42 protein-coding genes and 7 pseudogenes are annotated in these 56495 nt (G+C 71.1%); 35 read left to right on the plus strand and 14 right to left on the minus strand.

Annotated elements, in window-relative coordinates:
- Both AVW11_RS19685 and AVW11_RS19690 read right to left on the minus strand, forming a co-directional pair.
- Window positions 1-538, minus strand: a pseudogene (locus AVW11_RS19685) (helix-turn-helix domain-containing protein); the annotation flags it as partial.
- A 173-nt stretch (window positions 539-711) separates the two neighbouring features.
- Complete coding sequence (locus tag AVW11_RS19690; protein ID WP_076044998.1) at window positions 712-1560, minus strand: SDR family NAD(P)-dependent oxidoreductase; 849 nt, start codon at window positions 1558-1560, stop codon at window positions 712-714.
- A 103-nt stretch (window positions 1561-1663) separates the two neighbouring features.
- Between AVW11_RS19690 and AVW11_RS19695 the strand changes: the two genes are divergently transcribed.
- The 6 genes from AVW11_RS19695 to AVW11_RS19730 all read left to right on the plus strand — a co-directional run bounded on the left by AVW11_RS19695 (window position 1664) and on the right by AVW11_RS19730 (window position 10859).
- Window positions 1664-2278: a CGNR zinc finger domain-containing protein gene (locus AVW11_RS19695; RefSeq protein ID WP_079250690.1), complete on the plus strand. Its 615-nt coding sequence runs from the start codon at window positions 1664-1666 to the stop codon at window positions 2276-2278.
- Between the two features lie 1059 nt (window positions 2279-3337).
- The gene (locus tag AVW11_RS19705) at window positions 3338-5209 is read left to right on the plus strand and encodes an ABC transporter ATP-binding protein (RefSeq protein WP_076045057.1); all 1872 of its coding nucleotides are present in this window, start codon (window positions 3338-3340) and stop codon (window positions 5207-5209) included.
- 349 nt (window positions 5210-5558) lie between these two features.
- On the plus strand, window positions 5559-6908 hold the full coding sequence (locus tag AVW11_RS19715; RefSeq protein ID WP_240528215.1) for an MFS transporter: 1350 nt from the start codon (window positions 5559-5561) through the stop codon (window positions 6906-6908).
- A 39-nt stretch (window positions 6909-6947) separates the two neighbouring features.
- On the plus strand, window positions 6948-8426 hold the full coding sequence (locus AVW11_RS19720) for an NUDIX domain-containing protein (RefSeq protein ID WP_338058867.1): 1479 nt from the start codon (window positions 6948-6950) through the stop codon (window positions 8424-8426).
- Window positions 8427-8475: 49 nt separating this feature from the next.
- Window positions 8476-9480, plus strand: a complete 1005-nt coding sequence (locus AVW11_RS19725) for a protein-L-isoaspartate O-methyltransferase family protein (protein WP_076045010.1) — start codon at window positions 8476-8478, stop codon at window positions 9478-9480.
- Window positions 9477-10859 (plus strand): phosphotransferase, encoded by a 1383-nt coding sequence (locus AVW11_RS19730; RefSeq protein ID WP_076045012.1) that lies wholly within the window; start codon window positions 9477-9479, stop codon window positions 10857-10859. Before AVW11_RS19725 ends, AVW11_RS19730 begins: the two co-directional genes overlap by 4 nt.
- A 22-nt stretch (window positions 10860-10881) precedes the next feature.
- Here AVW11_RS19730 and AVW11_RS19735 read toward each other — a convergent pair whose 3' ends face one another.
- Together AVW11_RS19735 and AVW11_RS19740 are read right to left on the minus strand one after the other, a co-directional pair.
- Window positions 10882-12150: a hypothetical protein gene (locus AVW11_RS19735; RefSeq protein ID WP_060180673.1), complete on the minus strand. Its 1269-nt coding sequence runs from the start codon at window positions 12148-12150 to the stop codon at window positions 10882-10884.
- Between the two features lie 243 nt (window positions 12151-12393).
- Window positions 12394-13302, minus strand: a complete 909-nt coding sequence (locus AVW11_RS19740) for a LysR family transcriptional regulator (protein ID WP_051700578.1) — start codon at window positions 13300-13302, stop codon at window positions 12394-12396.
- Between the two features lie 249 nt (window positions 13303-13551).
- Here AVW11_RS19740 and AVW11_RS19745 point away from each other — a divergent pair, with 249 nt between their 5' ends.
- The 5 genes from AVW11_RS19745 to aspA all read left to right on the plus strand — a co-directional run bounded on the left by AVW11_RS19745 (window position 13552) and on the right by aspA (window position 19172).
- Window positions 13552-14355, plus strand: coding sequence for a gamma-glutamyl-gamma-aminobutyrate hydrolase family protein (locus AVW11_RS19745; RefSeq protein WP_076045014.1), 804 nt, complete (start codon window positions 13552-13554; stop codon window positions 14353-14355).
- Window positions 14356-14440: 85 nt separating this feature from the next.
- Window positions 14441-15118, plus strand: a complete 678-nt coding sequence (locus AVW11_RS19750) for a FadR/GntR family transcriptional regulator (protein ID WP_030851695.1) — start codon at window positions 14441-14443, stop codon at window positions 15116-15118.
- Window positions 15115-16554, plus strand: a complete 1440-nt coding sequence (locus tag AVW11_RS19755) for an amino acid permease (protein WP_030851692.1) — start codon at window positions 15115-15117, stop codon at window positions 16552-16554. The genes AVW11_RS19750 and AVW11_RS19755 overlap by 4 nt, the downstream gene beginning before the upstream one ends.
- An 85-nt stretch (window positions 16555-16639) precedes the next feature.
- On the plus strand, window positions 16640-17680 hold the full coding sequence (locus tag AVW11_RS19760) for an asparaginase (protein WP_076045016.1): 1041 nt from the start codon (window positions 16640-16642) through the stop codon (window positions 17678-17680).
- 79 nt (window positions 17681-17759) lie between these two features.
- A complete protein-coding gene (aspA, locus tag AVW11_RS19765) occupies window positions 17760-19172 on the plus strand; it encodes an aspartate ammonia-lyase (RefSeq protein WP_076045059.1) in 1413 nt (470 codons plus the stop codon).
- 357 nt (window positions 19173-19529) lie between these two features.
- On the opposite strand, the gene AVW11_RS19770 is transcribed toward aspA, so the two are convergent.
- Window positions 19530-20006, minus strand: a complete 477-nt coding sequence (locus tag AVW11_RS19770) for a cupin domain-containing protein (protein ID WP_076045018.1) — start codon at window positions 20004-20006, stop codon at window positions 19530-19532.
- A gap of 452 nt (window positions 20007-20458) precedes the next feature.
- On the opposite strand from AVW11_RS19770, the gene AVW11_RS19775 reads away from it, so the two are divergent.
- On the plus strand, window positions 20459-21199 hold the full coding sequence (locus tag AVW11_RS19775; protein WP_076045020.1) for a class I SAM-dependent DNA methyltransferase: 741 nt from the start codon (window positions 20459-20461) through the stop codon (window positions 21197-21199).
- Window positions 21200-21314: 115 nt separating this feature from the next.
- Here AVW11_RS19775 and AVW11_RS19780 read toward each other — a convergent pair whose 3' ends face one another.
- Window positions 21315-22430: a serine hydrolase domain-containing protein gene (locus AVW11_RS19780; RefSeq protein WP_076045061.1), complete on the minus strand. Its 1116-nt coding sequence runs from the start codon at window positions 22428-22430 to the stop codon at window positions 21315-21317.
- A gap of 364 nt (window positions 22431-22794) precedes the next feature.
- Window positions 22795-23781 (minus strand): endonuclease/exonuclease/phosphatase family protein, encoded by a 987-nt coding sequence (locus tag AVW11_RS19785; protein ID WP_420856384.1) that lies wholly within the window; start codon window positions 23779-23781, stop codon window positions 22795-22797.
- A gap of 67 nt (window positions 23782-23848) precedes the next feature.
- Between AVW11_RS19785 and AVW11_RS19790 the strand changes: the two genes are divergently transcribed.
- The 5 genes and pseudogenes from AVW11_RS19790 to AVW11_RS39435 form a co-directional block, all read left to right on the plus strand.
- Window positions 23849-24964, plus strand: a complete 1116-nt coding sequence (locus AVW11_RS19790) for an NADAR family protein (protein WP_076045022.1) — start codon at window positions 23849-23851, stop codon at window positions 24962-24964.
- 306 nt (window positions 24965-25270) lie between these two features.
- Entirely contained in the window at window positions 25271-25837 is a 567-nt protein-coding gene (locus tag AVW11_RS19795) for a hypothetical protein (protein WP_076045024.1), read from the plus strand.
- A 482-nt stretch (window positions 25838-26319) separates the two neighbouring features.
- Complete coding sequence (locus tag AVW11_RS39120; protein WP_338058869.1) at window positions 26320-26829, plus strand: helix-turn-helix transcriptional regulator; 510 nt, start codon at window positions 26320-26322, stop codon at window positions 26827-26829.
- 60 nt (window positions 26830-26889) lie between these two features.
- A complete protein-coding gene (locus tag AVW11_RS19805) occupies window positions 26890-27951 on the plus strand; it encodes a methyltransferase (RefSeq protein ID WP_076045063.1) in 1062 nt (353 codons plus the stop codon).
- Between the two features lie 163 nt (window positions 27952-28114).
- Window positions 28115-28606, plus strand: a pseudogene (locus tag AVW11_RS39435) (serine hydrolase); the annotation flags it as partial.
- A 57-nt stretch (window positions 28607-28663) separates the two neighbouring features.
- Here AVW11_RS39435 and AVW11_RS19820 read toward each other — a convergent pair.
- The gene (locus AVW11_RS19820) at window positions 28664-30001 is read right to left on the minus strand and encodes a NucA/NucB deoxyribonuclease domain-containing protein (protein WP_076045030.1); all 1338 of its coding nucleotides are present in this window, start codon (window positions 29999-30001) and stop codon (window positions 28664-28666) included.
- Window positions 30002-30193: 192 nt separating this feature from the next.
- Between AVW11_RS19820 and AVW11_RS19825 the strand changes: the two genes are divergently transcribed.
- The 6 genes and pseudogenes from AVW11_RS19825 to AVW11_RS19850 all read left to right on the plus strand — a co-directional run bounded on the left by AVW11_RS19825 (window position 30194) and on the right by AVW11_RS19850 (window position 34918).
- On the plus strand, window positions 30194-31459 hold the full coding sequence (locus tag AVW11_RS19825; RefSeq protein WP_206281913.1) for a hypothetical protein: 1266 nt from the start codon (window positions 30194-30196) through the stop codon (window positions 31457-31459).
- A gap of 1005 nt (window positions 31460-32464) precedes the next feature.
- Window positions 32465-32683 (plus strand): annotated as a pseudogene (locus tag AVW11_RS38500) (Vps62-related protein); the annotation flags it as partial.
- A gap of 253 nt (window positions 32684-32936) precedes the next feature.
- Window positions 32937-33407 (plus strand): hypothetical protein, encoded by a 471-nt coding sequence (locus AVW11_RS19835; RefSeq protein ID WP_076045036.1) that lies wholly within the window; start codon window positions 32937-32939, stop codon window positions 33405-33407.
- A 346-nt stretch (window positions 33408-33753) separates the two neighbouring features.
- Window positions 33754-33927: pseudogene (locus AVW11_RS39315) on the plus strand (STAS domain-containing protein); the annotation flags it as partial.
- 22 nt (window positions 33928-33949) lie between these two features.
- Window positions 33950-34332 (plus strand): annotated as a pseudogene (locus AVW11_RS38505) (NF041680 family putative transposase); the annotation flags it as partial.
- A gap of 280 nt (window positions 34333-34612) precedes the next feature.
- On the plus strand, window positions 34613-34918 hold the full coding sequence (locus AVW11_RS19850) for a putative quinol monooxygenase (RefSeq protein WP_060180659.1): 306 nt from the start codon (window positions 34613-34615) through the stop codon (window positions 34916-34918).
- 230 nt (window positions 34919-35148) lie between these two features.
- Here AVW11_RS19850 and AVW11_RS19855 read toward each other — a convergent pair whose 3' ends face one another.
- Both AVW11_RS19855 and AVW11_RS35925 read right to left on the minus strand, forming a co-directional pair.
- Window positions 35149-35622, minus strand: coding sequence for a GNAT family N-acetyltransferase (locus AVW11_RS19855; RefSeq protein ID WP_076045038.1), 474 nt, complete (start codon window positions 35620-35622; stop codon window positions 35149-35151).
- A 53-nt stretch (window positions 35623-35675) separates the two neighbouring features.
- A pseudogene (locus AVW11_RS35925) lies at window positions 35676-36513 on the minus strand (IS5 family transposase).
- 274 nt (window positions 36514-36787) lie between these two features.
- Between AVW11_RS35925 and AVW11_RS19870 the strand changes: the two are divergent.
- The 4 genes and pseudogenes from AVW11_RS19870 to AVW11_RS37450 all read left to right on the plus strand — a co-directional run bounded on the left by AVW11_RS19870 (window position 36788) and on the right by AVW11_RS37450 (window position 38852).
- Window positions 36788-37312 carry an SMI1/KNR4 family protein gene (locus AVW11_RS19870; protein WP_076045040.1) on the plus strand — a complete coding sequence of 175 codons (525 nt, stop codon included), beginning with the start codon at window positions 36788-36790 and terminating at the stop codon, window positions 37310-37312.
- A 158-nt stretch (window positions 37313-37470) separates the two neighbouring features.
- Window positions 37471-38242: pseudogene (locus AVW11_RS19875) on the plus strand (transposase).
- Window positions 38239-38541, plus strand: coding sequence for a hypothetical protein (locus tag AVW11_RS19880; RefSeq protein ID WP_076045042.1), 303 nt, complete (start codon window positions 38239-38241; stop codon window positions 38539-38541). The pseudogene AVW11_RS19875 and the gene AVW11_RS19880 overlap by 4 nt, the downstream one beginning before the upstream one ends.
- A gap of 164 nt (window positions 38542-38705) precedes the next feature.
- Window positions 38706-38852, plus strand: a complete 147-nt coding sequence (locus AVW11_RS37450) for a hypothetical protein (protein ID WP_158076148.1) — start codon at window positions 38706-38708, stop codon at window positions 38850-38852.
- A 32-nt stretch (window positions 38853-38884) separates the two neighbouring features.
- Here AVW11_RS37450 and AVW11_RS19890 read toward each other — a convergent pair whose 3' ends face one another.
- Window positions 38885-40504 (minus strand): MFS transporter, encoded by a 1620-nt coding sequence (locus AVW11_RS19890; protein WP_076045046.1) that lies wholly within the window; start codon window positions 40502-40504, stop codon window positions 38885-38887.
- A 349-nt stretch (window positions 40505-40853) separates the two neighbouring features.
- On the opposite strand from AVW11_RS19890, the gene AVW11_RS19895 reads away from it, so the two are divergent.
- A complete protein-coding gene (locus AVW11_RS19895; protein WP_060180655.1) occupies window positions 40854-41306 on the plus strand; it encodes a hypothetical protein in 453 nt (150 codons plus the stop codon).
- A gap of 5 nt (window positions 41307-41311) precedes the next feature.
- Window positions 41312-43834 carry a tetratricopeptide repeat protein gene (locus AVW11_RS19900; RefSeq protein WP_079250699.1) on the plus strand — a complete coding sequence of 841 codons (2523 nt, stop codon included), beginning with the start codon at window positions 41312-41314 and terminating at the stop codon, window positions 43832-43834.
- Between the two features lie 62 nt (window positions 43835-43896).
- On the opposite strand, the gene AVW11_RS19905 is transcribed toward AVW11_RS19900, so the two are convergent.
- Entirely contained in the window at window positions 43897-45012 is a 1116-nt protein-coding gene (locus tag AVW11_RS19905; protein WP_076045048.1) for an AI-2E family transporter, read from the minus strand.
- Between the two features lie 170 nt (window positions 45013-45182).
- Here AVW11_RS19905 and AVW11_RS19910 point away from each other — a divergent pair, with 170 nt between their 5' ends.
- Window positions 45183-45839, plus strand: a complete 657-nt coding sequence (locus AVW11_RS19910) for a hypothetical protein (protein ID WP_076045050.1) — start codon at window positions 45183-45185, stop codon at window positions 45837-45839.
- A 206-nt stretch (window positions 45840-46045) separates the two neighbouring features.
- Here AVW11_RS19910 and AVW11_RS19915 read toward each other — a convergent pair whose 3' ends face one another.
- Together AVW11_RS19915 and AVW11_RS19920 are read right to left on the minus strand one after the other, a co-directional pair.
- Window positions 46046-47683 (minus strand): flavin monoamine oxidase family protein, encoded by a 1638-nt coding sequence (locus tag AVW11_RS19915; RefSeq protein ID WP_060180651.1) that lies wholly within the window; start codon window positions 47681-47683, stop codon window positions 46046-46048.
- 110 nt (window positions 47684-47793) lie between these two features.
- Complete coding sequence (locus tag AVW11_RS19920) at window positions 47794-49371, minus strand: APC family permease (RefSeq protein ID WP_076045052.1); 1578 nt, start codon at window positions 49369-49371, stop codon at window positions 47794-47796.
- A gap of 275 nt (window positions 49372-49646) precedes the next feature.
- On the opposite strand from AVW11_RS19920, the gene AVW11_RS19925 reads away from it, so the two are divergent.
- From AVW11_RS19925 to AVW11_RS19945, 5 genes are all read left to right on the plus strand, one after another.
- Window positions 49647-50696 carry a M4 family metallopeptidase gene (locus tag AVW11_RS19925; protein WP_030855681.1) on the plus strand — a complete coding sequence of 350 codons (1050 nt, stop codon included), beginning with the start codon at window positions 49647-49649 and terminating at the stop codon, window positions 50694-50696.
- A gap of 492 nt (window positions 50697-51188) precedes the next feature.
- Window positions 51189-52286: a GNAT family N-acetyltransferase gene (locus AVW11_RS19930; protein WP_076045053.1), complete on the plus strand. Its 1098-nt coding sequence runs from the start codon at window positions 51189-51191 to the stop codon at window positions 52284-52286.
- A gap of 413 nt (window positions 52287-52699) precedes the next feature.
- On the plus strand, window positions 52700-53824 hold the full coding sequence (locus AVW11_RS19935; protein WP_240528216.1) for an SMI1/KNR4 family protein: 1125 nt from the start codon (window positions 52700-52702) through the stop codon (window positions 53822-53824).
- A 277-nt stretch (window positions 53825-54101) separates the two neighbouring features.
- Entirely contained in the window at window positions 54102-55316 is a 1215-nt protein-coding gene (locus AVW11_RS36665) for a competence protein CoiA family protein (RefSeq protein WP_240528217.1), read from the plus strand.
- A gap of 93 nt (window positions 55317-55409) precedes the next feature.
- Window positions 55410-56291 carry an AraC family transcriptional regulator gene (locus AVW11_RS19945; protein WP_076045055.1) on the plus strand — a complete coding sequence of 294 codons (882 nt, stop codon included), beginning with the start codon at window positions 55410-55412 and terminating at the stop codon, window positions 56289-56291.
- The last annotated feature ends 204 nt before the right edge of the window (window positions 56292-56495 follow it).

The following is a 56495-nucleotide window of genomic DNA, read 5'->3' on the forward strand; positions in this document are numbered from 1 at the left end:
GGCGCGGACATAGTCGTGCGTGACCCTTTGCGGGACACCGGGCATCATCGGCAGGACGGGCTGCGAGCGGTCCAGGGCCTGGATCTGCGACTTCTCGTCCACGCAGAAGACCAGTGCCCGCTCGGGCGGGTCCAGGTAGAGCCCGACGACGTCGTGGACCTTGTCGATGAAGTACGGGTCGGTGGACAGCTTGAAAGTCTCCGAGCGGTGAGGCTGCAGGCCGAAGGCCCGCCAGATCCGCGAGACCGTCGACTGCGACAGGCCTGTCTCCTTCGCCATCGACCGTGTCGACCAGTGCGGCCACCTGCTCGTCCGTGACCGACCGGGGGCCACCCGAACGTGGCATGTCGCCCAGGCCGGCGATCCGATGCTCGACAAACCTTGCCCGCCAGCGGCCCACCACATGGGGAGTCGAACCCAGCTGAGCCGCGACGTCCTTGTTGAAAGCGCCTTCGGCGCAGGCAAGGATGATCCGGCACCGAAGAGCCCACGCCTGCGGCGTGGAACGACGCCGCACCCACCCCTCGAGCGCATGGCGGCATGTCGCTGAGCCACATAGCCCTCCCGTCCGGAAGTTCGATCGAGCTCACCGAGCTGCGAATGTCTTCGACCTACGGAGGGCACGCCGGGGGCGGGTGGGGGCGTGATGGTCCTACAGGGGCCCGGGGCCGAAGCCGTCGGCCGCTGGCCTCGCCCCCGGACCTGCCCGTACTACCTGTCGACGGCTTCGGTCGCGTGCTGCCAGCTGTCCAGCTCTGCGATCCGTGCCTCCAGGGCGGGGCGCATGGCCGTCGCGCTGGAGGCACCGAGAGCCAGGCGCAGCGGCGGGTTGGGGCTGTCCACCGCGTTCCGGATGCCTTCGGCGATCCGTGCGGCGGCGGAGAACGCGGACGGCGGCAGCTCGCCGATGCCCTTCTGGACCTCGCGGACGGTCTGGTCGTAGTCGGCCAGACCGTCCGCGACATCGAGGTTGGCGAGGAAGGGGGTCGCGGTCATCCCGGGCTGGATGATCGTGACCTTGATGCCGAGTGGTGCGACCTCGGCCGCGAGCGCGTCGGACAGCCCTTCAACCGCGTACTTGGTGGCGGCCAGCAGGCCCACGCCGGGATGGGCGGACTGTCCGTAGACCGACGAGCCCTGGAGTACGTGCCCGGACCGCTGGGCGCGGAGCACCGGCAGCGTCGCGCGGAGCACGTTGAGCACCCCGAAGACATTGGTGTCGAACACGGCACGGGCCTGCGCGTCGGAGGCCTCCTCGACGGATCCGAACAGTCCGTATCCCGCGTTGTTGGCCACGACGTCGATACGACGGAACCGCGCGACCGTGGCGTCCACCGCGTCCCGGACGGCTCGCTCGTCACGTACGTCCGCCTGGATGAGGAGCAGGCGCTCACCGTGCGCCTGCGCCAGTTCGTCCAGAGGGGAGGTGTCGCGGGCGAGGGCCGCGACGGTGTCGCCGTTCTCCAGCGCCTGGAGCGTCAGTTCGCGGCCGATGCCGGACGTCGAGCCGGTGATCAGCCATGTGCGGAGGTGGACCTGATGGTTTGATGTCGTGTTCATGTTGCGACCGTAAGGCGTTAGCTCGCAACAGGTCAAGGGAGATCGACTAGATGGTTGCCTACTAGTCGGGTTAGAGCGCCTGCTGCTGATGTACTGTTGGGGAATGATCGCTACGCCCGCCGGATCCCCCGAAGCCGACCCCCGCACCGTCGCGCCCACGGTGGAGACCGTTCTCGCGTTCGTGAACACGCGCGCGGACGGGTCGGGTCGCCGAGAGCTGTTCGGGGATGGGGGCTCGTTCGCGGCGTGGCTGGCGGAGCACGGGGAGTTCGGTGGCGAATCCGTGGTGAGCGACGCCGACGCCGCGGTCGCGCGCGAACTGCGTGACGCCCTGGTGACCCTGCTGCTCGCGCACGCGGGCGACGAGGAGAGCCTGGGTGAGCCGCTGCTGCGGGCCGAGCGACACTTGCGACGTGTGGGCTCGCTCTACCCGCTGGCGACGGTGGTCACGGCCGGCGGCGTAGAGCTGACGTCGCCGCAGACGGGGGTGCCGCGCGTCTTCGGAACCGTACTGGCCGCAGTGACGACGTTCGCGCAGAGCAGCGACTGGGGGCGCATCAAGGCGTGCCGGAACCCCCCTTGCCATTTCGGCTTCTTCGACCGCACCCGCAATGGCGGAGGGCTGTACTGCAGCACCGGCTGCGGCTCCCAGGTGTCCATGCGCAAACACCGCCGGCGGCAGCGCGACAGCGGTGGTACGCCGTCGGCCGAGGCGTGAGACCGCACATCGGCAAGTCGTTGCCGAACCGGAGGAGGCCGGCCGGACCGCGATCGCGGTCCGGCGCGACGGCGCCCCCGTGGGCGCGCTCGGCATCGCCTACTGGCTGCGGCCGGACGCGAAGGTCACCGTCGCACCGCCGTGGACCGGCTTGCCAAAGCTCATCAGCCATCGACCACGGCCCCGGCAGCGACGAGGTCGCCGCTCAGGTCGCTGAGACGATCCGCATCTGGGACCACCCATACCTCAGCCGCGAGGCCGGCCACGACGCTCCAGGCGCCGGCCGGAGGAGCGTCCCGGCCAGTTCACCGTCGACACGCCCCTGAACCGGATCATCTCCGGCAGCGGGCACCACACGTCGGGCCCGCCCCTCGGAAGACTTCATGGACCCGCACGGCCAGGGCTCGCCTCAGCCGTGTAGAACCAGGCCGCCCTGGTCGCCAGCGACACCGGACTGCCCGACCTCTCCCGCCAGTTGTCCCACCAGCACGCCGACGCCTACCGGCTCGCCGCCCGCCTCCCCGCCGAGCTGTCGGCCCCCTGAGTCGCCACGGGCCGAAAGGTCGGCGTCCGCATTTGGTCGGGCAATCCCCCGCCCGGGTGACACGCCCTGTTCGAGCGAGTTTCAACGCCACGAACGCAGGCGCACCAAGCCCACCCAGTCGGACAGGAACATCCGTTCCCCTTTTGCTTCCGATTCGGCCGTGACGCACCCGCATCGGAGCCGTTCTTAGAGCACCAGTACCAGTCGTGCGCCCATCCGGAGGATCCCGTGAATCTCCTGCCGAAGCATCTCGACACCCTCCCCTTAATCGAACATGACGGGTCCGCCCCCGGCCTGCGCCCTGCGGGTGGGAGTCGTGTTGACGCCTCATCTGCCTGCTGCCACGGGTCACGACCGCCGGTTTCCGGGAGGGCGGCGTGAGCAAGGACTCGGCAAGCGGATCCGGAGCCGCGGGGGTGTCGGACTCCGAGCGGCTCCTGTTCGGCGGCGAGCTGGCCTACGACATCGGCTGGGACCAGCATGAGGGCGCCTGGCTGGGGCTCGGGCTCTGGACGATGGCCCGCCGGCTCCCCCGGCTGGCGGGGACCGGCCTGCGGCTCGCCCACCTCGCCGACGCACGGGCCCTGCGCGTCGTCCTGGCCTCCGAGGCCGGGCGGGGCGTCGCGCAGGCGGTCGGCCTGGTCGCGGTCAACAGCGTGCTCGGCCACGTCCTCGCGGCCGGCAGCACCAACGAGCGCCTGACTCAGGCCCTGCCCGCGCTGGCGGTCGTGGCGGTGACGGCGTTCCTCGGGTCGCTCCTGCGCTCGGCCTCGACGGCGGCCACCGGGGCCTTGGAGCCCAAGGTCCAGCGAGTCGCCACCGAGCAGTACCTCGGGTTGGTGCACCGTACGGAGCTGTCGGCGATCGAGGACGACGAGTTCCATCGACTGCTTGACGCGGCCCGGTACGGCGCCGACTCGGCCCGGCGCATGATCCGCTACTGCACCAACACCCTGAACTCCGCAGTGTCGCTGATCGCAGCGGCCGGCGTGCTCACCGTCCTGCACCCGGTGCTGCTGCCGCTCCTGGTCCTGATGACGCTGCCGAGCGCGTGGAGTTCGCTGATGATCTCCCGCCAGCGGTACATCTCCTTCCACGCCTTCGTCCAGCACGCCCGCGCCGGGCACCTGCTCGGCCAGTTGCTGACCCAGAAGGAAGCGGCCGCCGAGGTCCGCGTCCACGGCGTCGGACCGTTCCTGCTCGGGCACTTCCGGACCATGGCCGAGACCAGCGAACGCGAACAGACCCGGCTGGCCCACCGCGCCGCCCGGATCGGGCTCGCAGCCGACGGCGCCGGCGGTCTCGCCACCCTCCTCACCTACGGCGCCCTGGGCGCCCTGCTGTGGGGCGGAGCGATGGAACTCGCCGTCGCCGGCACAGCGGTACTGGCCATCCGCACCGGCGCCGCCAGCCTCGACAGCCTGGTGCTCCAGGTCACCGAGCTCCACCAGGAGTCCCTGTTCGTCGCCGACTTCGAGCGGCTGTGCCGGGAGGCGAAGACCCGGGCCATCCCGGTGGGTGGGGACCCGCTGCCCGAGCGGCTGCGGGAAGTCCGGTTCGAGAAGGTCACCTTCACGTACCCCGGCAGCGGCCAGACCCCGCCCGAGCCCACGCTGCACGAGGTGTCCCTGGCGTTCCCGACGGGGAAGATCATCGCGCTGGTGGGCGAGAACGGCTCCGGCAAATCCACCCTGGTCAGGCTCCTCGCCGGCCTCTACCTTCCGGACGAGGGCAGCGGCACGATCTGGTGGGACGACGTCGATGCCCGTACCGCCGACCGCGACCAGATCTTCGGCCGGGTCGCGCTGATGTCGCAGGACTTCTACCACTGGCCTTTCACGTTCCGGGTGAACGTCGGCATCGGACAGCCCGGTCAGGCCATCGACGACCGGGCGGTCGAGGAGGCCTCAGGCTTCTCCGGTGCCGACGAGGTCCTGGGCGGCCTGCCTCGCGGGCTCAGCACGCTGCTGGCTCGCGGCTACCGCGGCGGGCACCAGATCTCCGGCGGGCAGTGGCAACGCATCGGCATCGCACGGGCCAAGTACCGGCAGGCCGAGATCCTGATCGTGGACGAGCCCACCAGCGCCCTGGACGCGGTCGCGGAGCAGAGGGTCTTCGACCAGATCAGGGCCCTGGCCGCGACCACCGGGCAGACGATCGTGCTCATCACACACCGCCTGCATTCCGTGCGCCATGCGGATCTGATCCACGTCCTGAAGGACGGCCGGGTCGCCGAGTCGGGCACCTTCGAGGAACTGATGGACCCGGCTACGGGCACAGGGGACTTCCGCGACGCCTACCTCGTCCAGGCCTCAGCCTTCGATGCCGCGATCCCCACCCCGTCGGCCGGCGACCACGACACTCTGCGCACCCAGGACCACGCATGACCGGCGCCGCGACCCGGGAACAGGACATCGGGGTGAACGTCCGCCCGGCGGGACGCGACGAGGCCCGACCGCACACCAACCCTCAGACCGAGCCCCGTCCGGCTGTGCCCGGAGCCGGACTTGCGCTGATGCTCGTCGACGGCCATCACCTTTTCCGCCGGGCCCAGACCGCGACCGGACGTGCCGGGACGGGGCCGGCCCCCGCCCGCGCGCGGTGGCCGGAGGTTGCGGTCTGGGGGGAGGCACTCCGGCTCATTGCCCGCACCTCCCTTCCTGATGACCTGCTCACCGGCCCGGCCGCCCCCGAGCTGCTGCCTGCGGGCCGGCTGCCGACGGAGGCCGGCCGGTGGTGACGCTGCCGCGACCGCGGCCTTCCGCCGGCGAGAAGGCTCCGGACCTTGGGGCGGGGTTCCGGTTGTACCTCGGCGGGGAGTCCGCCGGACTGGTCGGGACGTCGGTGCACCTGGTGGCCCTGCCCGCCCTGTCCGTCCTCGAACTGGACGCGACGGCCGGGCAGACCGCTCTGCTCGCCTCCCTGGCCCACCTGCCCACCTTCCTCCTGGCCCTCCCGGCCGGCGGCATCGTCGACCGGTACGCCAAGCGGGCCCTGCTGGTGGGAACGGACCTTGCGGGCGCTGTCGTCGTCGCGGTGGTGCCCGTGGCGGCGCTGACCGGGGTGCTGTCGATGCCCGTGCTGTACGCGGTCGCGCTGATCCTGGGCGCGGTCACCGTGCTGCACCAGGCGGCGGCCATCGCGATCGTCCCGGAGCTGGTCCAGCCCGCCCTGCTGCACCGGGCCAACGCCCGGGTGGGTGCCGCGTTCGGGGCAGCGGACACGGCCGGAACCTACCTCGGCACCGCGGTCGTCGCTGCCGTGGGCGCGGCGAAGGCCTTCTGGCTGGACGCCCTAAAGTATCTGGTGTCCGCATGGTGTGCGGCCCGGATTCCGGAGCCTGGTCGGCCGGCAGCGGCAGCGGGCGAGGGGCGGCCCCGGCGGCGGTTGGCCGGTGAGATCGGGGAGGGTGTGGCCTACACGGCGCGGACTCCGCTGGTCAGGGACCTCGTCCTTGCGCTGACCCTCACCGGTGTGGGTGTCGGAGTGTCCGGTGCGCTGTTCGCGTACTACCTGCTGACCGCGCTGGAGGCGGGTCCGACCGGGCTGGGGATCGTGATGGGTGTCTCCGGCGCGGGCGCGCTCGTCGGCGCCCTGGCTGCTCCGCGGATCGTGGCCCGCTTCGGCCCCGGCCCCACCCTGCTCGCCGGATTCGCGACCTGCCCAGTGGCGGGCGTGCCTCTGCTGTTCGCCCGGCCCGGGCCCGGCTGGCTGGCCGTCCTCGCCGCGGCGGGCGGACTCCAGCTCGCTGCCGCAGCGGTGGCGGGCACAACCCAGAGGTCGGTCCGGCAGCAGATCTGCCCGCCCCCTCTGCAGGCGCGGGCGCAGCAGACGTCGACCTGGCTGGTCTCCGGGAGCAAGCCCTTCGCCGCCATGGCCGGCGGCGCCGTAGCCACTGCTTACGGGGCACGTACCGCTCTGGCCGTCGGGACGCTGGTGCTGGTTCTGCCGGTGGTCGTGCTCTGGCGCTCCCCGGTCAGCCGCCTGACCGCGATGCCCGTCCCCGCGCCTTCCCCCGGCGACTGCGCCCTCGCCCGAGGTGACCGTCCGCCCGCCGCGGCCACCGAAGCGGACCCGCGCACGTGAGCGCCACCGCCCCCTTCCCTCCGCCCTCTCCCCTCCTGTGTGGTTCTCTTGCCACCCGCCCGCTCGCACATCCACGCCCTCGTCACCGCCTACCTGGAGCGGTATCCAGCTGAAGCGCCCCTGCTGGCACCCTTGTTGAAGCTGCTGGACGAAGCCGCCGAGCCCACGAGCCGCTCGACCATGCCGGGGCACATCACGTGCAGCGCGGTCGTCGTCGACCACGACCGCCGTGTCCTGCTCGTCCACCACAACGCCTTCGGGCTGATGCTGGCACCCGGCGGGCACGTCGAGGCAGGGGATCGCTCGCTGCTGGAGACGGCGCTGCGTGAGGTCCACGAGGAGGTCGGCATCCCGCCCGGCGCCCTGTGCGCCACCGCCGCCTACGGGAGCCTGCCCATCGACATCGACGTCTTCGACATCGACGCCAACCCGGTCAAGGGCGAAGGCGCGCACCAGCACTGGGACTTCCGCTTCGTCTTCCAGCTGGTGGACCGGGATGTCGAGGTCATGGTGCAGCAGGAGGAGGTCTCGGCCCCGGAGTGGGTCGCCTTCGACCAGGTCACGGCCCCGCGGCTGCGGGCGAAGCTCTGTGCCTCCGGGCTCGACGGCCGTATCGAGCCGGTCAACGCCTCGGCGCTGATCCACGACGGGCACGGCCGCTACCTGCTGCACCTGCGCGATGACCTGCCCGGCATCTGGGAGCCCGGGGCCTGGGCGCTGCTCGGCGGAGGCCGCGAGCCGGGCGACACCTCCCTCGAAGACACCGTCCGCCGTGAACTGCGGGAGGAGACCGGGCTCGAGCCGGGCGTCGTGGAGCCGTTCGCCGTCGGGCTCGCCACCGGCACCGACGGCCTGACCGTACCGGTGCAGGTGTTCACCGCCCGGTGGAACGGCGACCCGGCCGGCCTGCCGCTCACCGAGGGCGTGATGCTGGCCTGGTTCCGCCCCGACGTCATGGAGCGCCTGCGGCTGAGCCCCTCCACCTTGGACCTCGTACGCCGGCACGCGGAGCACTCCGGCCGCACCAAGGCGGCACCCCAGCGCGAGGCCCTCGGGCCAGACCGGCCCATGGCGGGCAGCGCCGGCGTCCCGCACATCGTGGGCGTCCACCTCTACCTGGAGCGCGACGGCCAGGTGCTGCTCGGCCTGCGGCACCCCGACTCGGCGTACGCCGGCGGCAGCCATCACTTCCTGGCGGGGCACTGTGAGCAGGAGTCGGCGCTGGCGTGCCTGGTGCGGGAGGCGCAGGAGGAGGCGGGCCTGCTCATCGACCCGCGGGATGTCGAGCTGGTGCACGTGGTGCACATGGTGGATGCGCCCGGCGCGCAGCCGCGGATCGGCTTCGTCTTCCGCGCCCTGAGGTGGGCAGGCGCGCCGGCGGTGAGGGAGCCGGACCGGTGCGTCTCCTGGGACTGGTGGCCCGCCGACGCCCTGCCCGAGCCGATCGTCCCCTACACCCGCGCGGCGATCGAAGGCATCCGAGCCGGCCGCCCCTACACCGAGCTCGGATGGACCTGACCGCCCCGTACCCCGCCCGTAATCCCTCCCCGCCTTCAAGGAGTAGCAGGTGCTCGATCCCCTCGTACCGCCCGCCCATGCCGCAGTCGCCTTTGAGGAGAGGGCGGAGCTCGCGCAGGCGGAGATGGTCGCCGGGCTGGAAGCCGCCGGGCATCTCCAGGCGGGCCCGGTCCGTGACGCCTTCCTCGCGGTGCGGCGGGAGGTGCTGATGCCGCAGGCCTACGTGCGGCGCAGCGGGCCGGACGAGACCCCGCCGCGCTGGGACCTGCTCGACTGGGCCGTGCCCCCGGACCGGGAGGAGCTGCTCGGGCTGCTGTACGGAGGGGAGAGCGTGCTGGTCCAGCACGACGGCGAGCCGGTCCTGGGCCGGGTGCCGGGCACCCGGTCGGGCGGGACGATGACGGCCATGTCCAGCACGGTCGGCATGACCGTCGCGCTCTTGCAGCGCCTCGGCCTGAGGCCGGGCCAGCGGGTCCTGGACGTCAGGACCGGTGCCGGGGTGACTGCGGCCGTCGCGTGCCGGATCGCGGGGGATACGGGGGTGGTGACCGTGGACCGGGACGAGCACGTCACCGCCGCCGCTCGCGAACGGCTGGCCCTGCTCGGTCACCGGCCCACGGTCGTGACGGGGGACGGAGCGCACGGCTGGTCCGCCGGCGCCGACTACGACCGGATCTTCGTTTCGTACGCGCACCATGCCGAGTGGACCGTCGTGCTCAGGGGCCTGATCCAGTCCCACCTCGGTGAAGACCGCCGTGCCGGCGCCACCGGCACCTCTCGCGAGCCTGGCCGCCGCTACGAAGACGACCTGGCCGACTCCGCGTTCAGCGACATCGTCGAGCACCGCATCTCCTTCAGCCGCGCCTGGACTCCCCTCAGCGTCCTGGGCTGTCTGCGGTCCACCAGCTTTGCCAGGCCTGACCTCTTCGCCGACCATGCCGGATTCGAGGAGCAAGCCGAGGACCTCCTCCATCAGCACGCGCAGGACGCAGTCCTGCACGAGGACGGCGTGTTCACCGTGCTGCTCGCCCGCCGCCCCGGGACGACGCGGTGAGCGGCGGGGCCCGGCACACCGTGCCGGTCGACGTCCACCTCATCCTGCGCCGCGACGGCGAGAGCGGACCGGATGTGCTGCTGTCCCGCCGGGCAGGGCCGGTGTACGCGTCGGGCCTGTGGCATCTCCCGTCCGGGCACCTCGACCCGGACGAGGACATGGTCGAGGCCGTGATCCGGGAGGCCCGCGAGGAAACGGGCGTTCTGATCGCGGCGGAAGACGTGACCGCGGCCGTCACCGTCCACCACCGCCCACCGGCAGGCTCCCGTTCCCGCGTCGGTGTCTTCTTCGAAGTGCGCCGGTGGGCTGGTCGGCCTCGGATCATGGAGCCGGACCGGTGCGACGGCATGGACTGGTATCCACTGGACGCCCTGCCCTGCCCGATGGTGGCGTACTGCCGGGCCGGACTGGACGCCTACCTCGCAGGCCTGCCCGCCGCCGTGCACTTCCAGCGGCCCGGCGACGCCGTCGAACACGACCAGGGCGGCCGCGACCGCACCCGCCTCCTGGCCGGGCCGCCCGTCGGTGGGGTGGAGCTGCCATACCGGCTGCGGGTGTTCGCGGAGCAGGCCATCGGCAGGATCACGGAGGCGACAGAGGTGTCCTGGGTGCGCACCGGCAGCCGGGTGTGGCGGCTGGCCGGGCCCGGTGGCGGGACCTGGTACCTGAAACGGCATCGCGGGGCGAAGTTCCACGGCCGGGAAGTGTCGGCATACCGGTCGTGGGTGCCGGCGCTCGGGCCGCGGGCTCCCCGCCTCGTCGCGGCCGACACCGACGCGGAGGCCGTCGTCATCACCGCGCTGCCCGGGCGCCCGCTGCGCGGGATGGTCCTCGACGCGGCCGCCGAGGTGCGCGTCCAACACGCACTGGGCCGCCTCGTTCGTGCCCTCCACGGCAGCGCACCCGAGCGGCTCGCCGAAGCCGCGACGGCCGCCGACAAGATCAAGCGCCATCTGGAGGTAGCTCGGCCGTACCTGGCGGACGGGGACGAGGACCTGGTGCTCGCCTTCGCCCGCGCTTACGCCGACCTGCCGCTGCCTTCGCTCGTGCCCACGCACGGGGACCTGCAGTACCGCAACGTCCTGATCGGCGACGACGGCGAACCGCTGGTGTTCGACTTCGAGCGCTCCGAGTACAACACCGCGACCCGGGACATGGTGCGGCTGAGCGACACCTGGACCGGCCGCCCGGACCTGCGCAACGCGTTCCTCGACGGCTACGGCAGAGCGCTCACCCCCGCCGAGGAGCTGCGCCTGGACTGCGAGGCCGCCTTCGACGCCGTCTCCGGCATCGCCTACGGCACCGGCCACGGCGACCCCGAGGTCACAGAGCGCGGGCACCGCACCCTGCGCCGGCTCCGCCCCTTCCACCGCCCGTAGATGCGCGGGCCCACCGCAGTGGTCAGTCACGGTCCGGGGGCGTGGTGGTCTGTTCGTCGGTGAGGCGGGCCCTCCAGTCACTGACGTATGCGTCGGGTAGGGAGGCCAGGCGGGCGATCTCCGCGTCCCCGCGTCCGTCGGACCAGGCCAGGATCCGCGTCACGGTGCGGTTACGTGCGGCGCGGAAGTCCTTGAGCATGGTTTCGAGGCGTTCGACTTCCTCGCCCTCGTGGACGAGTTGCCGGTCGACGGCGGAGCGTTCCGCCCCGCGCAGCCGCCGGAGATGAGCGGTCAGGCCCGTCAGGGCCACTCCGTGTTCGTGCGCGGCGTTCTGGAACGTGTCGGCCAGGGACACCAGCACGCAGTCGGGGACGTCGGCGAGGGTGGCTCCGAGGGGCTTGGCCGCCTTCCAGGTGTCCCGCCCGGCCTCCGTCGTCTCCAGCCAGAGGCGGGCGTCTGTCGGGGTACGGTCGCCGCAGGCCCGTGCCCGGTAGGCGTACAGGGCGGCGCGGTGGCCGTAGAAGGTGAAGCCGTCCTCTATCTGCTGGTCGGCGTCGCGGCAGATCCGGCCCGGTACGCCGCCATAGCCGTTCGGGGGGCTGTAGTCGGCGTAGGTGTCGAGTTCCGCGTCCGTGGCCAGGTCCCAGGAGGGGTCGCACAGGCCGGGGTTGGCGGCCAGGAAGGCGCCGACCTCGACGCGCCAGGCCGGGACCGGTGTGGTACGCGGTCTGGGCCAGCGGAGTTCCCCGGAGGGGTCGAAGGCGGGGGTCGCGGCCTGTTCGATGTCGTCCCATGCGGTGGCTGCCTCGGCCGACCACTCGAGCTCGCCTTCGGGTCCGATCCGGTGGATCGTGTCCACGAGCCGCTGCACGGCGGGCAGGACGCGCACCGCGAGCGCGTGCAGTTCCTCGGCGTCGAAGAAGCGCCATGTACAGCCGCGTTGTTCATCGTGGCTCAGGTGGCCGAGTAGTTGCACCATGATGCCGGGGTGGGGGATGGTCCCGTCGCCGAGTGCTCTGCGGGGGATGCCGGGGAGCCGGCTGCCCGGGGACTCCTGCGGGGCCCGCCAGTCGGTGTCGCCGAACCAGACGGCGCCGTCGCGGGCGTCCACCGCCAGCCACTGCTGGTAGCCGACTCCCGGGCCGTAACGCTGGTCCTGCTGCTCGGCGTTCTCGTCGTGCCATACGTACTCGGCCGGGGGCGGGTCCAGCTCTGCGGCCATGAAGCCGTCCTCGGGGCGGTAGCCGGTGAGGACGCGTGCCGTCCCCGGCGCGCTGTCGGCTGCGGTCATGAGGGGTTTCCTCTCGGTGGAACGTCAACCGCGGCAAACCTAATGTGCCCGTCACACAATAGTTTAAGTTTCAGCCACCGTGTCCGGTAGTCGGACACGGTGGGAAGTACGGCGTGCCGGTGAGGTCTACGCGCGTGCGACGGCGGTCAAGTTGGCCGCTTTTGACGTTCCCCCACGAGCCGCTCCTCCACCAGCCGCTCCCCCGCGATCCGTTCACCACCCGACCCCGGGACGCCGTGTGCCTTACGAGAGGGCGGCCAGCGCCTGGGCGGCGAGCATCTCCTCCAGGTCCAGGACCGCGCGCGGGGCGTGCCGGGTGTCGATGCGGACGGCGTAGATGAAGCGCGTCAGCTGCGGCTCGGCCAAGGGGCGGGCCACCACCTGGGTGTGGGTGCGGGGCAGGGCGAGTCGCGGCATGACGGCCACGCACAGGCCTGCGGCCACGAACCCCAGCACGGTGTTGAAGTCGTCACCCTCGTATTGCAGGCGGGCCTGGAAGCCGGGCGTGTCGGCGATCTGCGAGAGCAGTTCCAGGCGCAGCGCGGCCTCCGGAGCGGCGATCCACGTCTCGGAGGCGAGGCTGGCCAGGTCGATGACCTCCCGGTCGGCCAGGTGGTGGCGCGCCGGGACGACGGCCACCACCGGGTCCCGTGCGACCAGCGTCCGGCGCAGCATCCGCGGCGGCGGGACGGGGATGAAGTCGTAGTCGTAGCTGAGCGCCAGGTCCATGTCCCCCCGCTTGAGCCGGTTGTAGCCGGCTTCGGGCTCCAACTGGCTGAGGCTGACCTGCACATGCGGGTAGGCCGCGTGGAGGCGGGCCAGCGCCTGCGGGACGATGCCGGTGGCGGCCGAGGCGAAGGCGCCGAGCCGGATCCGGCCGGCCGTCCCGGCGCGCATGGCGCCGAGTTCGACCGACGCCGCCGCCAGCGCGCTGCGGACGCCCTGCTCCGCGCCGAGGAGGACTTCGCCGGCCGGTGTGACGCGAACGGGTCTCCGCTCCAGCACCCTGAGGCCGGCGCGGCGTTCGAGTTCGGCGATCTGCTGGGAGACGGCGGGCGCGCTGTAGCCGAGTTCGCGTGCGGCGGCGCTGAAGGAGCTGTGCCGTACGACGGCTTCGAGGGTGGCGAGCAGGCGGGGGTCGAGTGCGTGCACGGAGTTAAGGCTCACTTATCTGTCGCGAAGATGTGTTTTCTTGTGATTGGAGATGAACGCCAGCAGGATTCTTGCTCGCGGCAAGAAAAACGCAAGCCTGCGCTCCTGGACCGCGAACACCCCTCCCCCGCCGTCACGGTGGCCTCCGCCCGTACCGCCTTGCCACCCGCCGCCGCCTGCCGCGGCGGTGGCGGCCGGCTGCGGCCGCAGCCGTCGACGGTCACCCCTCATGCCCCGAAAGGAAGTGGTATGCCCCAGCCACCGCTCATCGGACTCACCACCTATCTCGCCCACGCACAGTGGGGTGAGTGGGACCTGCCCGCCGCGGTGCTGCCCGCGGCCTACGCGGACTGCGTCCGGGCGTCCGGCGGCCGCGCCGTACTGCTGCCGCCGGACGCACCGGAGGCCGCTGCCGACGTGGTCGAGCGTCTGGACGCGATCCTCCTGGCGGGAGGCGAGGACCTGGATCCCGCCCTGTACGGAGCCGTGCCCCATCCGCGTACCGGGCCGCCGGTGCGCGAGCGCGACGCGTGGGAGCGGGCCGTACTGGCCGCCGGCCTCGCCCGTGACATACCCGTGCTCGGGGTGTGCCGGGGGATGCAGCTGATGAACGTACACGAGGGCGGCACCCTGATCCAGCACCTGCCCGACCGGGTGGGCCACGACGGCCACAACCCCTACCGGGGCCACTTCTGCTCCCACGCCGTGACCACCGTACCCGGGACCCGGGTCGGCGCCCTGCTGCCGGGGACGCACCACGTCGCCACGCACCACCATCAGGCGGTGGACCGCCTCGGCGCGGGACTGGCCGTCGCCGCCCGTGCGGCGGACGGCACCGTCGAGGCCATCGAGAGCACCCGGCACCGCTTCGCCGTGGGTGTCCAGTGGCACCCGGAGATGGGCGCCGACGCCCCGGTCGTGCGGGCCCTGGTGGCTGCGGCGGGTTCCGCCGGAGGTACCGCTGCCGCCCGGACTGCCGCCCGGACTGCCGGACGGAACACCCGCACGGTGCGAAGCGTGCCGAGCCGGATTTTCCCGGCACAGGTGCCTTGACACCCAGGGGCGAACCCCCCAAGATCACAGCGTGAACCTGTCAGACAGCCAGACAGGTGGCCCCCTTCCGCGGCGCGTCAGTGCCATGGAAGCGGTCTTCGGCCACCTGCGCAGCGCCATCGAGCGCGGTGAGTACGCCGTGGGAGACAAGCTCCCCTCCGAAGCCGAGTTGTGCCGCACCCTGGAGGTCAGCCGCCCCGTACTGCGGGAGGCGCTCCGGGCCCTGCAAGCCATGGGGTTGACCGTGTCCAAGAGCGGCAAGGGCACGTTCGTCCTGGCGAACACGGTCGAGGAGCCCACCTTCGGCGACTACGCCGCCAGCGACCTCCTGGAAGTGCGCCGCCACGTCGAGATCCCGGTCGCCGGGTACGCCGCGCTGCGCCGCACCCCCGAGGACCTGGACCACCTGCGCCATCTGCTGGACCGGATGGAACAGGAGACCGACACCACCGCGTGGGTGGCGATGGACACCGTGTTCCACCTGGCCGTGGCCGAGGCCTCCCGCAACCCCGTCTTCCGCCGCGTCATCGAGGAGATCCGCGACGCACTGGCGCGTCAGTCGACCTTCCTCAACGAACTGGGCGGCCGGCGCGAGCAGTCCAACTGCGAGCACCGGGCCATCCTGGAGGCGCTGGTCGACGGCAGCGAGCACGACGCGGTGGAGGCCATGTCCCACCACCTGCGACGGGTCGAGACGACCCTCACCGACATCGTGCGCCCCCAGCGCACCACCGCCCCTACGGAAGGCAGACCCGAGGCGTGAGCGAGCAGTTCCTCAAAGACGAGAAGCGCCCCACGACCCGTCACGTCGACGCCGGCGACACCGGCTACAGCAAGACCTTGAAACCCCGCCACGTCAACATGATCGCCATCGGCGGCGCGATCGGTACCGGGCTCTTCCTCGGCGCGGGCGGACGCCTCGCCGAAGCCGGGCCCTCCCTGTTCATCGCCTACGCCGTCTGCGGGATCTTCGCCTTCCTCGTGGTGCGCGCGCTCGGCGAGCTGGTCCTGTACCGGCCGTCCTCCGGCGCCTTCGTCTCCTACGCCCGGGAGTTCCTCGGGGAGAAGGGCGCGTACACCGCGGGCTGGATGTACTTCCTCAACTGGGCGACCACCGGCATCGCCGACATCACCGCCGTCGCCACGTACGCCCACTACTGGCAGCTGTTCTCCGATGTGCCCCAGTGGGTGATCGCCCTCATAGCCCTGGCCGTGGTCCTCACCGTGAACCTCATCTCGGTGCGGATCTTCGGCGAACTGGAGTTCTGGTTCGCCCTCGTCAAGGTGGGCGCCCTGGTCGTCTTCATGGGGATCGCGATCTTCCTCCTGGTGACCCGGCACCCCGTCGACGGAGCCGTCCCCGGCCCTGGCCTGATCACCGGTAACGGCGGGATCTTCCCCCACGGCCTGCTCCCCATGCTGCTGATCATCCAGGGCGTCGTCTTCGCCTACGCCTCCGTCGAGCTGGTCGGCGTCACGGCCGGCGAGACCGAGAAGCCCGAGGAGATCGTGCCGAAGGCGATCAACTCGATCATGTGGCGCGTGGGCCTCTTCTACGTCGGCTCGGTCGTCCTGCTGTCGATGCTGATGCCCTGGAGCAGCTACAGCGGGGCCCAGAGCCCGTTCGTGACCGTGCTCTCCCACATCGGCGTCCCGGCGGCCGCCGACGTGATGAATCTGGTCGTGCTCACCGCGGCCATGTCCTCACTCAACTCCGGCCTCTACTCCACCGGCCGCATCCTGCGCTCGATGGCCGTCAACGGCTCCGCCCCGCAGTTCACCGCACGGCTCAGCCGGACCCAGGTCCCCTACGGCGGCATCCTCCTCACCAGCGGCATGTGCGTCCTGGGCGTCGGCCTCAACTTCGTGGTCCCCGCGGACGCGTTCGAGATCGTCCTCAACCTCGCGGCGCTCGGCATCCTCGCCACCTGGGGCATGATCATGGTCTGCCACCTCCTCTTCTGGCGGAAGACCCGCAGCGGCGAACTCACGCGCCCCTCCTACCGCCTGCCCGGCTCCCCCTGGACCGAACTCGTGACGCTGGCCTTCCTCGCCTCCGTCCTGGTCCTCATGTACGCCGACGGAGGCGCGGGGCGCACCACCGTGCTGTGCGTACCGCTGATCGCCGCGGCGCTGGTCGCCGGCTGGTACGCGGTCCGCGGCCGCGTGGCGCGCACCGCCGCCCGAAGCGACGGCTGAGCCGGACGCCCGCCCGTCCGCCCAGGCCCGGGGGTGGCGGTCGCCACCCCCGGTCAGCAGCGACCCACCACAGAACGAGGCAGTGATGCGCAGCAGTTTCCCCGCGGACGCGCCCGCGATCCGCGAGCCCCGGCACGCCCCCGTCGCCCACGTCGTACGGGGCGGCATGATCGAGGGGGTCCACTACGGTTCCGTCGCCGTCCTCGACGGCGAGGGCGAAGTCCGGACGAGCATCGGGGACATCGAGGCCGCCTGCTATCCGCGCTCGGCGCTCAAGCCGGTCCAGGCCGTCGCCATGGTGCGGGCCGGCCTGCCGCTCGACGGAGCCCTGCTCGCCCTCGCGATGGGCAGTCACTCCGGGGAGGAGCACCACCTCGCGGGTGTCCGGCGGGTCCTGGAGCTGGCCGGTCTCACCGAGGCCGACCTGCGCAACGTCCCCGACCTGCCCTACGGCCCGGCCGTCCGGGACGCCTGGCTGCGCGAGGGCCGCGGGCCGTCCCGACTCGCCCAGAACTGTTCCGGCAAGCACGCGGCGATGCTGTATCTGTGCAAGCTGTCCGGGTGGCCCCTGGAAAGCTACCTCGACGCGGACCATCCGCTCCAGAGGGCGATCGCCGAGGTCGTCGAGGAGCTCACCGGCCGGCACATCGCGCACGTCACCGTCGACGGCTGCGGATCCCCGCTGTTCGCGGTGTCCCTGCACGGCCTGGCCCGTGCCGCCGCCCGCATCGCCACGGCGGCCCCGGACACCGCCGAGCACCGCGTGGCGAACGCCCTGCGCCTCCACCCGGAGATGGCCTCCGGTACCGGGCGGGACACCGCCGCACTGATGCGCGCGGTGCCCGGGCTGCTGGCCAAGGACGGCTTCGAGGGCGTCCAGCTGGCCGCGCTGCCCGACGGGCGGGCCGTCGCCGTGAAGGTCGCCGACGGGGCCGACCGCGCGCGTACGGTCGTGACGGCCGCCGCTCTGGCACGTGCGGGAGTCGAGCCCCGGCTGCTCGCCGGGTTCACGGGCGAGCCCGTGACCGGTGGCGGCCGGACCGTCGGCGGCATCCGGCCGGTAGCGGCCCTGAACCCGCCCGGCGCCCCCGTCACCGCAAACGCCACCGCCACCGCCACCGCCTGACCCCCGCCTGCCCCCGCACCACCCTTTGATCCGCCCACCTCAGGAAGAGGATCCGCACACCGTGACCGCCGTGACCGCCGTGACCGCCGCCTCCAGCCGCCGTGAACACGACCTGATCGGGGACCGCGACGTCCCCGCCGACGCCTACTGGGGCGTCCACACCCTGCGCGCCACCGAGAACTTCCCCATCACCGGCACGCCCATCTCCACCTACCCGCACCTGGTCGACGCCCTCGCCGCCGTCAAGGAGGCCGCGGCCCTCGCCAACGCGGAACTCGGCCTGCTGGAACCCGCGAAGGCGGCCGTCATCGTCGCCGCCTGCCAGGAGATCCGCGGCGGCGAGCTCCACGACCAGTTCGTCGTCGACGTGATCCAGGGCGGCGCCGGCACCTCGACCAACATGAACGCCAACGAGGTCATCGCCAACCGCGCGCTGGAGCTGCTGGGCCACCGGAAGGGCGAGTACGGGCACCTGCACCCCAACGAGGACGTCAACCTCGGCCAGTCCACCAACGACGTCTACCCGACGGCCGTGCGGATCGCGACCGTCTTCGCGGTGCACGGTCTCCTCGACGCCATGGCCGTCCTGCAGAACGCCTTCGCCCGCAAGGCCGCCGAGTTCCACGATGTCCTGAAGATGGGCCGCACCCAGCTCCAGGACGCCGTGCCGATGACGCTCGGACAGGAGTTCTCCGCCTTCGCCGTCATGCTGGACGAGGACCGCAGCCGGCTCGCGGAGGCCCTCGGACTCGTCCACGAGATCAACCTCGGCGCCACCGCCATCGGCACCGGTCTCAACGCCCCCGCCGGCTACGCCGAGGCCGCCCGCCGCCATCTCGCCGACATCACCGGCCTGCCCCTGGTCACCGCACCCAACCTGGTCGAAGCCACCCAGGACTGCGGCGCCTTCGTCCAGATGTCCGGCGTCCTCAAGCGCATCGCCGTCAAGCTGTCCAAGACCTGCAACGACCTGCGCCTGCTGTCCTCGGGGCCCCGCGCCGGATTCGGCGAGATCAACCTGCCCCCGGTCCAGGCCGGTTCCAGCATCATGCCCGGCAAGGTCAACCCCGTGATCCCCGAGGTCGTCAACCAGGTCGCCTTCGAGGTCATCGGCAACGACATCACGATCACCATGGCCGCCGAAGGCGGACAGCTCCAGCTCAACGCCTTCGAGCCGGTCATCCTGCATTCGCTGTCCAAGTCCGTCACTCACCTGCGCGCGGCCTGCCTGACCCTCGCAGAACGCTGCGTGAGCGGCATCACCGCCAACACCGAGATGCTGCGAGCCACCGTCGAGAACTCCATCGGCCTGGTGACCGCCCTGAACCCGCACATCGGATACACCGCCGCCACCGACATCGCCACGGAGGCCCTCGCCACCGGGCGGGGTGTGGCCGAGCTGGTTCTGGAACGGGGGCTGCTGCCGGCCGAGCGACTCGCCTCCCTGCTGCGCCCCGAGGTGCTCGCGGGAACCGGCCCGACCCGTCCCTGACCGGTCCGGCACCGGCACCGGCACCGGCACCGGGTCTGGGTCCCGGTCAGGGTCCGGGTCCGGGGTCGGCTCCCGGTCAGAGTCCGCCCGGTCGGAGCGCGGGGTGCAGCGGGTGGCCTGGTCGTGCGGGGCGGCTACGGCCCGAGGCGGCGACGCCCACGATAGCCGCCGAGCACCTCCCGGTCGCCGCGCCGACGTCGGCCAGCGCCTGAGGCCGCGACGGCGTCTCGGGTGCCGGCCGCCGACGATGGGTGGCTGCCTCTGGGTGAGGGGGCCCGGGGTTGCGGTGTCGTCGCGGGAGGACTGCGCGGCAACCGGCGCCCCGCGCGGTGCGTACCGCGAGGCCCCCGCTGGTGGTCAGGCGTGCTTGTCCGCGGGGTGGTGGGTGGGCTGGACCGACCAGGTCGGGGGTTCGTCGTTGCCCGACTCCTCGTCGCTTTCCGCGTCGGCGGAGGTTGCGTGGATCTTGCCCGGGGCGTGGTGGACCGGGGCGTAGACGGCGTAGAGCTGCATGGGCTCGTCCCCGGTGTTGGTGATGTTGTGCCACGTGCCGGCGGGTACGAAGACCGCCCAGCCGTCCTCGACCTCCTGATCGAAGTCGAGGCGGTCCTTCGCGCTGCCCATCTGGACGCGGCCGCGGCCCGCGTCGAGCCGGAGGAACTGGTCGGTCTCCGGGTGCGCCTCCAGGCCGATGTCCTCGCCCACCGGAATCGACATGAGGGTCAGCTGGAGGTACTTCCCGGACCAGGCGACCGAGCGGTAGTTGGTGTTCGCCAGCGTCGCCTGCTCGAGGTCGAAACTCTGAGGTTCGGGCCCGATGTCCTTGATGGTCATGCTTCTCTCCCGGTCGACGGAGGTGGTACGCCTTCAGGCACAGGTCTTGTGCCGGGCCAACCCTTCCAGACCGACCGGGCTGTTCCGGCCCGACGCCAGTGGCACTGTGAGCCTTTGGTGGTTCTGCGATGTCAGCGGGTGAGCCTGAGCGCCCGGCATGCCGGATGGGTGCGTCGGGCCTGGCCAGGGACGTCACGCCCCGGGGGGGCTGCGCCATTGCGTTCCACAGGGGGCGGATGCGGGTGACCGCCCTGTACGACAAGCTTATGAACGTCTGACGCAATGATCTCCAAGGCGGTTGGATCACTCAGGGACTGATGATCCGGGGTGCGCGCAGGCGGTTCGGTCGAAGCCTGGGCAAGGCGACGGCGAGTGGTGGGCGGTGCACGCTGAACCGCGGAGAACGTAAATGCGTCGACAGGGCCCCTCGGCACCCGGCACAGTGCCCACCCATGACGAGTAGTGAACTGTGGACCCGCGCGACCGCTGACCGCTACGACGCCGAGGAAGCCGAGGCGTCGTCGGCTGCCGTTCTCGGACCGACCCTCGCCTTCCTCGCCGAGCTCGCCGGAGACGGCCGGGCTCTGGAGTTCGCTATCGGCACCGGGCGGGTGGGAGTCCCGCTCCGGGAACGCGGCGTGCCGGTGGTGGGCATCGAACTGTCCGAGCACATGGCAGCGGTACTGCGGCGCAAGGTCGACGAGGGCACCCTCCCGGTAGTCATCGGGGACATGGCCACCACCGTCGTCGCCGGCGGGTTCACCCTGGTCTACCTCGTCTACAACACCATCACGAACCTGCTCACACAGGACGAGCAGGTCGAGTGCTTCCGCAACGCCGCACGCCATCTGGAGCCCGGCGGCCGGTTCGTCATCGAGCTGGGTGTGCCGCCGCTGCGGTTCCTGCCGCCCGGCCAGGTCGCGGTGCCGTTCGACGTCTCCGATCAGCATCTCGGCTTCGACACCTTCGACCTGGTCGAGCAGACTCTCGTCTCGCACCACTTCACCCGCGACGGCGACGACGGCCGCTACCGCCGCGAAAACTCCCGGCACCGGTACGCCTGGCCGGCGGAGCTCGACCCGATGGCGCGGATCGCTGGGCTCGAGCTGGAGCGTCGCGTTGCGGACTGGGACGGGTCTTCGTTCACCCAGGACTCCGCGAAGCACGTCTCCGTGTGGCGCAAGCCGGCCTGAGGTCGGCCACGGGCCATCAACGTTGGCCGTCCCTGTCTCGGGCTTCTCTGGGGAGTTCAGGCGTCGCGAGCAGGCCGGTGCGCCGACGCCCAGGGCAGACTCCGTGGTGCCGCCGTCACCGCAGTCCGCTGTAGGCAGCCATGACGAGCTCCATGCCGCGGTTGTCGTCCTGCCGGTCCCGGTCGATCATCTGGTTCATCACGTAGGCCACGGTCATTCGTGCGCCAGGGTCGCTCACCACCAGCGAGCCGCCCCACCCGCCCCACCCGAAGGTGCCGCCGAAGCCGCCGAATCCCACCGTCCACGACACAGGTGTCCGCAGCACACGGTCATCGCCGCGGAACACCTCCTGCCAGGCAGGCTCGCACCCTTGGGACGACAGCAGCCGCACGCCCGCGGCCGACCCGTGGTTCGCCAGAACCGACTGGACGAGAGCAACCGACCGGGCATTGCCGAAGCCGTTCACCGCCGGGATCTGGGCACGCCGCCAGGCCACGGAGTTGACGTCCTTGACCCGGACCGCCGGACCTGCGGACTCCCGGCGCACGCCATCCGCCCCCAGCGGCGCACCGGCAGTGAACTCGTCGGTCAGCGGCAACGGCGCGATGAGCGGAGCGACACGGCAGTCATGCTCGGCGGACAGCCCAAAATGGAAGTCGGCACCGAGCGGCCCCGCAACCTCCTGCGCGAAATACTCGCCCAGGCTGCGGCCCGTGACACGACGCACGATCTCCCCGACCAGGAACCCGAAAGTGAGCGCGTGATAGCCGGCAGCCGTCCCCGGCTCCCACTCCGGGGCCTGCGCGGCCAGCCCCGCCGTCACCGTGTCCCAGTCGTACAGCTCCTCGACCGCAGCAGGCCCGGCGAGGTCCGGCAGTCCCGCAGTGTGCGACAGCACATGGCGCACCAGTACGTTCTCCTTGCCGGCCGCCGCGAACTCGGGCCAGTACGCGGCGACCGGCGCGGACAGGTCAAGCTCGCCCCGATCGGCCAGGAGCAGCGCGCACAGGGCCGTCATGTTCTTGCTCGTCGAATTCACAGCGGTCAGGGTGTCGCGGCCCCACCCGGCCGAACGACCCACGTCGGCGTACCCGCCCCAGAGGTCGACCACCGGCTCGCCGTCCAGAAAGACGGCGGCCGAGGCGCCCACGTCGCACGTGCCCAGCAAACCTGCGAACACCTCACGAACCGCGGCGAAGCGCAGCTCACACGAACCCTCGATATCCGTCATGGACACAACCTCACGCACCCCACAGGCCACCGCCCGACTTTTCCCGCACCACCTTTGTCGGGCCGGGCGCCCCGACAGGGGGAAGGTGCCGAACGCGCCGGACGCGGGACCCATGCAACACAGTCGGCGACGTGGATCCGGAAGAGGCCGACCCGGCATCCGGGCCCCGCGCCGTCGCGGCTGCGGCAGCGCATGCCCTGGTGATGAGCACCGGGCATGAGCCGCCGCCCGCGGACGTCAGCGTCGACCTCTCGCAGCGGTGTCGGAGCCACCCGATGGCGCACGGACGGCTGCGGGGCCGGGGTCAACGCCAAGGCCGAGGCCGAGGAAGAGGCCACGCAGCAGACGAGAAGCCCCACATGGCTCACGCAACGCTGCTCGTCGCCGCGGTCGTTGGCGCACGCCGCCGGCCCGGGTCGCCGACCTGGCCGCGGTGCAGGTCGGCGTACAGCACGTGGTGGTCCGAGTACGGGCTGGGGCGGACGTGGTGCGTGCCCGAGGTGATGCCGCGCAGGAACACGTAGTCGAACTTGCTGTGCCAGTCGGTGGTCGCCGTACAGGCGTCCGTGTCCGCGTCCGTGTCTGCCTCCCCGTCCCCGTCCCCGTCCGCGTCTGTGTCGGTGGTCGAGGGGTGGCAGCCGGGATGTGTGTCCGCGGCCAGGGCCCACATCGGGGTGAGTTCGGGCGCGTGCGGCACGGCGTTGAAGTCGCCGAGGACGATCGCATGGTCGTGGCGGGCGACTTCAACGGCGAGTACCTCGATCTGGCCCGCCCGCACCTCGCCCTGCCGGCGTTCGGCGAGGTGGGTGTTGAAGACGCGGACGGGTCGGCCGCCCACCGACGTGGTGACGGCCAGGTAGCCGCGGTCCTCGGAGCCGCCGTCGGGGTATTCGACGCTCACCCGGTCGGTCATCGGCGCCGCCGAGAGGATCGCCTGGCCGTAGCCGCCCGGGCGCCACGGCAGCCCCCCGCAGCGGTTCCAGTTCCGCAGGACCGTTCCGTACTCGACCCGGTAGACCAGCCCGTAGACCTCGTCCAGGTACCTGCGGATCCGCTCGACGTCGCGTACGCACGCCTCCTGCAGGGCGATGACCTGCGGCGCGTACGTGGCGATCTCCGTCGCCCGCCCGAAGTTGTGCTTGCTTCCGCACGGGTTGCAGATGTTCCACGTGCCGACCCGGCCCGGTACGACCGCCTCGGCAGCGTCGGACGGCAGCGGCCTGGCCAGGGGGAGGCCGCTGCTCGGTGCGCCGGCGCCTTGGAGCAGCACGATGCAGGCCGCGGTCATCGCGCCTGCGGCCCACCGCGCGCCCTTGCTCGGCACGATCGCCTCCCTGGAGTGGACGCACATCTTCCCACGATCCCCCCGACCCGATATCGAGGTGCTTGCCGTCCGGTCCGTCCGGCATCATCACGGCATGATCGGCAATCGGATCACCCATCGCACGGCGGACGGCGTCCGCGTGCCCGGTACCTGGCGGCACGCGTTCATATGCAACGGCGGCTCCTACTTCCTCACCGACCTTTTCATCTACGCCGACGGCCTGGTCGACTGCTGGGAGCTGGTCACACTCGGCGAGTTCGAGCAGAAGCTCCGCAGCGGATGGGTGGCCACCAGCCTTCCGGACGGCGGGCGCGCCTCCGCGCACCACCTGGCCTCGTGGACGTTCGGTGAACCGCGTACATGGCTGACGCCGGAGCTGCTGCTCGCCGAGGTCCGCGACACCGTCGACGAGCTGAACGGCCGTCCCGATTCGACTGCCCGCTGCCTTGCCGCGGTGGACGTTTTCATGGCGGACCGTACGGAGGCCAACCGGGCCGCCGCCCGGGCTGCCTACCTGGCCGTCCCCGAGACCGTGCGGCTCTACGCGCTCGGCGACATGGACCGCAAGGACCGCCCCCTCAAGGTGCTGGTGGCGGGACCCGGCGGCCGGATTCCGGACGAGACCGAAGGCGCGGTGACGCAGGAGGAGTACGACGCGGCCGTCGCGTACTTCGAGGACCGCGCGCAGTGGATCGCGAAGGCCCCGTCACGGGTGCCCGCCGACGGACCCGCCGAGTCCTTCTCCCCCGCGGTGAAGATCTACCACTCGTATCAGCGGCGCGCGCTCGAAGACCCCGGCAAGCAGGGCCTGCGCAACGACTATCCCGCGCAGATCAGCGTCGGCGGTGTCACCTACCCGTCGGTGGCGCACGCCTACTGGGCCGGTTCCGTCGCCGATACGGAGGCCCGTACCGCGGTCGTGGAAGCGGAGTCGGGCGCGAAGGCCCGTACGGTTGCCGCGGCGCTGCCGCGCCGCGACGACTGGGAGCAGGTCCGCACGGCGGTGATGGCCCGGCTGCTGCGAGCCAAGTACGAGCAGCATCCCGACCTCGCGGCGGTCCTGCTCGCCACGGGTGACGCGACCTTGCTCTATGACGATGCCGACTCGGGCTTCTGGGGCGAGAACGGGGGCCGGGGCCGCAACTGGACGGGCCGGCTCCTGGAGCTCGTCCGTTCCGAACTGGTGGCCGGGCAGGCTTTCGCCGACTGACGTCGGGAGGCTTGCGCGGCGGCCGGGGAGCCGTGGGTGTGTGAAGGCGGGGCAGGCCCCACCTCGGCGTCGGCGCGGCAGCCGTCCCCTTTCGGATCTTGCCGGTCAAGTCCGCGCCGTCCGGTGCCGTGCGCGCATCGCAAGGGCGGCGGTCGCCAGGACGCTCAGGAAGGCCCGCCTGCTCGGTTCGCGGCAGGGCGTGTACAGCTCAGGCCACAGCTGTTCGGTCCGGACCGAACCGGGCAGCACCGCCACGAGGGGGGGGTCTGCATGAGTGGATCAGCGAGCACTGTTGAAGCCGAGCGCGTGACCGCGTCCGAGGACGCGAGCGGCGCCGAGGCCGAGAACGGTAACCGGAACAGGAAGAGACTCGAAGCAGCCGCCGTCGTGCTCGCCGGACTGGGTTTCATCGTCGGCGGTTCACTCGTGGCGCCGGACCCGGAGCCTACCGGGTGGGTGGCGCAACCGGCCCCGTCCCAGCCGCCTTACGCCGGTCCGGGGCCGACGAGCGCACAGGTCACGGCGGACATCGAGGCAGCGACCGCCGCTGCCGGGCTGGCACCTGTCGCCCCGTCCCCAGCACGCGCCGTGCCGGGGTGCCTGGCGCCCCGGGAGTCCTACGAACGCGTGAGCGATGCCCGGCTGGGCACTCTCCTGGAGCAGCTCAACAGCCGCCAATGGCTCCTCACCGGGCGCCGGGAGGAGAAGCCCACCGTCGCGTCCTTGCTGACCAAAGGCACATGGCAGCTCATGGTCGTTCACGAGAAGAGGGCCTGCTCGCCTGAGCGCCTCTCGCTCGTGGCGGCGAACATCGCTCCCGGCTGCGAGGAGGCGTTCAGGCAGGCTCAAGCCGATGGCATCCAAGCCGTCTAGGAGCGGCCCCGCCGGAGACGTCGAGAAGTCGAGAAGTCGAGAAGTCGTACGAGCTTCCGCCACGGGACGTCATGGCGTGGCGGGAACTTTTCTCCAAGACGGGGCGGCCCGGGGTCCGTCAGGGTGGGGGCATGCGCAGCGACGAGGTGGATGACGAGGCCGGCTCCGTGGCCGTGGACCGTGTTTCCGACCGCGGCCGCGGAGCCGGCAGTGGGTGGGAAGTGGCCCGGCCCGGTGGCGTGCCTGCCGTTGCGGGTGTCCGGATGGCCGGGTACCGGGATCGCGTCGGGCAGGCACTGGATCTGCGGGTGCTGCCCCAGCCTGCGGTGATCGTCGTCATCGGTCTGGGAAACGACCCGTTCAGCGTCGAAGGGGGCAGCGGGCGGAGACCCTCGGCGAGCCCAGACCGTCACCCGAGCCTGGTCGCGTCGTTGTCGCCCGGTCCCGCACGCATCCGCGGCAGGGACGTGGAGTGCATCGAGATGGGCCTGTCGCCCGGCGCCGCCTACACCCTGCTGGGCGTGTCCCCGCGCGAACTGGAGGGAGCCGTCGTCGGCCTGGAGGACCTGTGGGGGCGGGAGGAGCAGCAGCTCCGCGAACGGGTGGCCGCCGCCACCGCGTGGGAGGAACGTTTCACGCTGGTCGGCGGGTTCCTCGCCCGCCGGGCCGCCCAGGGGCCGGCGATGACACCCGAGGTCGCCGGTGTGTGGGACAGGATCGTGGCGCACGGGGGCCGGGTACGGGTCGACGACCTCGCCGGGGCCTGCGGGTGGAGCCGCAAGCGGCTGTGGTCCCGGTTCCGCGCTCAGACCGGCCTCACTCCCAAGCGCGCCGCCATGCTCGTGCGCTTCGACCGGGCGGCGCGGGCGCTGCGTGCGGGCGGGAACGCCGCGGACGTCGCCCTGGCGCACGGATACGCCGACCAGTCCCACCTCCACCGCGACGTCCTCGCCTTCGCCGGGTGCACGCCCGGTGCCCTGGCCGGCGTTTGACCCGCACCAGGACGTCACAGCCACCGACCGTACGAGAGAAGGAAGCCATACGTGAACAGCATGGACACAGCGGCCACCCGACAGACCATGGCCGACCGAAATCTGATCGTCCGGCTCGCCTTCGGCGGCATGGCCTCACAGACCTTGCGCGCCGCAGTGCGGCTCGGCGTCTTCGACCTGCTCGGCGACGGCCGGCGACCGGCCGCCGATGTGGCCGCCGACGCGGGAGCCGAGCACCAGCCCATGACAAGGCTGTTGCGTGCCCTCGCCGGTCTGGGCCTGTTGGAGGAGCACGAACCCGACGCGTTCTGCGTGACTCCCGCCGGCGCCCTCCTCGGATCCGGCAGTCCCGACTCGCTCACCGCGTTCGTCCGGATGTTCACCGACCCCGCGATCGTGCGGGCCTGGGACAGTCTGGACAGCAGCGTCCGCACCGGCGGGATCGCGTTCGACTCCGTCTTCGGCACCGACTTCTTCAGCCATCTCGGCCGGCACCCCGAGCTGTCCGCCGACTTCAACGCCGCGATGAGCCAGGCTGCCGAGGAGACGGCCGCCGTGCTGCCGCATGCCTACGACTTCGGCCGCTTCACCTGGGTGACCGACGTCGGCGGCGGCGACGGAACCGTGCTGGCCGGCGTGCTCGCCGCGCATCCGGCGCTCACCGGTGTCCTGCACGACACCGCGGACGGCCTGGCCCGGGCACCGAAGACGCTGGAGCGGCACGGGGTGACGGACCGCTGCGCCCTGGCCGCGGGCGACTTCTTCCGGTCCGTTCCCGGCGGCTCCGACCTGTATCTGATGAAGAGCGTCCTGCACGACTGGTCGGACGACCAGGCGGTCACGATCCTCGGCCACTGCCGCGAGGTACTGCCGCCCGGCGGCCATGTCCTGATCGTGGAGCCGGTGCTCCCCGAGGTCGTCGGTACCGACGCCGCCGCGCACGCCGCGGACGGCGGGATCACCTACCTCAGCGACCTCAACATGCTGGTCAACCTGGGAGGGAAGGAACGTACCCGCAGGGACTTCGAGGAGGTGTGCCGCCGCGCGGGACTGTCCGTCGTGTCGGTGACCCCGCTGGTCGAGGCGGCCCCCTTCTACCTGATCGAGGCCGTGGCCGGCTGACATCGGGCAGCAGCGCCGGCCGATCTGGCTCCGCTCTGCGGAACATACCGGCCCACCCGGCCCTGAAGGACGGGGCCTGCGCCGGGTCCTTCCACCGGCGCCGGCGCGAGAGCGGATTGGTCGCCGAGTTCCACGACCGGCTGCGCGGGAAGGTCCGCGAGGCCGCCGCACCTGCGGGCCCGCCAAGGTCGGCCCCGACACCGTCTTCCAGATCGCCTCCGTCTCCAAGCCCGTCTCCTCCACCGTCATCGCCGGCGCCTTCACCACCCCCGACGAGTGGGACCGTCACGTCACCCTCCCCGGCTCCGCCTTCAAGGACCCCTGGGTCACCGACCACGTCACGACCGCCGACCTGTTCTCCCGCCGCAGCGGCCTGCCCGACCACGCTCCCACCGGCGGCGGCAGTTCCACCGCCCGCGACATGTCCCGCTGGCTGCGGCTGCGGCTCCAGCTGGCCGCCGGCACCCTCGACGGCAAGCGGATCATCGTCCCCGCCGCCACGCTCGTCCGCACACACGTTCCCCAGATCGTCCCTCAGCCGCCCACCTCCTCCTCCGGCCGTACCGGCTTCTACGGCCTCGGCCGGAACGCGTCCTGCGACGACTCCGGCCGGCTGCGCCTGAGCCACTCCGGCGCCTTCGAACTCGGTACCAACGGAGGTGCGGACGGCCGCCGCACTTGTATTGCTATCGGCGGTCAACCGAGGGTGACGTCAGTCGACGTTCACCCAGTACGGATCCTCTACGGGCCAGGCCAGGATCCGGTCGTCGACATAGAAGTTGCTGAGTTTGGTGCCCGCCGACCGGTTCTCGCCCATCGCGATGTTGCGCACCGAAAAGTCCCATTCGATCGACGATGCGCCCTCATAGGTGGAGCTGAAGGGGTACTCGTCGCAGTCATCGACGGAGGTGTTGTACGGCGGAAGGCCGGTCGCGGCGTTGTAGTCCGGGCCCCACGGGTTGGACCCGCTCTTCTGCCCGCATGCCGCCTTCTTCACCTCCTCGTTCGCCAGGGCGATCGCGCCGCCCTGCCCCCGGCTTCCCACGCGGTGCAGCGGCGCGCCCCGAGACCCGGCGGTCGGCGACCACTTGCCGGGGACCTTCTTGGGGTGGTTCTCCTTGGGGTAGGTGACGCCGTCGGTGGCCGGGGCGTTCTGCGCGTCGCGGATGTGCTGGCGAATGTTGGGGTGGTTGCCGTCGTAGGTGAGGAAGGGCAGCGCCCCGGTGTAGATGCAAGCGTGCGGGTAGCGCTTGACGCCGTGGGTGAAGTAGTCGGCCGAGTCACAGCGGATACCGATCGGGGGGCCCTCACCGCGCTCGGTGCTCTGCTCGTATCCCGGGCTCGCGCCGTTCAGGTAGAGGCGCCACTGGTGGAGGGCGACCTGGTCCTGGCCCTCGCCACCAACGGAGGAGACGTCCCAGTAGACCCAGTCAGGGAAGTTGCCCCACTGGGCCCATTCCATCCTTGCCGGAGACCGCCCGACGCCGCACGTGGCAGTGGTGGGCCGATTGGCACCCGGCACGCATTCGGGGGTGATTTCCAGCTTCAGGTTCGGGGCGACGGTCCGCTTCTCCAAGGAATTCCACCCGTCGTAGCTGACCTGGCCGGTCTTGGCGCGGAAGAAGACGCGAGTGGCGCGGGTGTCGTTGTAGCCGATGGCGGCGGCCTGAAACCTGATCGTGTTGGTGCCTTTCAGGACAGGCTTGCCGTCCACCTTCTTGTAGTACCTGTTCTTGAACTCGTATTCCTGACACCACTTGAACCGGTTGTGGACGCGGCCGTCGGGGTCTTGGGCGTCCGAGGAACCGAGACAGTCGTTCAGCCACTCGGTGCCCGCGGGGTTGTCGGGGGATATCGGCATCTCCGCCGTCCCCTTGCCGTTGCTGCTGCGCAGAGCACCGTCGCCGGGCTTCGCCGTGTACTCGATGCCCGGGGCCGGCGCGGGGGGCTTGGAGCTTACGGCGGCGACGGGTGAGGCACCCACGGCGCCCAGGGCTGCGGTAAGGGCGAGCGAGGCTATCGCCGCCAGGCCGCGTTTGACGTGTTTCACAAGGTGGTCCCTTCCGTCGGTGGCCCGTTGCGGGCACACCGAAGGCATGGAACCGGTCAACTCCCTTCAATGCCAACCGAGAACGCGACAGTTCGTGATCGCATTTGGCCAGTTGTGGTACAGACCTGCCGCCCTCAGCGGCGCTAGTTTCACTCAGCACTCACCTCACAGAGCACATGCAGGGGGAAAGCAATGATGCACCGCACAAAAACCCGCCTGAGCAAAGGGCTCGGAGCGTTCATAGCCACCGCGACGGCCGTCGTGGGCCTGGCCGCCACTCCGGCCGCCGCCACTCCGGCCGCCTCCGGACAGACGGTCCAACCCGGTCAGGCCTGTACCGCAGCCGACCTCGGCAAACGCCACCCGATCATCAAGAGCACGGAGGTCACCCCGACGATCACCCACTTCAAGGGCTGGTACGTCACCCAGGGTTCGACCGGCTACCAGAACGTCACCACCAGCACCCAGACGACCATCTCGGTGTCCGTCGGCCTCAACGGCCAGATCAAGGGCGATTTCGCCGTCCAAGCCCTCGGCACCGTCGGCGCGATGCTGGGCCTGAACGTACAGGTGAACTATTCCTCCACCAGCAGCGAGTCGACCTCGGTCAGCTGGAACTTCAACGACCCCGGCTACTACGGCGTCTACAAGGGCACCAAGAAGGTCACCGGCACCTACGGAAGCCTCAACTGCAACCGAGTCCAACAGGGCGACGGCAGCTGGGCGCTGAAGTGGATCGAGGGACCCGACAGCGGCAGCTACACCACCTACACCACCCTCGAAGAGGGCGCGGTGCGCTGCGAGGACCAAGTGCCCGCCAACAGCATCATGCGCAAGGCGCAGGGGCTCCTTGACTGCGAGACCCCGCCCCGGGCCGGACACGCACCAGGGCCGGTGGCCTCCGCCAAGGCCACCGCGGCCAGGAACGCGGAAGCGAAGGACACGGCGAAGGGCGCAGCGGGCAAGGCGGCCACCGCGCGGACCAGTGCGCCCGCCACGCGGGCGGCCCTGAACTGCCAGCCTGACGTCTACAGGATCCACGTCCCCGGCAAGCCCCTGAACTGGAGCGCACCGGTCCTGGCCAGCGATGGCATCCGGCTGCGCGAATCCAACTGGACCAGCGCCCACCTGGACAACTGGCGGCTGTGCAACGTGACGGAGCGCAACGGGGTTGTCGAGGCGTCCCTGTGGAACTGGGGCAATGGCGGGTGCGCGACCATCCCGGCCAACATCGCCAACCAGGAGCAGGCCTACCTCACTACGGCCCCTTGCGCGGAGGATGACCTCCAGCGGTTCTACATCTATCGCGACGTACCTGGCGGCTCGAAGATCGGCCTGCAGAACAAGCACACCGGCTCGATGCTGGGCCACGACCGGTACGCGGACGGGGAGTTGATCCGCCAGTACTCCAGCGGCAGGCAGGACGGTACGGGTACGTACAACCTGGTGAAGGTCTGACCCTTCCCCGCCTGACGCGGTCCCTCCTGGACCAGGTCGCCCAACTTCCGTCTCGCGTGAACCGAGGTCGGGCGACCTGGCTACGCCACGGACATGCCGTAGGCGCCTGAGCGGCTCTGCGTTCCCTGCGGGCACCGACCGCGCCCGCGCCCACCTCTTTCGTCGGAAAGACCGGCATCCACGACCGGCACTGAGCAGTCCCGGCACCACATGCCACGACGATCCGCCGACCACCGCCGCCGTCGCCGTCGCCGTCGGATCTGGGCGAGGGCCCGCCGGGGCACAGGTGGTTGGCCTAGCCTGGGGCGTGTCACGTGTGGGCCCTCAGCTCGCGTGTCACAGGCGCCGCCAGGGGCTTCACCCCTCTGGCGGCGCGCGCCCCGACCGGAGCGGTACAGCACCCGGCCGGGCCGGGGTGGAGGAGCCGGGCCGAGCCGAGCTCCTCACCCCCGGGCACGCCCTGCGACACCTTCCCGAATCGCGCCGGCACCCGCCCCGGCCTGACCGTACGGCCGGGCGACGGGATCCCGGTACGGGTCATCCGAGCCAGAGGGCATCGATGACGACCGTGGAGGGATCTCCGAGAGGCGCCAGGTAGAAGCACTCTCCACGCACCCGGGGCTCGGAACCGGTCCCGCCGCGGCCTCCCGCAGGCGCGCCGAGATGATCGCGCCGACCCTATGCCGCTTCGGCACCGGCAAGGGCCGCCCCGTGATGACCTGCCGGATGAGCGATGAGAGTTTCCACCCCGCCTCCAGCAGCCCAGGCCCCCGAAGGTCCTCTCCTGCCGCGCAGTGCCGGGCCCCAGCGGGCCTCCCGGCCCGCTGCTCGGCCTGCTGCGGCCACCCCGGGGTGACGGCCGGGCGCAGGGACAAGCCGCGCCAGGCCCTGTCCTTGCGCCGGACGTGCTCCCGAGCGCTTGGGGGTGCGCCCCGCCGGAGGAGTGAAGGCCGTCCACGCGCCCGGGATGCCCGTGACGAAATTGGATCAAGGAACTCCTCAACCATGACCAAAGGTGGCAGCGGCGGCAAGCACTACGGTGCGTGCTGGCGGCCTGTCGCGCCCGGCGGCTACGTCGCGCTGGGGGGCGTCATGTCGGAGAACACCCACGACAAGCCCGCGCTGACGGACGTGGTGTGTGTGCGGGAGGACCTCACGCACATGGCGGACCTGAAGTGGATCTACGAGGACAAGGGCACCGGCGCCAAGGACTACTTCAGCGTGTGGGCGAACCAGGTGCCGCCCGCCTACCAGGACGGACGCGACGGCGGCCACCGGGCGCAGGTCGCGCCGAACACCTTCACGGCGGCATCCAGCTGGGACGAGCCCTCGCCAGGGGCGCCGGAGCGGCGGGTGCTGTGCATCGAGATGCCGGTGGAGGAAAAGCCGCCCGGGCGGCTTTCCGAAGCTGACCGGCAGGGTGCGGCCGGCCGACCGGACGCCGGCGACGACGGTCAACGTGGTGTGGGTGCCGTTCATGGCCGTGAAGGACGACGACAAGTCGGCGTCCTGGAAGCTCGCCAACTCCCCGTTCTACCGGATCGAACGGCGGGCCTCGTGGTACATGCACCGGTTCTCCAACAACACGACCAGCGCCTCGCAGTCCATCTCGGAAACGGTGACGGTAGGCGTCGAGAAGGACAGGAGCGACACCTTCAGCGCTGAAGTCGGCATCTCCGTCAGCGCACAGGTGGGCGTCAGCTCAGGCGTCGCCAGCGCCTCGGTCACCACCACCTACAGCCTGGCGCTGGGGTACTCCCGCAGCACCGCCACCAAGAACCTTGAACACAAGTCGGTGACCCACAATCTGACGGTGCCCCCGAACAAGGCGGCCGCCATGTGGGTCGGCGACCACACCATCCAGGTCACCCGCCAGGACGGCACCCGCGTCGGCACTCCCCTCACCTTCCACGGAGACAGTACCCACTTCGACGAGTTCCCCGACTAACCGGGCGCGGCAGGCCCACCGGCCCGCCCGACGTTGCCGCGGCCGAAGGTCCTCGCCCGCGGCAAGCCGGCGCCGACGCGCCCCCTCCCGGCTGGGAGACCGGGCATCGCGCCGCAGGCCCGCAGGATCCCCGCTGACGCGGGCGGTCCGGTCGGGCAGGCCGGTCGGGCGGGCGGGCGGGCGGGGGCACCGGAGGCTGCTGCAAGGGGGCCCGTCCGCCGCACGCGGCCTGTACCGGCCTGGTGGTGCATCCCGTACGGGTCGGGGGTCAAGATCTGCGCGGATACCGGAAGGCAGGGTGAAGGCGCCCAGGGTGACGGTCAGGACCGAGACCGACGGTGTGCGCGTGGTCGTCTGCTCCGGCGAGTTCGACCTGGACACCATCGGGCTGCTGATCGAGGCCTGCGACGCCGCGCCGGCCTCGCCCGCTCTGCTGGTCATCGACGTCCGGGAGCTGGCATTCGCGGATTCCAGCTTCCTCAACGCCCTCATCCGCCTGCGTAAGACCCGTCCTCTCGCCGTCCGAGGCCCACTCCCCTGTCGAGCAGACCCTCGGCCGGACCTGCCCGAAGATCCGCACCCCCGAGGCGACGGACCGCTGGACCTGGCCGGCCCTCGCGGCCTACACCCAACTGCGACTGGCCCGGCCACTGGCAGCCGACCGACGTCGCTTATGGAAAAGGCCCGTCTCCCCAGGCAGGCTGACCCCGGCACGTGTCCGCCGCGACTTCCGGCACATCCGCCCCAAGACCGTCTGCCCCGCCCCGGCACCGAAAACCACCCGCCCCGGTCCCGGACGACCTCCCGGCCGAAAGAACACCCGGCCCACCCCGCGACACGACATCCACACACCCCCCGCAAGACGAGCCACACCACGTCTCGAAACAAGAAGCCGACCACTCCACGACCTCGCCGCACAGGCTGAAAATCAAGCTAGGCCATGTATCGAAAGTGGATCTTGGGCTGTGGCCGTTCACCGTTCACGAGTCAGGGACTTTTCGGTTGCCGGAGCTCCGTGCGTCTGTAGGTGCCGCCTGAGCCGTACGTCCGGTACTGCGGAGCGGTGAGGGTGATTCGACCTGCCAGCGGGAGGCGAATACACGCAAATGCATACTGGTGCGGCAAGAATAGGCTCGTTCTATGCAAATCGGTCACGCCAGTGCCCGGGCGCTCACGGGCGGCCGAGCACCGATAGGAGCCTCCTCATGGCAGACGTCAAGGTCGGGCTGTACGTATACGTCGAGGCCAAGCCCGGCAAGGAGGAAGAGGTCGCCGACTTTCTCCGCAAGGGCTTTGATCTTGTGCAGGAGGAGCCCGACACCGTCGCCTGGTTCGCCGTGCGCCTGAGCGCGACCGCCTTCGCGATCTTCGACGCCTTCCCCAGCGACTCCGCACGTCAGACCCATCTCAACGGCCGGCTGGGCAAGGCCTTGATGGAACGAGCCAGCGATCTGTTTTCCCAGCCGCCTTCCATCGAGCGACTCGACGTTCTCGCCCACAAACTGCCCTGAAGACCGGACGCGGCTGGCCGGCCCGGCGTGTTCCCCATCTCGCACTCTCTGACCACTCTCGGCCTGCCGCGCAACGTTGACGGGCGGGGTGAATCTGGCGCGTCGCACGGGCGGGTCCTTCACCGTCGTGTACGTCCAGTAAGCGATGCGGTTCCTCCGAAGTCGTGCGTACGGGGCACGACTTCGCCTCGGCCGCGCCCGCCTAGGGCGTGTATCGGAAGTTGATCTCATCAGGTGTCGAGTGGAAGTTCCAGCAGTTCCTCAGGAGGCAGGAAACCGGAGCGCCGATACAGAGGGGTGCTGCGCTCTGACGGCCATACGATCAAGCCCTCGAGGCTGGCGCTACGTGAGTGCTGCTTCAGCGCCTCCAGGAGTGCGGAGCCAGCCCCTTTGTTCCGTTGTGACGGCATGACGAAGAAGTTCGTGACATAGCCGACCGGGTTGTTGTCGCCGTAGGGCTCCGGCATCCTCTCCACCAGACAGAGGAAGACGTGTCCGCAGATTTTGCCCTCGGTCTCCGCGACCCAAGCCAACCAGTGGCCATCGCTGAGCCGGGTGCGGATCCAATGCTCGGCCTCTTCCAGGAGCCGAGCAGGAGCTGGCGGTTGCCCTTCGTAGTCCTCCTGCTTGAACATCCAACGTAGTTCGGCCAAGGTCCGCGAATCGGCGGGCCGGGCCGGACGCACGATGAGGTCTGTCGTCATGGGGGCGAGCTTCACTCCTGCAGCACGGTTGGGCAAACCGATTACCGCGCCGGTCACAGCCACTCGTTGATGGCCGCAACGAGGACGGTCGCCTCATAGCGGACCGCGAGCTTGTCGTATCTCGTGGCCACCGCCCAATTCCTCTTGAGGCGGTTGATGCCGCTCTCGACTGCGTAGCGCTCCTTGTGGGCCTCCGACTCGAACTTCGGCGGTCGGCCGCCGTGTGAGGCGCGTTTCTTGCGGTTGCGGGCCTGTCAGCCTTGTCTGGGACCGTGCACCGGATGCCACGTCGACGCAGATAGGAGCGGTTCTTGCGGGAAGCGTAGGCCTTGTCGGCCCGTACCCGGCGGGGACGAACGCGCGGTCTGCCCAGCCCCAGCCGCGCGACCCGGATGCGTCCCAGAACGACCTCGAACTGCGGGGAATCGCCGCGCTGCCCGGCCGTGATCACGATCGACATGGGCTTCTGGCCCTGCTTGACAGCGAGGTACAGCTTGGTGGTCAGGCCGCCGCGCGAGCGTCCGAGCCCATGGTCGGCCGGCTCGCTGGCGACACCGCCGGGAGGGCTCCTTCTGCAGATCCCCCTTTTCCGAGCCCCGGCGGCGTGCTGTTGGACCCGGCACACCGTGGAGTCGACGTCAATGTCCCAGGTGATCAGGTCCTTCGCGTCCGCGCGGGCCTGAAGTGCGGCGGAGATCCACTGCCACGTGCCATCGCGTTGCCAACGCCGGAACAGGTCGTAGACCCTGCCCCACGGCCCGTACCCGGCAGGTACATCCCGCCAGGGGATGCCGGTGCGGACCCGAAACCGTATGCCGTCGATCAGCTGCCGCAGAGGCCAGACGGGCGGCCGTCCCGCCTTGTGCCCTTCGGCAACAACGGCTCCAACACAGCCCACTGCTCGTCCGTGAGATCCCCCGACGGCGGCGCCGCGCTCTGAGAGGGCGGTTCGTGAGTCTTTGAGCGGCTCTGCCATCGCCTGATGGTGTGGGTGCGCGGCGGGACCCGCCGGTCCGCAGGCGCTCGCCTGCTGGTGTGATGATGTTCCCAAGACCTACGGGCCTTCGACACGCCAGCGGCATGACCTCGGACGAGTCGCCGAAGGTGGAGAACCGGTTCCCAAGCGAGGCCACGACTGGCTGGACTACGAAAGATGAGAGAAACCATGACCGCCCTTGAGCGACTTCGACACCTCATGCAGCCGTCGAGTATGGGGACCTTCATCGACTGGGACGACATCGCGGTGGCGTACGGCACCCGATTCCCGTCCGATTACAGGAACTTCCTGTCCGTCTACGGCAGCGGTGAAATCGACGGAATGCTGGCCGTCTTCGCTCCGAGCGTGGATCCTCATACTCCTTCCCGTCACACCTCAAGGCTTCCGGCGGATGTTCTCGACCTGCCGGAGGTCAACGAGTGGAACGACCCGCTGCACGCCGAGCTTTACGGCCCGGCGGACATCATGGTCTGGGGGGAGACAGTCGAAGCGGACGTACTGGGCTGGATCACGAGCAGCCACGAACCCGGCACCTGGCCTGTGGCTGTCTATACGCACGGAGGTGAGTGGACGGTCTACGACTGCACCATGACGGAATTCCTGCTGCAGCTCCTCACTGGAGAATTCGACGGGAACCCGACAGGGCTGACGCGTCTGTACGGAAAGGGTAGCGCGGAGTTCACCACCGGCTGACAGGTCAGGGCACCGGAGTAGGACACTGTCTCCAGAGCTTCTCAGCGGGCGGTTCGTGACTTTTGAGCGACTCTGTCGTCGCCTGATGGTGTGGGTGCAGGGCGGAACCCGCGGGTCCGCAGGCGCTCGTCTGCTGGTGTGATGATGCGCGTGAATGCATGCCCTATCCCAGCGACTTAACCCAGGCGCAGTGGGCTCTGATCGAGCCGGTGATCACGGCGTGGAAGGACCGGCACCGCTCGGTCAGCGGTCATCAGGGGGCCTACGCGATGCGGGAGATCGTGAACGCGATCCTCTATCAGGGCCGGACCGGCTGCCAGTGGGCCTACCTCCCGCACGACCTCCCGCCGAAGAGCGCGCTGCCAGGTACGTGAGAAGGCCCGTCGGTTAGAGGACCCGACCCTGGAGGTCCTGGACACCCAGAGTATCCACGCCGCCGCCGGGATCCCTGCCTCCACGACCGGCCGGGATCCGGCGAAGAGGGTCCCGGGCCGCAAGCGGGGGCTGGCCGTGGACGTGCTCGGCCTGGTCATCGCGGTGGTCGTTCTCGCCGCGAGCGCGCACGACAACGCCGCGGGCGTCGCTTTGCTGGACCAGGTCGCCGAGCACACCGGCGGAACCGTCGAGAAGGCGCTGGTCGATCAGGGCTTCAAGAACCAGGTCGTCGCTCATGGGGCCGGCCTGGGCATCGACGTCGAGATCGTCGTACGCAATCCGCAGGAGACGGGGTTCGTTCCGCAGCCGAAGCGGTGGAGGGTCGAGCAGACTTACGGGATCCTGATACTGCACCGGCGTCTGGTCCGCGACTACGAGCACCGCCCGGCCTCTCCGCCTCCCGCGCCTACTGGGCGATGACCCACGTCATTGGCCCGCCGCCTCACCGGCGCGAACACCCCCACCTGGCGTGAAACACAGGCGGTGGCCGTGTGAACATCCAGCCCCTGCTCGATGCGCTCGGCATCCAGGAGGAAGCCGCACGGGCCCTGACCAACGACCTCCGCACCCGGATCGGCGAACTGCAAGACCGCCTGCGGGAGGCCGAGACCCACCTCGAACACCTCGCGATCACGCGGAAGACCGTCACCGCACTCGCGGACCGGCTCCCGGCCGCCTCGCCGGACCTGCCCGAGCACCCGGACTACCCCCGCATCCGCGCCAAGCTGAAAGGCCTGGTCAAGCTCGACATCCTCACCGAGGCCGACACCGGCAACTTCACCAAGAAGCAGTAGCCGACCGGGTTTCGCGACGAGCAACTCCGCCCAGCTCCACCCGGAAGCAGACATCGGCTCACGAACCACCCTCTGAGGGCTGGACGAGTGTGGCGTACGCCGTCGTTCCCGGCCAAAGCCTGCCACCCGGCTTCATCATCACCTCGCGGTTCGAGGTACCCACCTTGAACGAGCCGGGCGCGCTGCCGGGTGCAACCCGCTGGGGCAGCCCGATGCTCGGGGCGAACCTCCGCTTCGTCGTCTCCACGATCCGTACCGGCGTCGTGACGAGTTCGGGGTTCTCGGCGCCGGACGGCATCCCGCAGTCGTGAGCGGCTGACCGGCACCTGCGTATGGCGACCTCTCAGGTCTTCCGTCCGCCGGGCCTCTCGGTGGCGGCCGCGGAGTCCTCGGTGTAGTAGCCCTGGAGGAGTTCCCGCTCAGCGTCCCGGTGCGGGAAGAGGAAGAAGATCAGCAGTGCGCCCAGGGCGATCGCGGCCAGGCCGACGGTGTACGCCGAGTCGTCGCCGTGGAGGAACGACTGGCGTGCTGCCGCGACGATCTGTTCGGCGTACTCGGGGTGCTGCTGGGCGACCTGCTCGGCGGAGGCGAACGACTTCGTCAGCTCGCTCTGGACCTGGTCCGACACGTTTGTGCTCTCGGGGGAGGCGGCGATCGCCGCGCTGAAGGCGGAGGCGTAGCCGGCGGTGAGGAGTACCCCCATGATGGACTGCATGACGGCCCCGCCGAGGTCCCGTTGCAGGTCGGCGGTGCCCGAGGCCATGCCGGCCCGCCGCACGGGCACCGATCCGGTCAGCGAGTGGGATGCGGGTGTCCCTGCGAAGCCGGCGCCGGTTCCGATGAGTACATAAGCGAAGCCGATCTGCCAGTAGCTGCTGTCCTCGCCCCAGAACAGCAGCATCCACACGAAGGCGAGGAAGAGGAACGTGTAGCCGATCAGCAAGGTCGTGCGGGCGCCGCGTGTCTCGACCAGCTTCGCGGAGCGCGGTGCGACGAGCACGATCATCACGACGAGCGGGAGGATGGCGGCGCCGGCTTCGACGGGGTTGTACTCGAGCACGTTCTGCAGGTACTGCTGGCTGATGAACGCCGACCCCATCATGGAGCCGTACACGATGATGCCCGCACATGCGGCGACCCAGAACATGCGCCGGCCGGCGATGTGGAGGTCGTACAGCGGGTTGGGGGCCCGTCGCTGACGCCAAGAGAACGACGCTCCGGCGACCAGGGCGATCACGACGAGGCCGGCGACGAGGTCCCCCTGGTCGGGAACGGCGGCGAAATTGATCGCCAGCACCAGTCCCGCGACCAGGAGGACGGACAGGATGCCGCCGAGGTTGTCCACCGGTTCCGCCGACTCGTTGGCGTGCGCGGGGACGAACAGCAGGGCCATGACGAGCGCGACCGCGGCGAGGGGCAGGGTGACCAGGAACACCGACCCCCAGTAGAAGCGTTCGAGCAGCGCGCCCGCGATCACGGGCCCGAGCAGGGAGATGCCGCCGCCCAGGGCCGACCACAGGGCGATCGCCTTCGTCCGGCCCGGTCCGGCCCACAGGGCGGTGATCAGGGCCAGGGTGGTCGGGTAGGCCATGCCGGCCGAGAGCCCGCCGAGGATGCGGGCCACCACGAGGACGGTGTCGTTCGGCGCGTACGCGGCGAGCACACAGGCGGGGACGGACAGAGCGGTACCGAGGAGCAGCAGCAGCTTGCGCCCGTAGCGGTCGCCGATCGCGCCCAGATAGAGCACCGATGCGGCGAGGCCGAGGGAGTACCCCACGGCGATCAGGTTCAGCGTGGTCTGGGACGAGTCGAAGGCCTTCCCGATCGCGGGCAGCGCCACGTTGGCCACCGACAGGTTCAAGTTGGCCACCGCCGCGACGACGATCAGGGAGGCCAGAACGAGCGGCGCACGCGCCGGGGCCTCGTGCGGAACGTCGATGCGAAGCGCGCCGCTTTTCGACATGGAACCTCCGGGGCGATCTGTGGGCTTCGCGAGAGTCTTGCCTGATCCACCGTGTCGCACATCGCCCCATTGGGATGACACGCCCACCGTCTGTCGACGCGACCCGGCCTCGGCGCATCGGTGGTGGGGCGCCCGGACGCCGACCCTGTGTGCGCAGGACGGCCCGTGCGCAAGCTCCGGGCTCCCGCACAAGGCATGACGCGAGAGTCGGCCGGGTCCTTGGTCGAGGGGTCGGACGTGGGCCGGCGGCTGCGTGGAGGGGCGGACGGGGGGTGTGAGGGGAACCACTCGCCTACCCTGTTCGTCACTCGCTACGAGCGTCTGATTTCCCAAGGTGAGGATGGTGGGGATGGATCCGGTATCGGTGGGGCTGCTGGTGGCGCTGGCCGGCGGGGTCGCCGGCGAGGTCGGCCGGCAGGCCTGGGCGGGGCTGGGTGCGCTGGTGCGGCGCCCGTTCGGCCGGGGTGGCGAGCAGGCCCCGGCCGTCAGTTCCGGCGAGGCGGAGCTGACGCGTCTCGCCGCGGATCCGGAGGATCAGGCCCGGGCGCAGGCCCTGAGTACGGCGCTGGCGGTGCGGGCCGCGGTGGATGAGGACTTCCGTGTCCTGCTCGCGGTGTGGCAGGAGCAGGCCGCCTCGGTCCGTGCCGGGGGCGGGGCGGTGACGAATGTCGTCAGCGGCGGTACCCAGAACGGGCCGGTCCTCCAAGGCCGGGACTTCACCCACACCAGCTTCACCGCCGCGGCCGCGCCTCCGGCTCCCTCCGGTGGCGCCGGGCGCAGCGCGGCGGACCCGACGCGTTGACCGGCGTGGGCGCCGCCCGCGAGGGCGGCTCGACCAGCAACACGATCACGGGCGGGACCTTCTTCCACGCGGTCGTCCAGGGCCGGGACATCACCGTGCAGCTGCCGCCGGCGATCGATCGGGCGCTGGCCGGGCTGCCCGCCCCGGCCCCTGCCTTCACCGGCCGTGATGGGTACGTCGAGCGGCTGCTGGCGGATCTGGCCCCCGCCGCCGGGGGCGCGGACGGGCAGCGCACGGTGCGGGTCAGCGTGGTGTCCGGGCTGGCCGGCATCGGCAAGACCGAACTCGCCGTCCAGACCGCCACCCGCGCCCTCGACCAGCCGGGCTGGTTCCCCGGCGGGGTGCTGTTCACCGACCTCGCCGGCTACGCGCCCGAACGCAGCCTGTCCCCCGAACGGGCCCTGGAAGGACTGCTGCGCGCCCTGGCCGTTCCCGGCGAACACATCCCGGGCGGCCTGGAGGACCGGCAACGGCTCTACCGCAGCGTGCTGGCCGCCTACGCCCGCGAGGGCCGCCGCGTCCTCGTGGTCGTCGACAACGCCTCCACCACCACCCAGGCCGGCCCCCTGCTGCCCACCGACGGCATCAACGCCGCCCTGGTCACCTCGCGTCACACTCTCGACGGCCTCGACGCCCGCCTCCACGACCTCGACACCCTCGACACCGCCGCCTCCCTCGCCGTACTCGACCGGGCACTGCGCCACGCCCGCGGCACCGACGACACCCGCTTCACCGACGACGCCGATGCGGCCGCCGTGATCGCCCGGCTGTGCGCGGGCCTGCCGCTGGCACTGCGCATCGCCGCCGCGATCCTGGCTGCCGCACCCTCCAGGCCGGCCTCCCACCTGGCGGCCGCGCTGCGGGCCGAGCACGGCCGGCTGGACAAGCTCGCCCGCCCCGACCGTGCGGTACGGGCCGCCTTCGACCTGTCCTACCAGCACCTCACCCCCGCCCAGGCGCGGCTTTTCCGGTTGCTGCCCCTCAACCCCGGCCCCGACCTGGCGACCGAATCCGCCGCCCACCTCGCCGACACCGGACCCGACCAGGCCGAGGAGACCCTCCAGCAACTCGCCGAAGCCCACCTGATCGAGCCCGCCTCGTCCTGGGGCCGCTGGCGCATGCACGACCTGGTCCGCCTCTACGCCGACGAACACGGCCGCACGCACGCCACCCCCGACCGACGCGACAGCGCCCGCGCCCGCCTGTTCACCCATTACCAGGACACCGCCCGGGCCGCCGACAGCCACCTGGACACCCTGCCCGGCCCCCGGGCGCCCCGCTTCCCGGACCGCGCCGCGGCCCTGCACTGGCTGGACGCCGAACACACCAACCTGACCGCCACCGCCAACGCCGCCGCCGCACCAGGTCTCGGTGACTCCTCCCCCACCGTCTCCCTCGCCTTCTCCCTCGCCCGGTTCCTCGCCCTGCGCCGCTCCTTCGACGACGCGATCACCCTCACCGCCTCGGCGCTGGCCGTCTGCCGGGGACTCGGCGACCGGCACGGCGAAGGCCAGGCGCTGAACAACCTCGGCAACGCCCTGAGCGAGGTACGGCGGTTCGAAGAGGCCATCCACGCCCACACCCAGGCCACCACCCTCTACCGCGAACTCGGCGACCGCCACCGCGAAGGCCAGGCGCTGAACAACCTCGGCAACGCCCTGAGCGAGGTACGGCGGTTCGAAGAGGCCATCCACGCCCACAGCGAGGCCGCCACCGTCCTACGGGGACTGCGCGACCGCCTCGGTGAAGGCCAGGCGCTGAACAACCTCGGCATCACCCTGCAGCAGGTGCGGCGGTTCGAGGAGGCCGTCCACGCCCACACCGCCGCCGGCGCCATGTACCGGGATGTGGGCGACCGCTACCTCGAAGCAACGGCGCTGATCAACCTCGGGGGCGCCCTGGTGCAGCTGGGACGGTTCGAAGAAGCCGCCGACGCCCAGACCCGGGCCGCCACCGTCTTCCGGGAGTTCGGTGACCGTCATCTCGAAGGAACGGCGCTGAACAACTTCGGCTACGCCTTGCAGCAGGTCGGGCGCTTCGAGGAGGCCATCCGCGCCCACACCGGGGCCGTCGCCATCCACCGGGAACTCGACAGCCGCCACGGCGAGGGCCAGGCACTGGGCAACCTCGGCGCCGCCTTGGTGCAGGTGGGGCGGTTGGAGGAAGCCGTGAGCGCGCACACCCGCGCCGCCGCCGTCTTCCTGGAGACGGGCGACCGGCACGGCGAGGGCAAGGAGCGGTCCAACCTGGGCGTCGCCTTGGTGCAGGTGCGGCGGTTCGAGGAAGCCGTCCACGCCCACGCCCGGGCCGTCACCGTCTTCCGGGAAACGGGCGACCGCCACCGCGAAGGAGCGGCGCTGAACCACCTCGGCGGCGCCCTGCAGCGGGCGCGGCGCCTCGAGGAGGCCATCCGCGCCTACAGCATGGCCGCCGCCGTCTTCGGGGAACTGGGCGACCGCGACGGCGAGGAGGCGGCGCTGCAGGCGTGGGCGGTCACGCACAACGAGGTCTGGCTGGGGCAGAGCTGACGCCCCGGAGCAGGAACCGGCCACGGAAGGTGGCCGCACCGAGGTGCCCGCAGCCCGCGGTGCTATGCCGTGCCGGGAGCGGTGGGCAGTCCTTCACCGGTTTCCGGCCCCGGTGTCGGTTCGCTGAGCTGGTCGCGCAGGTAGTTCCAGACGACGGCGATGAGTGCGGCCACCGGTACCGCCAGCAGGCTGCCCACGACGCCGGCCAGGCTGCCGCCCAGGGTGACCGCGAGCAGGATCACCGCCGCATGGAGACCGAGGCTCCGGCTCTGGATCATGGGTTGGAACACGTTTCCTTCGAGCTGCTGCACCCCGACGATGATGGCCAGGACGATCAGCGCGTCGGTCGGACCGTTCGACACCAGCGCGATGAGCACCGCCACCAGGCCGGCGAACAAGGCCCCCACGATCGGCACGAACGCCGACACGAAGGTCAGGACGGCCAACGGCAGCACCAGGGGTACGCCTACGATCCACAGGCCCAGGCCGATGAACACGGCGTCGAGGAGCCCGACGAAGGCCTGGGAGCGGACGAACGAACCGAGGGTCTCCCAGCTGCGCGCGGCCACGACGGGAATGTCGGTGGCGAGGCGGCCCGGAAGCTGGCGGGTGAGCCAAGGCAGGAAGCGGGGGCCGTCCTTGAGGAAGAAGAACATCAGGAAGAGCGCCAGGACGGCGGTGATGAGGCCGTTGAAGATGGTGCTCACCCCCGTGACGACGGTCGAGACCGCGCTGCCGACGCTGTTCTGGAGGCGGTCCATCGCGGCGTCGGTGGCGCCGGTGATCTGGTCGGCGCCGATGTTCAGCGGCGGGCCGGCCGCCCACTCGCGCAGTCGTTGGATGCCCTCGGTGACGCCGCTGACCAGTTCGCCGGACTGGGAGGCCACGGGCACGGCGATCAGCGCCACGATGCCTGCGGCCGCCAAAAGGGACAGCACCGTCACCGCGGAGGCGGCCAGCGCGGGCCGCCAGCCCCGGCGATGCAGGAATGCGGCCAGCGGCCAGGTCAGGGTGGTGAGGAACAGGGCGATTATGAGGGGCCAGACGACCGACCACATCCGGCTCAGAACCCACAGGGTCGCCGCCGCCATGACCGCCACCACCAGCACTTCGGCGGAGACACGTGCCGACGTGCGCAGTGCGGCAGCCGCCTTTGTGGAACTCAGAATCGCAGACATGACGTCACCCTAGTCACACCGGTCGGCATCGGTGCAGGGCCCCGGGCGGGTCGGCCGTGCGAGCCCGCGGCCGTCGGGCGAGAGGCCGTTCTCGGGGACAGGCTGCGCCGCGGCCGGAAGCGCGGCCGCGGAGGGGCCGTCTTCTCTCTCCCCCGCGATACGGTGCTGTCATGTCTCGATCAGTTGAAGCCGGACCGGCCCTGTCTCCCATCACTGCGGACGATGTCGAGTTCACCGTGCGGCTCGCCGCGGGCGTCCTTCGGGACGCACCCCCGGAGAGGTGGGGCGGTAGGGCCGGCTCGCTGGAGTGGGATTGCTGGGAGACCGTCGAGCATCTGGCCAACGACCTGTTGTACTACGCCGTGCAACTGGGGCCGCAGAGCCCGCCGCTGGACACCCATGTGCCCTTCGCGTTGAGCCGGAAGAGGCCGGACGGACCCGGGGTCTTCGTCCACGCGGAGCGGGACGCGGGTCCGGCCGGCCTGGTGCAGGTGCTTGAGGCGTGCGGCGCGCTGTTGGTCGCCATGGTGCGTACGACGCCGCCCCAGGTCCGCGCCCACCACGCCGCCGGGGTGTCGGACCCCGAAGGCTTCGCCGCGTTGGCGTTGCAGGAGATGCTGGTGCACATGCACGATCTGGCGGCAGGCTTCGGGTTTGACTGGGACCCGCCCTCCGCTCTCTGCTCGCGGGTGCTCGCCCGCTTGTTTCCGCACGCTCCGGGCGGCTCGGATCCCTGGCTCACTCTGCTGTGGGCCACCGGCCGCGCCGAACTCACGGAGCACCCCCGTCTCACTGCGTGGCGCTCGGACAGCACACCGCGGCCATAGGGGCGGATCGGTTTCAGCGCCGCCGGGCTGAGCCGGTGCCATCGCCGGATAGTCGTCGCGGGGCTCCGAGCGGCCGAGTTGCCTGAGCCGTACCGACTGAAACAGGCAACAAGCCGTACCCGGAGCCCCTGGGCTCCGCCGATCCTGCGAACGCCGGTCCGAGCCCACGACGAAGGCATGACCCGGCAATCCCATGGTCCGCCCGCTCAGGTGAGGGCGGCGATCACCTCCCGCGCCGCCCGTTCGCCCTCGGTGGCCCCGCCCTCCATGAAGCCCTGGAAGTCGTAGCTGCAGTGCTCGCCGGAGAGGTGGACGTTGCCCTGCGCGGTGCCCTCGTACTTCGCGTACCGGTGCAGATACCCCGTCGGCCAGTACGAGTACGCGCCGAGTGAGTACGGGTTGCGGTGCCAGGCGGAGATCTGGGCCCGCCCCGTCCATGCGGCCTCGGTACCGGGGAAGAACGCGTCGATCCCGGTCAGCATGCGGTCGGCGAGCCGCCGCACGTACGGGTCGGACTCGGTGGCGAACGGTGTGGCGGGGGTCAGGGCGCGCGCCAGGGTGCCGCCGCCGTACTGGAGCAGGATGCCGCCGGTGCCGGGTTGGAGCTTGGTGGTGTCCCAGGTCTGCTGGACCTCGGAGTCGGTGAAGCAGTCGCCCGCCGACACTCCGGGCCAGGGGCCGGTGCCGCGCCACGGGCGGCCGGTGAACTGCATGTTGAGCTTGGTGCAGGCGCCCATCCGGGCATCGCGCAGCAGGTTCTTCATGAGGGGGTCGAATCCGGCTGCCGAGGTGTCGACGGCCTGGAGGACCGGCAGCGGCAGGCACAGGACGGTGTGGTCGGCGACGGCCGTGCGGGTGGCGCCGGAGTCGTCGAAGGTGAGGGTCTGGGTCCCGTCGGCGTGGGCGCGCACGGCGACCAGCCGGCGGCCCATGACGATCGAACCGGAGGGCAGGGCCGCGGCGATGGCGTTCGGCAGCTGGTCGTTGCCGCCGACGATGTGGTAGCGCTCGTTGGACAGGCCCCAGACGTTGAAGTTCCCGGGGTTGGGCTGGTAGCCCATCAGCAGGACCAGCGCGAGGGCGGACTGCTCGGTGGTGTCGGCCCCGTATTCGACGTTGTAGGCCACGTCGATGAAGCGGCCGAGCGGCGAGCCGTGCCCGCCGGGTACCCGGCTCTCGATCCAGTCGTAGAGGCTCATCCGGTCCAGGGCGGTGCCGGCGGGGGTGGTGGAGTTCCAGGAGACCTCGCCGGATTCCTGGAGGTCGCGGTGCAGCTGCTGGTAGACGGCCTTGAAGTCCTCGTCGGCCTGGGTGCGGGAGTAGTACGCGCCGTTGAACCACAGGACTTCCTCCGCGCCGTTGGGGCCGCCGCCGAGGAAGTCCTCGGTCCGGAGGCCGAAGCGGCGGCACAGCTCCAGCATCTTCTTGTGGCTGGTGTCGATGAGTTCGCCGCCTATTTCGGAGGACTGCCCGTACGCCCAGTGGTCGCGCTGCGTCCACATCCGGCCGCCGACACGGTCGGGGTTGGCCTCGTAGACCGTGCACGGGATGCCCGCGTCCTGGAGGGTGAGGGCGGCGGTGAGGCCGGCGATGCCCGCACCGACCACCGCGACACGGGCCTGCCGGGGCCTCTTGCCGTCGGGGGCGGGTGCCGGGGTGGCGGCGCGGGCCGGGGCGGCGGCGACGCCCGCCACGGCGGTGCCGAGGCCGAGGGCGGCCGCCCGCAGCATCAGCTCGCGGCGGTCGAGGCCGCGCACGTCGGCGACGGGCAGGCGCAGACGGTGGGCGGCGGCGTGCTCGGCGGTGAGCCGGCGGAGTGCGTGCATGAGGGGCGTACGGGCCATGGCGGGGCTCCTTCGCGGGTCCGGCGACTGCGGGCCGGGCGTACGGGGATCAGGCGTATCCGGATCACACGTCTCCGGATCACGCGTACGGGACTCAGGTAGGACGGGGTTCAGGCGTTCGCGGGAGAGGTGGGCAGGCCGGTGGTGCCGTCGGCGCCCGGCCCGGTGCCGTCGTCGGCGCGGCGCTCGGCGGCGTCCTCCAGGACGATGCGGCCGATGACCTCGTAGCGCTCGGGCGCCTTGGCCTTGAGCCACAGGCCGAGGCCCAGTCCGCCGAAGAAGACGGCGCCGACGATCCACGGGATCAGCTTGAAGAAGACGGAGCCGGCGGCGGCTCCGGCCGCGGTCTCCATGTTGACGACGAGCAGGACCACGACGGCGGTCATGCCGATCCCGCCGAGCAGGGGCGCGGTGAAGGTCCTGAACCAGTGCCGGTCCTCGGGGTGGTTGCGGCGGAAGTAGCCGATGACGGCGAAGGAGCACAGGGTCTGGACGATCAGGATCGCCATGGTGCCCAGGATCGCCAGCAGCGTGTACAGGTGCAGGTACGGGTCCTGGCCGTTGAGCCAGAATCCCGCGACCAGGGCCACCGCGATGGCGGTCTGGACGACGGAGGCGACGTGCGGGGAGCCGTACCGCGCGTGGGTGCGGCCGAGCGCCGGGTGCAGGAAGCCCTCCCGGCCGATGGCGTACAGGTAGCGGGCGGCGCACTGGTGGAAGGCCATCCCGCAGGCGAACGAGCCGGTGAGCAGCAGCCACTGGAAGGCGTCCACGGCCCACGGGCCGATGAAGTGCCGGGTGGGGGCGAAGAAGAGGTCGAGGGGGTTGGTGGAGGAGGACAGTTCCACGGACCCGGTCAGGCCGTTGCCGGCGATGGTCATCCAGGAGACGTAGATGTAGAAGAGGCCGACACCGACGACGGAGATGAGCGTGGCCTTGGGGATGACCCGCTTGGGGTCGCGGGACTCCTCGCCGTACATGGCGGTGGACTCGAAGCCGACCCAGGACCAGAAGGCGAAGAAGAGGCCGAGGCCGGCGGAGGCACCGGTGAAGGCGTTGCGGGGGTCGACCGGCTCGACGGGGATCCCGTCGGGGCCGCCGCCGGCGACCAGTACGGCGGTGGCGACGGCGAACAGGACCGCGATCTCGGCGACCAGCATCACGCCGAGGGCCTTGGCGGTCAGGTTGATGTCGAAGTGGGCGAGCCCGGCGGTGACGGCGAGCATCCCGGCCGCGTACAGCACCCAGGGGAGGTCGATCCCGAGCTGGTCCTCGACCGTGGTCTGCGCGAAGTAGGAGAAGACGCCGACGATGGAGGCCTCGAAGACGACGTACGCGAGGACGGCGAGCATGCCGGAGGCCATGCCGGCGATCCGGCCGAGTCCGTGGGAGATGTATCCGTAGAAGGCGCCCGCGGCGGTGATGCGCTTGGCCATGGCCACGTAGCCGACCGCGAAGACGGTCAGGACGACGGTGGCGAAGAGGTACCCGGCAGGGGCGCCGGTTCCGTTGCCGAAGCCGACCGCGATGGGGAGGTTGCCGGTCATGGCGGTGATGGGGGCGGCGGTGGCGACGGCCATGAAGACGACGCCGACCAGGCCGACGGAGTTGGCCTTGAGACGCTGGACCTCGCCCGTGGGGCGGGCCGCCCGGGTGGATCTGGGGGTGCCGGTGGAACCGTTGGACATGTCGTCCTCTTCCGCTCGTGCTGTGTGTCCCGACGTGAGGCGGGCCACTCTGGCGGTACGTGACGCAACCCACAATCGGCATGCGGTCCGGTAATCGCCCTGTGGAGCCGACGAGTTGTCGGGGCATCAAGAGGCATCAGGAGGGGTCCGGGACGGATCAGGAGCCGTTCTCGACCTTGTCAGGGTCTGTTCAAGCCGGGGGCCGGTGGGTGAGGATCACGCCCGCACCACTCACTCCCCTTCTCCACCACGCCTTCCCACCCCCGGAGACGCCCATGACCCGCCGCACACCCCGCGGCATGCTCGCCGCGGCCACCGCCACCGTGGCGCTCTTCTCGCTCGCCGGCCCGGCCACCGCACAGTCCTCGGCCCCTACGGCCGGCTCCACCGCCCCGCAGGGCCGGATCTTCATGGTCAACCCCGTCCAGGCCACGGGCGACCAGACACTGACCGACGGCAAGGACGCCGATTCCGCCGTCCCCGTCACCGCGTACGCCCTGGCCGCGCTGCGCAACCTGGACGCCGGCGGCGGGCTCCACGGCCGCTGGGCCTCCGTGCGCTCGGACACCGGCCCCTCGGCCAAGACCGGCGACGCCGCCGGCTACACCCGGCACGACGACCGGTTCGAGCAGGTGATGGCCTACTTCTGGGTCAACGAGGCGCAGGAGTACCTCCAGTCCTTGGGCTTCGGCACGGAACTGCCGGGCGTCAACGACCGGGTGCAGCCCATACGCATCAACCAGTGGGGCGCGGACAACTCCTTCTTCACCGACAAGAAGGACGAGATCCGCTTCGGCAAGGGCGGGGTCGACGACGCCGAGGACGCCGAGGTGATCGTCCACGAGTACGGCCACGCGGTGCACGAGGCCCAGGTGCCCGGGTTCGGTACCTCGCCCGAGGCCGGCGCGATCGGCGAGGCGTTCGGCGACTACCTGGCCGTCGCCGTCGGCGAGCACGCGAGCGCCCGGTACGGATGGACCCGCCGGGCCGACCTGGCATGCGTCGCCGACTGGGACTCGACGGGCTACAGCAGCCCCCCGCACTGCCTGCGCCGGATCGACGGCACCAAGGTCTACGCGGACCGCGTCGGCGGGGTCCACGCGGACGGCGAGATCTGGTCGCGGGCGCTGTTCGACATCCGTGGCGCGCTCGGGGCCCGTACCGCGGACCGGATCATCGTGAACGCGCAGTTCGGCTTCGCCCCCGGCACCGGCTTCGCGGACGCGGCCCGGACAACGGTCGCGACCGCCGAGCGGATGTACGGCGCCGCGGCCGCGCAGCAGGTCCGCGCGGCCTTCGCGGCCCGCGAGATCCCCGGCATCTGACCCGGCTCGGTCCGGTGTCGTCGCCTCGACGGCGCCGGACCCGCTGCGCGATCCCGGTGAGGAGACTTCGCGGCACGGGTTTTCGGGGATCCGGCGACGGCCTTTTCCTTGCCGGCACACCGGAGTATCGAGCCCTGCTCGGCGACGAGGCGGGATGGTTCTTGCTTGCGGCGCCGACTGCGGTGTCCTCCGTGTCGGCACGCCGGAAGAAGTCGGCTTCCGTCGGGCCGGGCATGAGGGAGGTGACGATGAGCGGGCTGTCCTTCAGCTCGTTGTGCAAGGCCTGCGCGAAGGCCGTCCGGCACACGGGGGTCCGTACCGTAGGTGCCTGATACTCCGACAGTCGTTTAACACCGTGGGGCGCCCCGCATACCGTCCCCGGCCGCTGGCAACAGGGCCGGGGGGTGCGCCCCGGCTCGGGCCGCAGCGCACCCCTGGTGTGCTGGCAGCCGGTCAGGGCCCGGTGAGTTTTCCGACGTATCAGGAGCCGTAGTGACCGTTCGACGCATCGATGTGATTCGCCCTGCCGAGCTGACCCCGGACGACCTGGAGCTGTGGGGCGAACTGCGGGCCAGTACGGCGCCGGAGGCCAACCCCTTCATGAGCCCGGAGTTCTGCCGGGCGGTCGGCCGTGTCCGGCCGGGTGCCCGGGTCGCGGTGGTGCGCCAGGACGGTGAGCCGGCCGGCTTCTTTCCCTTCGAGCGCGGCCGGTGGGGCCGCGGCCGGGCCATCGGCCTGGGTGTGTCCGACTGCCAGGGCGCCGTGCTGCGGCCCGGTGCGGTCGTGGACCCGCATGAGCTGCTGCGTGCCAGCTCCCTGTCCGTCTGGGAGTTCAACCACCTCGAAAGCGGCCAGGACCTGTTCCTGCCGTTCGCCACGGGGCGGTTCGCCTCGCCTGTCATCGACCTCACCGGCGGATACGCCGGCTACGAGATCCGGCTCCGGGCCGGTTCCCGCACCTTCCTGAAGACGACCCGGGCGCAGGAACGCCGCTTGGCCCGGCAGGCCGGGCCGCTGCGGTTCGTGTTCGACGAGCGCAGTCCGGCGGTTCTGCGGACGCTGATGGCGTGGAAGTCCGCACAGTACCGCCGAACCGGTCGGCGCGACCGGTTCGCCCAGAGCTGGATCAACAACCTGGTGACGATGCTCGCCGCCACGCGGGCACCGTCCTGCTCGGGCCTGCTGTCGGTCCTCTACGCGGGTGGGCGGCCCGTCGCCGCGCACTTCGGCCTGCGCTCGCGCAGCGTGCTGTCGTGCTGGTTTCCCGCCTACGACCGGGACTTCGCCACGTTCAGCCCTGGACGCGTCCTCTACCTCCGCATGATCGAGGCGGCCGCCGCCGCCGGCATCGACATGCTCGATCTCGGCAGGGGTGACGCCGCCTACAAGGACTCCCTCAAGACACGGGAGTTGATCGTGCACGAGGGCGCCGTGCTCCGGGCCGGGACGGGGGCGGCCCTGCACTGGCTCAGCCATGAGCCGCCGCGCGCCGTCCGGGGGTTCGTGCGCGAGCGGCCGCAGCTCAAAGCGGCAGCACTGCGCACCCTGGCGACCGTCGGCAGGATGCGTGACCGGACGTCCGGCCCGTGACGGCCAGACCGGTGTCAGGCGGCAGGTGACGGGCGGCCGCCCGCGCCGCGGCGGGCGCGGATTCCGGCCGCCCCGGCCTACGCCAGGGCACCGGCCGGAGTCCGACGGCGTGCGCAAACGCGGGAGGCCGCAGGCCCGTCGGCCCGCGCATGCGCCCCCGCGCAGCACTGCGGCCTCCGCCGAGGCACGAGGCCGGGGCCGGGACCGAGGCCGGGGCCGGGGCCGAAGCCGGGGCCGCAGTGCACCTGCCGTCCGGCGCCATCAGGTGACCGCCCCGCGCAGAGTTCCTTCCTCGTGCGGCTGCTTGGCGGCACTTGCGGCTACGGCTCCGGCCCTCCGCGGGGCCCGGCATACCGGTCGCACTCCGCCTCCCTGTCTCGGGCAGAGCTGGCACCGGTCACTATCCTGCCGGGATGACCACGTACTCACCCCCTGCGCTGACCCTGGAGACCGCCAGGGACCTCCAGCGCACGCTCGGAGCCGAGATCCAGCCGGGCCTCAGCGAGCGGGAACTCGACGCGGTCGAGGCACGGTTCGGCTTCACCTTCTCGGCGGACCACAGGGTCTTCCTCGCCGCGGGGCTCCCCCACGGGTCACGCAGCTGGCCGGACTGGCGCAACGGCGACCCCGTGGACCTGGCCGGGAGGCTCTCCGGCCCGGTCGAGGGCGTGCTCTTCGACGTCGAGCACAACGGGTTCTGGCACCCCGCCTGGCCCCCGAGGCCGGCGGGGACGTCCAACGCGCTGCAGGTCGCACGGTCGGAGTTGGCGACCGTACCGCAGTTGGTCCCGGTCTACAGCCATCGCTACCTGCCCGGCACAGCGGGCGCATGCGGGCACCCCGTGCTGTCCGTCCACCAGAGCGACGTCATCATCTACGGGAACGACCTCGGTGACTACGTACGGCGCGAGTTCGCCGGCCGGGCGAGCCATCTCACGGCCCGTGCGACGGTCGACTTCTGGTCGTACTTCGTAAACGGCGGTCCCGGCATCGACGTCACCGCGCCCACGCCGCACACCCCGTACGCCGTCAGCGCGCCCGAGTCGATCGAGTACCTGAGGATGCTGGCCCTGGAGCGTCTGATCGGCCGGCCACACCACCCGCACCAATTGATCGAAGCAGGGCTCACGGCATTGGTTCTCGGTGTCGAGACGCAGTCGCTTCCGCTGCTCGCCGGCCTGTCACGCACCGAGCACGAGAGCGCGGGTGCGCTCTTCGACCAGGTCCTTGCAGAACTCCGTCTGCCCGGGGGCCTTCCCGGCGACGACACCGGTATCCCCTGGGAGGCGGCACGTTGGGAGCTCGTGCGCTGGTGGCTCCGCCTGATCGTGCGGGGGAGCATGGCCCCGGGAGCCGGCGGTGACGTGATCACGTACGAGGGCTGGGGCGCGTTGGACCGGCCCCGCTCGCTTCGGCCGTTCGTCGACAGGGTCGATGCCTACAACGGAGGGGAGGCGAGCCCGCTCGGAACACGGGAGCAAGCGATCGTCACCGAGGCCGAACGGCTGCTCACCGGTCCCTGGCCACCGCTGGACTGAAAAGGCGAGGATGCCGCCACCCCTCGGTCCGACCTCACCACGCCCACGGCCGGAACCAGCCGCGGCCACCGCGTGCGTGCCCGAACTCTTGGAGTTTTGCATGGCTTTGACGGCCTTACATCCCGAGGCCGGCCGGCTCGACGTCTCACAGCCCGACCTCGGCGGCGGGCTGGCCTGGTCCGACATCTACCGCGCCCGTCCCCGACCCGGTTTGACCTGCCCCGAATGCGGGTGGGGTGTTCACGCCAAACACACACCGCGGCCGCGCCGGGTGCGCATGTTCGCGCACGACGCGGGCCGGCCCCCGCAATGCACGCTGGCCGAGGAGTCATGGGAACACCACCTGCTCAAGCTGGAGATGGCCGGAGCGATCAGAGCCGCGGGATGGCACGCCGACATGGAGGTCGCGGCCCACGACGGGACGTGGCGCGCCGATGTGATGGCCACTTCCCCGGACGGTGAACGCCGCATGGCGTGGGAGGCCCAGCTCTCCCCGATCACCGTGGACGACATCCGGGCGCGGACGGCCCGCTACCGCGCGCACGGCATCGGCGTCTGCTGGGTGTCGCCACACGCTCGCGCGCCGCTGTGGATGGGGGAGGTCCCGTCCATACGGGTCCGCCCGCCGCTCGACGACGACCCCGGCCCGTGGATGGTGGACGACGGGCTCGCCGGCTTCGATCCGGTCGGCGGCCGCTGGGAGTTCCGAGTCGAGCCGCTCCCCCGCTTCGTGGACTGGGTCCTGCGGGGCTCCCTCATCACCCGCCGCGCCCTGCCCGACTACCGCCAGGTGTCACGAACCGTCGAGGACGTGTACGAGATCCACGTCCGCGACCTGTGGTGGACCTCCCGGAAGTCGGCGGACGCACAGGTGGAGTACGAGCGGTTGCGGCCCCGGCGGGAGGCAGCGGCACGGGCCCGCGAGGCGGAGCGGCAGGAGCGGGCGGCGGCAGCCGCCCGGAGGCGCAGTGAGCGAGCGGCTGAGTACCAGCGCCGCCGGGCGGCGGCTGCCGAGCGAGGACGGAAGGCCCGCGCAGCGGAGAAGGAGCGTGGTAGGGCGGCGCGGCGGGAAGCGGCGCAACGGCGTCAGGCCGAGGAAGAGCGGCGGCTCGCCCGCGAGGAGCTGGAACGGGCCCGACGGGCGGCGTTGGAGCGGGACGCGACCAGGATCGCGGCCGCGTGGTGGGGGCGCCTCTCGCCGGCGCAGGTCGAAGAGATGTTCGCCGCCGTCTTCGAGGAGGCCGAGGAGGACGGCGTGGTGCTCAGCGATCCCGGTGCCCGTGAGGGTGTACCGGCCTTCGCGTACGGTGTGCCCGTTCACGGCGGCGGGCTCTACGGCGTCGTTCGGCCGTGCCCCGCCCTCGCGGTCCTCTCGCCGCAGCTCGCCTTCCAACGGATCTTCGTCCGCAACGCCGGTGAGGCCCACGAACTGACCAGCAGCGGGATACCCCCGTGGAGGATCCGGGATCTGGAACTCCCCGACTCCCGGTAGGCCGGCCCCGCACACCAGGCCGGATCGCCGCCGGGTGGCCGATGGCAGGCCGGGCGATCCCGCGGTGCAGATAAAGGACAAGGAGGCACAAGCGTGCTGGAACGGCTCAATCAGGCGCTCGAGCACCTGGAAACACGCCTCGATCAGGACATCGACATGGCCGAGGTGGCCCGGATCGCCGCCGTGTCCGAATACCACTTCCGGAGGCTGTTCTCCGCCCTCGCCGGAATGCCGCTCCCGCTCTACGTCCGGCGCCGGCGCATGACACTCGCCGGCGCCGAGGTACTGGCCGGGGACCGGACGCTCCTCGACATCGCGGTCCGCTACGGCTACGGCTCGGGCGAGGCGTTCGCCCGAGCCTTCCGTTCCGTACACGGCATCGGTCCCGGCGAGGCCCGCCGCACGGGTGCCGTACTGACCGCGCAGCCGCGCATGTCCTTCCGCGTCATCGTCGAAGGCAGCACGGGCATGCGCTACCGGATCGTGGAGAAGGGGCCCTTCCGGATCGTCGGCAGGAAGGCCACCGTCCCGCTCGTGCACGACGGGATCAACACAGCCGCGACCGCGCACGTCGAAAGCCTCGACGAGCAGACCGTCGCACGGATGAAGTTGCTGGCCGGCCTGGAACCGGAGGGGATCCTCTCCGCCTCGGTGCACCTCACCGACAGCCGCGAGGAAGGCGCCGAGGTGGACTACTGGGTGGGCGTCGCGACCCGCCCCGAGACGAACGCCGGCGGACTGGACACCCTCGACGTCCCGGCCGGCACCTGGGCCGTGTTCGACGACCACGGCCCCTACCCGCGCGCCCTCCAACAGCTGTGGCGCGACGTGTTCACGCAGTGGTTCCCCTCGAACCCCTACACCAGCCGGCCCGGCCCGGAACTCCTGCGCACCCGGCCCGTGGAGACCGGTATGACGACCGACTCCCAGCTGTGGATCCCCGTAGAACGCGGCCACCGCCCCGGCAGAAGATAAGGGCCGGTACGCACTCCCCCGCGGGCGCCCCCGGCCCCGCCCCGCACATCAGGCCGCCACGGCGGACGCCCCGACCGACTCCATTACCCTCAAACGCGTGATCGAGCACATCAACCAACTCGGCGCCAGCCCGCCCGCCCCCGGACCCCCGCCCACGCCGACCACACCCATCGTCTGGGCCCTCAACACCACCATCGACACCGT

Origin of the sequence: Streptomyces amritsarensis, from assembly GCF_001953875.1 — a bacterium.
Taxonomy (GTDB): Bacteria; Actinomycetota; Actinomycetes; order Streptomycetales; family Streptomycetaceae; genus Streptomyces; species Streptomyces amritsarensis.

Bases quoted from the DNA above. Each gene is read 5' to 3' on its own strand.
- AVW11_RS19690 (WP_076044998.1), bottom strand. From the start codon at position 1,560: ATGAACACGACATCAAACCATCAGGTCCACCTCCGCACATGGCTGATC.
- AVW11_RS19695 (WP_079250690.1), top strand. From the start codon at position 1,664: ATGATCGCTACGCCCGCCGGATCCCCCGAAGCCGACCCCCGCACCGTC.
- AVW11_RS19705 (WP_076045057.1), top strand. From the start codon at position 3,338: ATGGCCCGCCGGCTCCCCCGGCTGGCGGGGACCGGCCTGCGGCTCGCC.
- AVW11_RS19735 (WP_060180673.1), bottom strand. From the start codon at position 12,150: ATGACCGCAGCCGACAGCGCGCCGGGGACGGCACGCGTCCTCACCGGC.
- AVW11_RS19745 (WP_076045014.1), top strand. From the start codon at position 13,552: ATGCCCCAGCCACCGCTCATCGGACTCACCACCTATCTCGCCCACGCA.
- AVW11_RS19750 (WP_030851695.1), top strand. From the start codon at position 14,441: ATGGAAGCGGTCTTCGGCCACCTGCGCAGCGCCATCGAGCGCGGTGAG.
- AVW11_RS19760 (WP_076045016.1), top strand. From the start codon at position 16,640: ATGCGCAGCAGTTTCCCCGCGGACGCGCCCGCGATCCGCGAGCCCCGG.
- AVW11_RS19770 (WP_076045018.1), bottom strand. From the start codon at position 20,006: ATGACCATCAAGGACATCGGGCCCGAACCTCAGAGTTTCGACCTCGAG.
- AVW11_RS19775 (WP_076045020.1), top strand. From the start codon at position 20,459: ATGACGAGTAGTGAACTGTGGACCCGCGCGACCGCTGACCGCTACGAC.
- AVW11_RS19780 (WP_076045061.1), bottom strand. From the start codon at position 22,430: ATGACGGATATCGAGGGTTCGTGTGAGCTGCGCTTCGCCGCGGTTCGT.
- AVW11_RS19785 (WP_420856384.1), bottom strand. From the start codon at position 23,781: ATGTGCGTCCACTCCAGGGAGGCGATCGTGCCGAGCAAGGGCGCGCGG.
- AVW11_RS19790 (WP_076045022.1), top strand. From the start codon at position 23,849: ATGATCGGCAATCGGATCACCCATCGCACGGCGGACGGCGTCCGCGTG.
- AVW11_RS39120 (WP_338058869.1), top strand. From the start codon at position 26,320: ATGGGCCTGTCGCCCGGCGCCGCCTACACCCTGCTGGGCGTGTCCCCG.
- AVW11_RS19805 (WP_076045063.1), top strand. From the start codon at position 26,890: ATGGACACAGCGGCCACCCGACAGACCATGGCCGACCGAAATCTGATC.
- AVW11_RS19825 (WP_206281913.1), top strand. From the start codon at position 30,194: ATGATGCACCGCACAAAAACCCGCCTGAGCAAAGGGCTCGGAGCGTTC.
- AVW11_RS19835 (WP_076045036.1), top strand. From the start codon at position 32,937: ATGGCCGTGAAGGACGACGACAAGTCGGCGTCCTGGAAGCTCGCCAAC.
- AVW11_RS19850 (WP_060180659.1), top strand. From the start codon at position 34,613: ATGGCAGACGTCAAGGTCGGGCTGTACGTATACGTCGAGGCCAAGCCC.
- AVW11_RS19855 (WP_076045038.1), bottom strand. From the start codon at position 35,622: ATGACGACAGACCTCATCGTGCGTCCGGCCCGGCCCGCCGATTCGCGG.
- AVW11_RS19870 (WP_076045040.1), top strand. From the start codon at position 36,788: ATGACCGCCCTTGAGCGACTTCGACACCTCATGCAGCCGTCGAGTATG.
- AVW11_RS19890 (WP_076045046.1), bottom strand. From the start codon at position 40,504: ATGTCGAAAAGCGGCGCGCTTCGCATCGACGTTCCGCACGAGGCCCCG.
- AVW11_RS19895 (WP_060180655.1), top strand. From the start codon at position 40,854: ATGGATCCGGTATCGGTGGGGCTGCTGGTGGCGCTGGCCGGCGGGGTC.
- AVW11_RS19905 (WP_076045048.1), bottom strand. From the start codon at position 45,012: ATGTCTGCGATTCTGAGTTCCACAAAGGCGGCTGCCGCACTGCGCACG.
- AVW11_RS19910 (WP_076045050.1), top strand. From the start codon at position 45,183: ATGTCTCGATCAGTTGAAGCCGGACCGGCCCTGTCTCCCATCACTGCG.
- AVW11_RS19915 (WP_060180651.1), bottom strand. From the start codon at position 47,683: ATGGCCCGTACGCCCCTCATGCACGCACTCCGCCGGCTCACCGCCGAG.
- AVW11_RS19920 (WP_076045052.1), bottom strand. From the start codon at position 49,371: ATGTCCAACGGTTCCACCGGCACCCCCAGATCCACCCGGGCGGCCCGC.
- AVW11_RS19925 (WP_030855681.1), top strand. From the start codon at position 49,647: ATGACCCGCCGCACACCCCGCGGCATGCTCGCCGCGGCCACCGCCACC.
- AVW11_RS19935 (WP_240528216.1), top strand. From the start codon at position 52,700: ATGACCACGTACTCACCCCCTGCGCTGACCCTGGAGACCGCCAGGGAC.
- AVW11_RS36665 (WP_240528217.1), top strand. From the start codon at position 54,102: ATGTTCGCGCACGACGCGGGCCGGCCCCCGCAATGCACGCTGGCCGAG.